Genomic DNA, 44,760 nt, shown 5'->3' on the forward strand with positions numbered 1-44,760 from the left:
TGCGCGGTCAGGTTGACGCTCCTTCCGCTGCGCTCCAGGAGCGGGCCGCTACGCGGCTCAGCCTGGCAGAGCCAGGCTGGTTGCGGCCGCCGCTGCGCTCTGGCCGCAACGCCTCGCACTACGTGCGAGGCAACGGGCCACGCTTCGCGCGGCCTTGACGCGGCAGCAAGAGGCCGGGGGTGGGGGCGGTTCAGTCGAAGCAGCGCACCGCCCCTCGGCGGGGTGCAGTGAACGCCCCAGTTCTCGGTGGGTGCTTCAAACCGAAATCTTGGATAGAGACTGGAATGAGGCTCCGCCATCGCTGCAATTCAAAAAACGGAGAGGCCCCTTTTCGGAGCCTCCCTAGAATAGCGGTCTTCGCTATTTCGTGAATGAGTGCAGACGGTCGATCTCTTCGAATCCTGACGACTTGTAAAGAGCTTTGGCGGCGGTCCGGTCCCGGTCGTCACCGAGCGGTGCGTCATCGTCCACGAACAGGATCACCTCGCTGGCGCCCATGCGGTGGAGCACGTCCAGCGCGGTGTCGAGGAGGGCACGGCCGAGTCCCCGGCCGCGTGCGGCGGGCTCAACCCCGATCCACCATTGGAACCCCCGTGCCCTGCACGGGCGTTCCAATGGTGGCGTCGGCGAGGGTCTTGCCGTCCTCGGTGACGAGGAGGCGGCGGGTGTCGGGGGTGGCGGGCTCGGTGTCGTAGTGGGTGAGGCGGGGCAGTTCAGGAGCGGGCAGGGTGCGGTGCATGTACCGCCACAGGTCAGTTCCCCTGTACCCGGCGGCGGTGAGAGCGGCATGGGTGGCCGGGCGGTGGCGAACGGGGAGAGCTTCCAGGCCCAGGGTGAGGGCGCTGGTGAAGTGGAAGGCGTCCAGGGAGCGCGGGCCCATGTCGGTGGCGGCGTGGTCGAGTAGGGCGCGGGCCACCGTCTCGTTCTCCTGGCAGTGCAGCCAGAGGATGACGCCGTGGGCGTCCTTCGGGCGCAGCGCGTAGGAGACGACGCCGAGGACGGCTCCGGTGTCGTCCGTGGCCACGGACGTGGTGGGGAGGTCGAGTTCGACCCACCAGCCGGCGTCCACGCCTGAGCGGCCTGCCAGAGCCTCGGTGAGCATGGCCGGGGTGGTGAGGGGCTGGCCGGGGAGCCGGTCGGCGTTGATCAGGTCCAGGACTGCCGTCTGGTCGGTCGGGGCGTAGGGGCGCACGCTCACGCCCAGTGTGGGGCTCACGTACACAACCATCGCGCGATGCTCCTCTCTGTGTCCAGGAAGCGGGTAGTGGCCTCAGGAAGGCGCCTGGGCGCCTTCCCGAGGCTGTGTGGGTGAGGGCCAGGCCGTGAGGGTGGCGCCGTGCTCGACGGCGCCTCGCAGCCACTCCTCGACAGCCTCGACGGCGAGCAGGACGGACGGGGCCCGCTCGCGGGTGAGGTGGCCGGGGTCGATCAGGCCGAGGTCGGCGGCGAGCAGCGGCGTCCGGGGAGTGATGGCTGCCGCCTGCCGGGCCAGGGCCCGGGTGAAGTACTGCTTGCGACGTGGCAGGGCCCGCGACGGCGCGGCGGGACATCAGGCTGATCACCTGCGCCTTGCACCGCCAGTAGGCGGTAGGCAGATGCGGGCCGTAACGGACAGTCGGGTGTCGTGCCAGTTCGGGGTGGATTCACAGGTAAGCCGAAGGCTCAAGAGGTCGATCACCGCGATGCCGATCACGGCTTCGGAGTTTTGACGCCACGTGTGCTTCTCCCGCTGGGGCGCCTCATGGGCCGTCACTCTTGGATGTGGCGCAGCGCCCAGCACGCCCAGACGATGACGGCCACTGCCGTCACGATGGCCATCGAGCCGAGGGTGATCCCTGCCCGCGCCCGGATGCGACTGGCTCCCTCGTCGCCGCGCATGCGTCGCAGGGCGATGCCTCCTGAGACGACCGCCCAGATCCCCAGGGGCAGGACGAACAAGAGAGGGGGGAAGCGGAGTTGGTTCGGAACGGACGCCGGAAGCAGGGGGCAGCCGATCAGCGCGACAGCAATGGTGCCCAGCATGAGTGACCCCGCGCCCGTCGACTGCGGGATAGCCACTTCTTCGAACGGATCGATCTGCTGTGCGGAACTCATGGCCCGAAGGCTAGGCGGCGGACGATGTGTTCCGCCTGGGTGCAGCTACCCAGATGAGCGTAAGTAGTCCCTTCAGCGACACCAGCACCACCGATCCACAGCTCGCACAGGAACTCGCCCAGCACTCGGCTGACTACGAGAACACCAATCTCATGGCCGGAGCGCGCATCACCGACGCCACGGTTTTCAATCCTGGCTCGGCCGGCGGAAAGATGCAGTGTGGCAAGAACAACGTCGAACTGCTCTGCGAGTGGACCGACTCCGGAACCGTCGGCGGACTCCTAAGCAACGTGACCAGGGCCTGTTCCAAGTTCAGTTCGCAGGGCTGGTCAGCGGTCCAGCCAGTGCTGGGCAGGTGCCCCGACTGCCGCCCGGGATCTGCCGAGGTAATGGATGGGCCAGTCAACTGCCGTGGCATTCGTCCTATGTGGGGCGTAGGGCTCATCCGTCTCCCGCCCGATCTAGGACCGCTTGTGGCCTAGATCAGGCCTACCTTCGTTCGACCTTGTTGGAAGGCACTGTCCGTACAGCACCTGACTGGAGGATGAACGAATTGACGACGTATGTACTGGTTCCCGGGGCCTGGCTGGGCGCGTGGGCCTGGCAGCACACAGCCCACGCATTGGCGAAGCTCGGTCACCGGGCACTGCCGCTCAGCCTGACCGGGCTGGGCGAACGAGCGCAGCTCGGCGGACCCGACACCGACTTGGACACTCACATCGCAGACATCACCGCTTTTGTCGAGGCGCAGAACCTGTCCGACGTGACGCTCGTGGCGCACAGCTACGCGGCAGCGCCGGTGAGCGGCGCCGCCGGTCGGCTCGGCCGACGGCTTCGTCGGCTGGTCTACGTCGACAGCGCGCCGTTCAGCGAGGGCATGAGCATGCTCGGACTGATGCCGCCGGAGCGAGTGGCGAGGATCCGACGCCAGGTCGCCGAGGACGGGGAGGGCTGGCGGCTGCCGCTGCCTCCGTTTGAGGAACTGGGATCCGAGCGCACCCTCGACGGGCTCGGACCCGAACAACGCCGGCTGCTACGGACCCAAGGCATGCCGCAGCCCTTCCGTACCTTTGAGCAGCCATTGGCCAGCGCCGCCAAGCCCGGCCCCGAGGTGGACCGCGTGGTCATCGCCTGCCATGACTTCACCGCGATGCTGGACGCCGACGAGCCTCTGCTTGCCGGTCTGAACATGTCGCCGTGGCGCCGGTTCGATCTGGCTACCGGGCACTGGCCGATGCTGTCGGCCCCGGGCGAACTGGCCTCAATCCTCCACGAGGTCGCGTGCGACCACGCCGACTGACGCCGTCTCGACAACACGTCGAGGGCGACCAGTAGAAGTGCTGTGTGCGGGGTGATCTGAGCGAAGCCGAGTGGGAGTTGGTCGAGCCCCATCTGCCGTTGGGCGAGCGCGGGCCGATCCTCAACCTGCGCCGACACTTCAATGCGGTGATGTGGCGGTTCAGGACGGGGAGTCCGTGGCGGGACATACCCGAGCGGTACGGACCCTGGTCGACCGTCTACGGACGGTTCCAGATCTGGGTCGCCGCCGGGACCTTCCAGACACTGATGGACACGATGATCGCCGAAGCGGCGAGTCGAGGGCAGGTCGACCTGAGCCTGGTCAGCGTGGACTCGACGGTGTCCCGCGCGCACCACCACGCTGCCGGGATGGCCGTCGACCCAGAGCTCCCGAGCAGGCTACGCCGCACGCCACAGCGTCGGCACATACCGACAATCAACGAAGGTGACCTACATGCGCTGCAGATGACAAGAACTGATCAGCCAACCCGAAACCCGATAAACCCGCAGCTCATGGCGCCGACCACACAGAGGAACACGCCCTCTCCCCCGACCATGTGGTGGCGGATCAGGTCGGTGACGGCTCCGGCGACGTCGCAGGCTGTGACGATGTCACACGGTCTCGCGATACAGCCGGAGGAGGTGGTGCATCCGACGGTGAAGCGGGTCCGAATGTAGGGCGCGTAGGGGATGAGCACGCCGACTCCCCGGCCCCGGGCCGAGGCCGGCAGGGTGCCGAGGCTGTTGCCACCGGTGGCGGCGGACCGCACAGCCGCGCTCACCGGGCCCCGCACCTCGACTGCCGGGTCGCGCTTGCGGCCCGGTACCTTCTTGCCGCAGCAGGCCCCGTCGACTCCGCCGGCACCCCGACCGCCGCGTGCGCGCTCCGGGCGTCGAGCGGGACCCCGGACGGACCCGTTCTGAAGCGCATCCCCGTGCCACACCCGGCCGGCGGACGTCCTCGCACCCGACCTGGCCGTCTGAGCGCCGACAAGACACCCATGCAGCTATGGGCGCCCGCGTTCGGCCATTGCCTCCGTCGGCGCGTGCCGGCTGACGTCCCCGGCTGCCCTTCCCCGGCTGCCCTTCCCCGCCGCGCTGCCCCGCTTGCCTGCGAGCCGGAGCCGCCCGTACCGTCCTTACCTGCTCAGCCTGCCGACGAGATGAGGACGTCTGAGGGCCGGGCCCCTGAAGCTGCGGCGCTCTCCGCAGGCCAGGCGGCTGTGGCGAACCACCGGCCGTGTCGTGGCCGCCCCGCAGACGGGATCGGTACGCGGCCGAACGGCGCTCGTCCCTGGCGTGTCCTTGAGTGCCGTTGACGAGCGGCGGACCAACCGGCATGCGAAGAGAGATCCTCGGACGGTGGTCTCGGCGGTGTCAGCTTCGGCGAGGACGCGGTGAACGGCGGGGCGGTCAGTGGGAGTCCGGTGCGGGGACATGGACGCCGGCGGCGCGCAGCCTGGTCTCGACGAGCGCGGCCAGCCGGGCCGAGGCCGGCGCCTGCTCTGCGGCGTGTTGAGTGATCAGCTTGTAGCGGGTCGCGGCCTGGGTGCGGGCTTGCAGGCCGGTCACGATCTTCAGCCGTGCGGGGTTGGCGAGGTAGTGATCGGCCATGGCGGTGGCGAGTTCGGCGATGCGGGGATCGTCCGGTTCCCAGGACGCGGCTTCGGCGGCGCGCTTGCTCAAGGCGACGAACCGTTGGTCCTCGAGGGCGTGCTCGACGTGCGTGAGGTAGTCGTCGAAGCCCTCGGGGACCAGGGCCCTGGCCAGCACCCACCCCTCCCGGGCAGCGGCCACCTCGTCGGCGGTGAAGCCGAGGCCGGGCATCCGCTCCAGCAGCGCCACCGCGCGGTCGGGCAGCAACGCCCGGTTGCCGTCGGCGAGCCGGTGCAGCGTGTCACGCCGTGCCATCAACTCCTCGATCTGCTCGGTGAGTTGCCGCTCGACGTCGGCGAGCGCGGCGGTGAACGACACGGTGTCGGCGCCGAGCAGAGGCCCGATCTCGGCCAGCGGGACGCCCGCCCCGGCAAGGGTCCGGACCTGCACCAGTCGCAGCAACTGGGCCGATCCGTACCTGCGGTAACCAGAGCTGTCGCGTTCGGGCTCCTCGACAAGGCCCAGCTTGTGGTAGTGCCGTACCGTCTTGACCGTGACGCCGGCGAACGCCGCTGCCTGCCCGACCGTGACTCCGTTCCTCATCTGCTCAGCCTGCCTCATGCCCGGGCCCGGCCGCGAATGCGTACACCGCGGCGCAGTACGTGGGTGCGCCGCGCCGAACTCGGTGAGGCGGCGCGGCCCTGGTTCGCGTTCAGCCCGCCGGCTGAGCCGGATCGGCCTTCCCGCCGCAGAACACCTCGTTGACGAGCCGCTGTGTGGCGTTCTGAAACGGCACGGCCAGCGACAGCGTGGCGTCGTCCACATAGTTCAGCGCGGCGGTCAGGTTCTTGCTGCCATCGGGCGTGCTGAACATCATCGCGGCATGACCCGCTGCGCCGCCGTTGTGGGTGACCACGGTGCCGCCGCGGCCCGTGTCCTGCACGAACACCCCCAGGCCGTAACCCATGTTCGGGACGGGCGTCGGGCGCGGCGTGCACATCTCGGCCAGCAGTTCGGCCGGCAGGAGCTCGCCGCTCATCAGTGCGGAGATGAAGGCGTGCAGATCGCGGGTGGTCGAGATCATGTCACCGCCGCTGGAGATCCAGGAGGGGTTGTGGCGGGTGACGTCGACGGTCTTCTCCTGCCCGCCGTCCTCGTACCGGTAGTAGGCGTGGGCGTGCGGCTCGGGGATCTCGGTCTGCGCGGTCGGTGCCACGGTGCCCGTCAACCTGAGCGGCCCCAGGATCAGCCGCTGCATCTCCTGGGCGACCGGGCGGCAGGTGACCACGGCGACCTTGCCGGGCACGGAGAGTGTCCCGCGGTGTGCACTCGCGGCCCTGCTCCGCCGCGACGGTGCCTGGTAAGCGTGGCCACGGGCATCCGCGTGGCGCGGGTGCCGCGGCGAAGGGAAGGGCCTGTGCACGAGCGCACGAAGAACCCGCGGAACGACACGACGTCGCGCACGGCGCCCGACCGCCGGACCGCTGCCCGGCCGTCCGCCACGGATCAGAAGGTCCGGGCGGACGCACCGATGACTCCGCAGACGGCTCTGTTCCTCCAGACCACCGTCGGCAACGCGGCGGTCGCCCGGATGATCCAGCAACAGCGGCACGCCCACCGCCCCCCTGACGGCGGACGGGATGCCGCGACCGGCGCGGAGGCCGAGGCCGAGGCCGCACCGGTGCAGCGCTCCGCCGTGCACGACGTCCTGCGCTCTCCGGGCCGGCCGCTGGCCGAACCGGTGCGCACCGAGATGGAATCGCGCCTGGGGGAGGACTTCCGTGCCGTGCGCGTCCACGATGACGCCCCGGCCGCCCGGTCTGCGGCCGAGATCGGCGCCCGCGCCTACACCTCGGGCGACCACGTTGTGCTCGGCCGCGGCGGCTCGGACGACCACACCCTCGCTCACGAACTGACTCACGTGATCCAGCAGCGGCAGGGCCCGGTGGCCGGCACCGAGATCGGATCGGGACTGCGGGTGTCGAGCCCCTCCGACCGCTTCGAGCGCGCGGCCGAGGCGAACGCCACCGAGGCCCTGCGCCGCCCGCTGCCCGCGCCGGTGGCCCGGCCCTTCCCGGGGTCCGGCCCGGTGCCGCTCGGGGGTTCGCGGACGGAGGACCACTCGCGGGCGCCGATTCAGCGTGCTCCCGAGGCGACCACCACTGCTGCACCGGTCGCGACGCAGGCCGCCTTCACGCACCTTGCGGGGGACGATCTGGAAGGCGAGTGCGGCGGCTTCGAACGCAGGCGGGCGTTGAGCGTCAACCCGCCTCAGCAGGGGGTGATCATCCAGGAGATCAACCGGGTCTTCGCCGTGGAACAGTGGGACGGGACGGCATGGACTGCCCTGCCGAGCACGGCCATCGACGCCTACGTCACGGCGAGGAACTCCACCGTGCACGCCACTGTCGGCCGCTATTGGGAGTTGTGGGAGGTAGACGCGCAGGGCAACGTCTCCGACGGCGCGGAGGACACCTTCGGTCTGCCCTCCATCATCCCGGGAAGGAAACGCAAGGACACCACGCGGGGGACCTACACGATCACGGGGGACGCGGTGTTCTACCCCACCACTGCGGCGCCGGGCACCCTGGGATTCACCCGGGGCGGGGCCGCGCCCGCCGGGGGCCTGTACAGCACCCTGTCCGACCCGTCGGGGGCCATCGCGGCCAACGGACTCACCGCCACCGGCCAGCCGGTGCGCTGCCGGGTCCACGTCTCGTGGGACAGCTCCGCGAAAGACAGGTACTCGGTGGTCACCATGACTTGAGCCGAGCGGGCGCTGGGCGATCGCCGACCGGAGCGGGGTCGGCCTCGGCCGCCTCTGTTCGGGGAGGTCTACAGCTCGAAGTCCAGGTGCAGCACCTCGTTGATGTGCACTTCTTCCAGGGAGCCCGCGCGGCGGCCGTCGTCCTGGAAGTACACCTCCTTGAGCGCCTCATGACCTTGAGTTTTAACCTCCGAGATTCGAACGCGTGGCGGCAAGGCCCTCAAATGCCCAGGCCCTGCGACCGTTGCGTGCTGCCCTCGCCGGTACACGGGAGTTTCGGCACGCAGGCCGGCACGAGGGTTGTCTGGCCGGTGTACGGAAACCTCTTTGGCTGGGCGGGGCAGGCCCGCGCAGTTCCGACGGCGCGCATGAGCGGCAGACTGAGTCACGGACGGCGGCCCGACTCGGGTGCATGGCGATGCCCAGCCGAGTCTTGCCCCTGACCCAGGGGTCAAGGTTTAGCGTCCGGACATGAACGCGACTCACCGCCTCGTGCGCCTGGTCCGCCGCCCTGCTGGATTGCCGACTGCGGACGACTTCACCCTGACACGGGTCCCCATCCCGCGTCCCGAGGCCGGCCAGGTACTCGTCCGCAACACCCATTTCCTGGTGTTTCCAGGCCTGCGGACCCTCATCGGAGGCGAGACCCGTGATGTCCCACTGCCACCGCTGTGCCCCGGTGACACTCTGGTCTCGGTCGGTCTCGCGCTCGCGGGCCGTGCCGGCGCCCGGATGACGGACGTCTTCGGGGCACCGGTCGGCCGAAACACCCTGCTGAGGCTGATCGCCTCGCTTCCGGATCCTCCGGTCGTGACACCCCGCGTGGTCGGCGTGGACGAATACGCTCAGCGCAAGGGCCGGATCTACGGAACTGTACTCGTCGACGTCGAGACACGTCGCCCGGTGGGCCTCCTGCCAGACCGGGAAGCGGACACACTCGCGGCCTGGCTCGCCGAGCGGCCCGGCATCGAGGTCGTCTGCCGCGACCGCGCTCCCTTCTTCGCCGAAGGCGCCACCCGCGGTGCCCCGCAGGCACTGCAGGTCGCCGGCCGGTGGCACCTGTGGCACAACCTGGGCGAAGCCGCCGAGAAGTGCGTCTACCGGCATCGCGGCTGCCTGCGCCCCATTCCGGCACCGCCGGCCGAGCCACAGGAGGAAGTGGAGCAAGCTGCCTTATCGCCCTGGCCGACGGGTCACCGGTTCGCCGAACGCACCCGCACCAAGCACTCGACCATCCACGCACTCCTGGCTGCCGGGCACAGCAAGCGGTCCGTGGCCCGGCGGCTCGGTATGGGCCTCAACACCATCCTGCGCTTCTCCCGCGCCACCACTCCGGAGGAGTTGTTCACCGGCCAGTGGCAGAGCCGTGCGACCAAGCTCGATGCCTTCAAGCCCTACCTCGACCAGCGCTGGCAGGAGGGCTGCACCAATGCCTGGAAACTGTGGGAGGAGATCAGTGAACAGGGCTACCGGACGGCTACAGCAGCGTCCGCGACTACGTGAGTAGGACTCTTCGCGGCAAGCCACAGCCGGTCGGGCCCCGGCCGCCATCGGCCCGTGCCGTCACCCGCTGGATCCTCACGCACCCGGACGCTCTGCCCGAAAGTGACCGACTCCAGCTCAAAGCCGTGCTGGCCCACTGTCCTGAACTGACGACGCTTGCCGGGCATGTGCGCCCTTTCGCCCACATGGTCACCCACCTGCAAGGCGACCGTCTGCCGGAGTGGATCGAATCGGCCACGGCCACCACCGAGCTGCCCAGTCTCAGCAGATTCGCCCAGCACCTCGAACGCGACCTCGCCGCCGTCATCGCCGGACTCACACAGCCGTGGAACTCAGGTGTCGTGGAAGGTCATGTCAACCGGATCAAGATGCTCAAGCGCCAGATGTTCGGCCGCGCGGGGCTCGAACTCCTTCGCAATCGAGTCCTGTTGGCGTGACCGAGCGTCACCACCCCACAAGAAGTGGACACCAGATGGTTCCGGGCTGACCCTACTCGGTCGTGGCCGCACTGGAAACCGGCCGGACCTCATGGACGGCAGTACTGGACGCGGTGCGCCTGGACCCCGGCGCCGACGTCGCCGCGGTGACCGCGGTCCAGCTCCGCGAGGTCGTCGAACGGCTCGTCGCCGCCGGCCAGTGGAAGCAGGGCGACCCCAACGTCCTGGTGGTGTTGGACGCCGAATACGACCCGCCCCGCATCGCCCACTTGCTGGGCGACCTGCCCCCGTTCGCTATGCCGGAGTTGTACGAGCCGCGGCTGCCGCTGCTCGCGCCTACGGCACCAACTGCTGGACGTCCTGCAGCACTTAGGCACGACCGATCACGACTGGGGCGCCTAGGCCCGCAACGTCACCGCCGAACTCGGAGCCCGCGTCCCCCACGCCACGCCGAGCAACCGACACGGCCTGCCCGAACGAGTCTCGTAGGGCTCGGCTGCTTTCACTGTGGTTCCCCGCTGTTCCCAGCTCGATCTGGTGCGGTGGTGGTGCTGAGCGGTGGCGCCCGGGAGGCGATCAGCCGGGCATGTTCCATTCATCGAGGCGGATCTTCACCTGCCGGTTCAGCTGCCATGCCTGACCTGCTACTTGACGACCGTTCAAGTGGTTGCCTAGTATTCAAGTCGTGGATATCAGCGACTCTCTCAACGCAGTCAATGAAGCGCAGAACGCGATGGTGCGCGGACGCCGTGAGTCGGTGTGGCGCGTGATCGTCCCACCCGTGCTCTTCACAGCCGCCATAGGTGCTGCTTTCACCCCCGAGGTGTTCCACGTCGACCACACCCCCGTCTTGACCGCAGTCGGCGTCGTGGCGGCCATCGGGATGTTTGCGTGCTTTGCCGTCCCGTCGTGGCTGGACGCCAAACGTACGGGCGTGGCGATGCTGCCGAACCGGGACATCAGCGCACGGTCACGGAACAGGCTGATGATGTTGGATGTGGCCCTGGGGGCCGTCTGCGCCGTATTCTTCGCCGCCTTCGGCATGACCGGCTTCCTGGTCGCCATGGCTGGCTTCGCCTGGATTCGTGGAGGGGCTCGGGCATGGATGCAGCGCGCGTGAACGACAGCGGTCCGATGCTGGCGGAAGCCTTCCTTCAGCCGACGCGGCTGAGAATCGCCGCCGCGCTGTCGGTGTGCTGCTCGGCAGCCTTCCCCGAGGTACGCGACCGCCTCGAGATCTCCGACTCACTGTTGTCCAAGCATGTGGCCATCCTGCGTAAGCAGGGGCTGGTCACGGTCGCCAAGACCATGAACGGCACCATGCCGCGCACAACACTGGCCCTGACCCGTCAGGGGCGTCAGGTATTCACCAACCATCTGGCTATGCTGACGAAGATGGCCGACGACGCAGCCAGCCAGCCCGTAGGAATGACGGACGAGGCAGCCGCCTCGCCAGAAGTGTCCCGAAGTGTGATTCAGTAAGCCCCGTGCCGGGGGGTGCCCGTCTTCTCCACGGGCACCCCCCGGCACGGATGTTCAGGCTCGGCGGTTGTAACACACTGTGCCTGCCCCCAGGCCGCGGCTGAGCCGGGCCGCCGGCAGGCGATGGAGTCGGGAGCAGACCCTGCCTTCGGGTGTCTCTGGGACCCTGCGGGGGTGTTCGGCTCCCTGTTTCCTCACCGAGGCCGCTTTCACCGGTTGGGCAACTTCTCCCTGCACAACCGATTGGCCTGCGACGGGTGTCAGCAGCCGTGGCCGAAAGTCGCGTTGGAGATGACGGCCGAAGCGATGCCCGAGCAGACACCGCTGGACGTGGTCACGGTGATCGTCGGGGAGGTCGCCGGGGCCTCGGCCTCAGCCGAAGCGCCGAGACGGTCGGCGGTGGTGTAAGCGATGTAGCCGGAGATCAGAGTCTCGGTCATGACGCCGGTTCCTTTCGGTATGTGAAAGCGGGTCAGCAGTTGTAGTGGCTGGTGGCGGCCGAGATGGCGCTTTCCGCCGCGGAGGCAGCCATGGCGGAGCACTCGGGCGACGAGACCGTCGTGACGGTCAGCGGCGTGGTGGCCGGAGCCTGGCCCGTGGCGGAGGCGCCCAGGCGGTCGGCGGTGGTGTAGGCGATGTAGCCGGAGATCAGAGTCTCGGTCATGATGTCGTTCCTTTCGTTGGATGGTGTCGGCCGATCCGAGGGGTGAGACCTGCCGTTGCCGGGCCTGAAGCAGGACGGCTGTTCTTCGGCCTCCCGCTGGCCCGTGGATCATGTCTAACAGCGTGGCGGGCCACTACAGAAAATCGTTACTTTCCCCAGAGGTCGCCGTTGTGTTCGAAGCCGGTTGCGGACAGGTGGGATCGCAGCTTGAACAGCTCCAGATAGATCTCTCCGAGAGCGATTTTCAACTGTGTTAGGCGGTCGTCCTCTTCATCGTCAATCTCGGGTTTTTTTCGAACGACCTCTCCTTCGAGGCCCATTTTCCCCGCTTCGACGAACCTGCGGCGCCATGTCCACACCGTCTGCTCCGCTACCCCCGCACGCGCGGCAGCCTGCGGGACCGTCTCTCGTCCGGTCAGCACGCTCAGGACCACGTCGGCTTTCTCCGGGATGGGCATCAGGTGTGGTCGCCCACGCCTCTTGCCTTCCTGCGAAGCAGTCATGCCTTAGACCATGGATAGCTCGGGAAGCGGCGGGGACGACAGGTTCCGTGCCGGATTGGAAGGATCGATCCCGTTGTCGATAAACGCCTCGTAGATGGCTTGGTCGGCGCCATCGGTCTCCCCGAGGACTGCGTGCTGGACCAACGCTGTAGCGATGATGTTCATGCGGTGTTGGCCGAAACTCAGGCGCTGCATGTGCGGACGCGGGTCATCCGGCTCCCAGGCCGCCGACATGCCCGGCGCAAGCGGGTGTGTGATCGGCGAGACCTGCTCGTCCAGCTCCATTTCCGGGACGAGGGCCGCCAGCGCCTTGGCATGCTGCCATGACTGAGGCGGCAGGTAGACCACGATCGCGTCGCGGCGGGGGTAGGACGTCGTGGACGACAGTACCTTCGCCCGGTACACCGCTGTGTTGTCCTCCAGGTACGTCAGCACGGTTTTCCACGCGCTCACAGCGTGGGCGAGGTCTCGGCAGTGCAGATACAGCCTCAGGAGGCCGGGGCTCGTCTTGTGCTCCTGGGATGAGGTCACCAGGTAGAAGCCGGTCGACAGCGCCGGCCGGCGTGCGGGAAGGGAGATTTTGGCGACCTGTCCGGTCTGTTCGAGGATCGTGCTGACAGGTACTCGGACACGTACCGAGTCGATCTGCACCACCTGCGTAGAGTTGACCGGTTCTCCGCACAGGGCCGCAGTGATGACGGTGTCTTTGTGCGGGGTGTGCCGAGCGATCATTTCCTCGGACAGTGGCTCGCGCACGGTACGCGCCGAAAGGCCGTGTTCGTCCTTCGGGATCCCTGCGTGTAGCCGTGTGTACAGCAGTGTGCCGAGAACACCGGACAGGGCGGCTGTCGAACCGGCCGTCACCTCCTCTCCGTCGACGGTGGCTGTCAGCCCTGGGGCGTCCACGCTCGTACGGTGGATGATGTCCGAGATGGCGGAGGGGATCATCACACGTCCAATCCGATGGTCTTGGTGAACTGCTCGGGTGAGAGCAGGGCGGTCCGGCCTATGCCAGCCGCTGCGCGGGAGATCGCCGGCAGGCGCGAGGACTGTTCCGAGAGAGCGATCATGCGGTCGAACATGTGCCATCCGGCCCACCGCACCGCTCGTACCGCCAATTCTTCGCAGGCACCCGGGTCGATGCTGCGGTAGCCGCGCCAGAACGCCTCGGTAATGGGCCGCAGCCGGTCGAGTTCGGCAGTTCCCGCCGCGATGACCTCGGAGTCGCTGGGCTGGTAGTCGGCCTGTCCGGGATGTTCTTTGCTGACCTTTTCCGGGATGCCGTTGACGGCCCGGTAGAGCCACTCGCCAGCGAAGGCTCCGATGTCGCGGGCGGGGTCTCCGAGGCGGAACTCCTCCCAGTCGATGACGTACAGCCGCTCGCCGTCCCAGAGGACCTGGTCGATGCGCACGTCGCCATGGACGGGCTGGTGGAACGCAGCGGCGTCGTCCGCGAGCTCCGCGATGGCCTTGGCCACCTCGGTGTCGGTGTGCAGGATCGACCATGCCTCGATCGACCCGGCCGATGAGTCGGCGTACGACGAGACCGGTATGGCTTCCAGACCCCTCACCGGTGGTGTCGGGCTGGTGCCGCTGTCGGCGTGGCTCCTGCTCACCTTGAGGGTGTGCAGCTCCGCCAGGGCCTTGCCTGTCCGCGCAGCCAGATCGTCGGTGAACGCGTCGTCCGCCGCGAGTTCGGCGGCTGAGACCGTCTCGTGAAGGTGCTCGTGGACGACGAGCTGATGGTTCAGGTCGTAGCCGAGAAGCTTCGGCGTTGCCAGGTGCTCCAGCTCGTGGCGAGAGACGAGTTGGTCGAACGCGGCCAGGTGGTGGATGCGCACCTGGATGTCGGTGGGGTGCCCCACGATCTGCTTGACGAACACCGAGTGGCCGCTCGTGGTCGTGCCTGACCAGTTGTCGTTACGGCCGCGATAGGCGCTTACTTCGTTCTCTGTCAGTTGGCCGAGCCCCAGGCGCGACAACAGGCCATTGACGTGAGGTGCCGAGCTGAGGGCGACCGGTTGTACCCGTATGCGGGTCTTGGTCTCTTCGGACATTGAATGGCATGCCTTTCTCTCTAGCTGGTGGCGAATGAGGCGGTGATGTCGGAGAGATCACGGATGGCGGTGCCCAGCCCGTGAGAGGTGATCGATGACATGGGGTTGAGGATGACCTCGGCGACGCCGCACTGGCGGTAGGCACCCAGCAATTCGGCGATCTGCTGTGAACTGCCGTGCACAAAGGTGCCGCTGTCGACCAGGGCCTTGGCTCCGGCCGCCGGGTCGTCGGCGTGCGCCGTCACCCCGGCGCGGCGCAACATGTCCGTGTAGTGCGGCATGGACAGGTGGACACCTGCTGCTTTCTGCGCCACCTCGTACACGTTCTTGCCGTGGCGGTCGGGGTACACATGGACGACCGTCGCCACCTCCGGTACCGGCCTCGCGGCGGCCGTGGCGCCCTCGGTCAGTGCGGGAATGATGTGGTCGCGCACATAGGTCGGGGGCGTCATCCATGTGATGGCCAGATCCGCACAGGTGGCGACGCGACGCGCCATGCCGGGGCGCAGTACACCAGCGGCCCAGTACACCGGCGGATGCGGCAGTGGTTCTAGCTGGAAGTCGACGTGGTAGAGGTCACCGTGGTGGGTGACGGTCTCACCATCGGTGAAGCGCCGGGCGAGGGTCAGGAACTCCGAAGTCGCCGATGCGGGCTTGCCCAGCTTCTCCCCCAGGGCCGCGACTTGGAAGCCGGCGGATCCCGGCCCGTACCCAGCCACGTAGGAGTGCCCGCTCAGCATGGCCACCCCACGCGCCTGGGCGGCTGCGTCGAGCGGATGCCGCAACGGAAACAGCGTCACCGCCGATCCCATCGGCATGCGGATGCCCGCCCCGCACAGATAGGAGAAGATCTGGTGCGTCTCCGCCCGCAGGGACTGACCGGTCCACAGCCGGTGTACGCCAAGGCTCTGTGCGGTCTTGGCGAACGGCAGCAGCATGGCCGGGTTGGACACCTGCGCCGGATACAGCCACGAAAGGCGCATCACATGCCTCCGGCCATGGCGGTCTGCCGCCGGCCGGCCAGCTTCGACCCGGATTCCTTGCGGGCGGCACGGTGGAGCATCTTCGGCGCCAGCCACATCCCGGCCACGATCCACGCCACCAGAACGAGCGCGACCCAGGGGCGCTGCCAGGAATGCGAGGTCTCGGCGACGAGCATCTGGTCGGGAAGCATTGCTGAACGGATTCCCTGGGCCATCCACTTGACCGGGAAGACTTCCAGCACCCACTGCACATAGCGGGGCATGGCGGCGAAGGGAACGAAGACTCCCGACAGCATGACCAGCGCGTAGACCGGCAACTGCAGCAGTGCGGAGGCGCGCTGGGAGTCCAGCAGTGCTCCCAGGGTCGCGCCCAGCGGTACCGTCGCCAGGATGCCCAGGACCAGGACCCAGATCAACGTGGCCCACTTCAGGGGGGTCGACGGCAGCGGCATCGCGAACGCCAGATGTGCGGCGATGAGCATGACGATCGCGGCCGCTGCCGCGCGGACGCATATGTGCAGCATCCTCCCGACCAGGTAGGCGGGCATGCCGTCCGGGGTTCCGCGCAGCCGGAGCATGGTGCCGTCGTGCCGGTCCATGCTGATCATGCTTGCGGTCGAGGACAGCCCTTCGATGGCAGCGACCATGGCCACGCCGCCGGTCACCATCAACAGTGACTGCTTGATGTGGGTCCCGGCGACGAACCCGGAGCGCTGCGAGGCCATGAACAGGAAGATCCCTGGGGTCAGCAGCAGACCCACGATCTCCATCTTCGAGGTCACAGCCAACTTGATCAGTACGCGGGCGCGGTCCCACCCGGTAGCGGCGATCTTCTGGGTGCGCGTGCTCACATCTCCCCCTGTTCACGCAGGAACGACAGGTAGGTGTCCTCCAGCGTGGGGCGGACCACCTCGATCCCGGGTATGGGCCCTTGGTATGACTGGGTGAGTTCGTAGACCAGCTTTTCCGGGCTGGCGGTGTGCTCCACCCGCTTGGTGCCGTCGTGTCCCATCCAGCGGACGACGGACTGCTCCGAGACCTGCTGGGCCAGCGAGTGCAGGGTTCCGGAAATACGCACACGCCCCCCGACCAGGATGCTGACGGTGTCGGCCAGCCGCTCGGCCTCGGCCAGGTCATGGGTGGTCAGCACCACCGTCACGCCGGTGGAGTCGCGCATGCCCAGGATCAGGTCGTGGAATTCCCGGCGCGCTTGGGGGTCGAAACCGGCGGTGGGTTCGTCGAGGAACAGCACCTCCGGGCGGCCGATGATCCCCAAGGCGACATCCACCCGCCGCCGCTGCCCGCCGGAGAGGGTCTGCAGCTCCTTGTCGGCCCGGTCGGTCAGGCTGGTCATGGCCAGCAGGTCAGGGATGGCGTAGGGGTTGTCGTAGTAGCGGGCGAAGTGGCCGAGTACATCCCGTACGGTCCATGCCGCGTGGTCACGCCAGGACTGCTGGACGATGCCGACTTTGTTCCGCCATGCGGCACCGGCGTTTTCGGGATCGGTGCCCAGCACTCGGACCTGTCCCCCGGACCGCTGGCGGAATCCTTCCAGGATCTCGATGGTGGTGGACTTCCCTGCCCCGTTGGGGCCGAGAACACAGGCGACCTCACTCTTGCCGATGGTCAGGTCCACGCCCTTGAGGACCTGTGTGGGTCCGTAGGCCATGGTGATGCCGCTCGCTTCGATAACAGGTAGTGATGACATGTCTTCCGTGGGTTGGTTGGCTGCCGGTGACACTAATGGCTGCAGAAGGCCTGGTCGGGTGGTGAAAGAATGGGTTTGTTGGTCCCGTTGTCGCCCTGACCTGCAGGAAGGCACTCCCCCCGGAACGCGGGGTTCCTTTTCCGTGCTGCGATCGCCCTAGGCTGGCCGCCTGTCCGCAACCCAGCAAAGAAACAGGGTCTTTCCCATGGCAGGTCTTGAAATGTTCGGGATCGGCAACCGGCAGGTGCCGGTCATCGCCGACGTCGACGCGACGCTACGGATCGTGCGTGCCGAGTTGGAGCAGGCGGGCCCCGAGGACGTCCCGGGACTGCGCAGGGCCCTTGCCGCCCTGGAGAACTACGCCGCCCAATCCGATCCCGTGGTGCGCTGGGCCTGCGACCTGCTCGACAAGGCCGGCATCGACCCGCACGCCCATCCGATGCAAGCCCTCAAGCGGGTGCGCGAGGAACTGCCGGGCGTGGGCCTGGCGTCGGCCAAGAAGATTGTGGACAGGGCCGTCACCGCGACGCAGCCGCGGTGACCGCGCACGCCCCTTCGCTGTCCACCAACTCGGCGAGGAGCGGGACATACGAGGGCATGAGACGGGACCACCCCATGTAGGCGGCGAAGTCGTGGGCGTGGATCAGCACCCGCAGCGCGGTGGCGATCGACACAGTGAACATGTCGACGGGCCGGTCGTACGACGACAAGAACGCTCGTTGCAACTCACTGACGTAGGCGGGGTCATGCCCGTTGAGGTGCTCGTTCTCGTGGAGTTCGCCCAGCATCCAGCCGATGTCGAACTCAGGGAGCGAGGCGGCTTCTTCAGTGCCGCACAGCACCGCGGCCCGCATGATGTTCTCCGCACTGGGAACGATCATTCCCGTGCCCATCGCCCCGTGCACGACGAACTGCGCCTCTGGCCGGGTGAACAGGTCGCACCAGTGGCGCAGCGTGTTCCATCGGGACATCCCGAGCTCTTGGCGGGCGAGGGTGTGCCAGGCGGCGGCGGCCATCGGTCCTTGCCCGTTGTCCAGCCACGCCATCACCCGGTCAATGCCGTTGGGCGTGCGTGGGCGGGTGCCGTCCGGCAGCGGGGTGTGGAACCGCGAAAGGCCGCGTGCCACGCACGCCAGGAGATTGGCCGCGTCGGCCGGGTCCTCTTTGGACAGGAACATCGACGCCAAGGATCTGGGGCCGGGGGTCCGATAAGTCAGTGCCGTTCCCCCGTCCGTGAGCACCTGGGACGTGGGCGTGACGAAGCGCACCTCATCGTGTCCGGCGCGCTCCGCCGCCAGGAACAAATGCCGTGACGGGGCGGCCAGCGGGCGCGGCCGGTCGGTTCCGCCGCTGTGGGTCCATTCGTACGACGAGTCGTGGCGGGTGATGACGGTGGACAGGTAACCCGTCTCGAATCGGTCGATCAGCTCAGCCATTGGCCTGCGCCTTCATGCGGTAGCGGTGTTTCTCCAACATCGCTATGACTGCCGGTAGTTGGGCGGGGGCGTGGGAGCCTCGTTCGCCGGTGGTGGCGGATATCCCCCGGATTCCGGGAACCACGGTGAGGTTGGGCCACTGGGCCAGCTCCTTCATGTGCCGGGCGTAGGAGTGCGACTCGGCCGCACCGGGCGGCAAGGCCGGGGCAACGGCGATGGGTGCCTTCGTGCACTGCAGCGCCAGCATTGCCGGGGTGTCGGCCATCCCCTGTGCGAGGCGGCCGATGAAGGAGAACGTGGCGGGGTAGACGATGACGCTGTCCGCCCAGTGCGACAGCTCCACATGCAACGCCGTCAGGGGAGGCTTGGGCCAAGCGTCCTTGATGATGTCGCTCTTTGCCATCAGCGACAGCGCCGAGACGCCGGTGAAGTTCTCCGCCGACTCGGTGAGCACGACCTTGAGCTCGACATCGGGGTAGGCCGTGCGAAGCCAGTTGGCCCACATCGGGGCGAACATCGCCGCTACCGACCCGGTGACCACGTACAAAAGCCGTTGCCCGGTGAAGGCCGGAACGCTGCCTGTCGGGGTTGTCTCGTTCACCTGTTTTCCTTCGCGTCCGCGCCGGCGTCTCCGACGATCACTCCGCCGAATCGGTCGGGCACGTAGAACTCGGCGGCGGCCTGGCGTACCTGGGGCGTCGAGGTGTCGGCCAGCCGTTGCAGCACAAGGGGGATGTTCTCCGGGTCCTCACCGGCAATCAGGGCGGCGTCGAAGGTTGAGGCGAGGCCGGCCTGAGAGGACATGGAGATCAGCATGGTTCCCGTCATATAGCGGCGTGCCTGGTCCACCTCCTGTCCCGTGATGGGTGACGAGGTCATCTGCCGCAGATACCAGGCGATGCGCGTAGCGGTGTGCGAGGTCCGCTCGGGTGCGGTGTCCGCCTCGATGAGGATCACGTGCTGGTCGAGGTGCTCGCCCAAGACGGCTTGGACCCGGTAGGCGAGTCCTTCCTTCTCCCTGAGCCCCAGGACGAGGCGGGAGGAGAAATAGCCGCCGAAGACCGCGTTTGCCAGCGACAGGGCGAGATAGTCGGGGGCGTGACGGGGAATGGCGGGGGCGGCGAGCCGTATGTGGGACTGGTGCCAGCCGGGGCGGTCGACGACGACCGTTCGCGTGGTGTCCGGCGCGGGGCAGTGTGCGCGCTGGTTTCCGGTATCGGCCACGTCGGCGAAGTAGCGTTCGCACCACGTGGCCGTGACCTTCGGATCATGGTCGCTGACCACGACCAGGTGGCCGCCTCGCGCGCTGATCATGCGCCTTTGGTGGCCGGCCAGGGCCTCAGTGGTGACGTCGGCGACCAAAGTGGTGTGGGCTGCCAGTTCCATGGCCGCCGGGAGGGGCTGGTACAGGTGGCGCAGGAACGCGTCTGCCGAGTCGATGTGAGGCTGGCCGGCCGCCAGGAGGGTCCGGGAGATCACCTGTTGTGTCGCCCACGCGGTGACAGCGCTGTCAGCACAGGGGGAGGCGACGGTACGGGAGAGGTGGTCGAGGACGTGTTGGAGAGTGTGTGACGGGGCGTAGACCGAGACGCCCAGCCACTGTCCCTGGCACTGCATCGTGACCGATGCTCCTGTGCCGGCCAGCGCGTCGGAGAGGGTCTTGTCCACTACTGCGGCCAACACTTCGCTTCGCGCGTGAGTGATGGCATCGGCGGGTGCGTAGGAAAGGGACAGGCGCACCATGGCCATGGGGGCCAGCGCGTAGCGGCTGGCTATGACGGTCATGCCTGACGCTGTGGCGGTGCGCACGATGGGGGGGACTACTACCTCGGGCAGTGCGGCGATCGGCGGCAACACTGTTGGTCCTTTCACGCTTTCACCAGGTGCACGGCGGCCGCGAACTGGCCATGCAGTGAGGCGGCGGCATCTGCTACCGCGGTTTTGGTGACCTGCTTTACGCACGTCGCCAGCTCCGCGGCGATACGCGGATTCCCGAACAGGATCTGCCCGGTCCCGGCCACGCTGGCCAGTGACAGCAGCGAGTCCTGTCTGCGGTACAGCGACGCGAGTGTGCTCTGGACGGCCGCTGCCACGGCCGGCTCGTCGACCCCGCCACTGGCCACACGGTGCAGCACGTGCCCGATGCGTTCGGTCACCAGCTCGTGCTGCCCCTCGTCGTGGGTGGCGACGATCAAGAACGTTTCCGGAGCGGCGCACTTGAGGGGACCGAACAGACCGCATCCGGAGGAGACATCGCCGACGACCTGTTTGGCAAGGCCGTGGTATCCGCCCGTGAGCAGGGCCGACAACACCAGGTGGGCCGCGTAGCCGTCCACGCTGTCCGCCGGGCCGGGCATGCGGTACCCCAAGGCCGTGGCCGGCTTGGGCGCCATCGGGTCCGTGTGTCGTAGGAGGCCATGTTTCGTCGGCCACGGTTCGTGCAGATCGGGCGGGGACGGTACAGGGCGCGACGGGACATCGCCGAAATGCTCCAGTACGAGGGATTCCGCGTCCTGATGGCCGAAGTTTCCGCACAATGAGATGACCGCGTTGGACGGCGAATAATACGAATCAAAGAAGTCAGTACAGTCGTCGAGGGTGGCGCGGCTGACGTCCTGCAGGTCGCCGTACCCGTTGTGCCTATTCTCCCATTTGGTATAAAGCGCCTGCGGCAGGATGGTCCAGGGGAACCCACCGTAGGGTTTGTTCAAGACATTGGAGCGTATCTCCTCCTTCACGACGTCGATCTGCGTGCGGAGGTTTGCTTCGGTGATGTCGAGGGCTCGCATGCGGTCGGCCTCGGCGAACAGAACACGACTCAAAGCGGTTGACGGAACAACTTGATGGTATTCGGTGTGATCTTGGTAAGTGTTTCCGTTGGCTACGCCTCCGCATGCCTGGACCAGCGAGAAGTGGCCTTGGGTGGGGACGTTCTTGCTTCCCTGGAACATCATGTGTTCGAAGAGATGAGCAAATCCGCAGCGGTGTCGCGGTTCGTTACGAAAACCGATTCCATACTGCACGGATACGGCTACTGCGGGTGGTCCTTCTGTTTTCTGAGTGACAACACGTATCCCGTTTTCGAGAACGAGAGTTCGCACCGAGGGCTGCATGTCGCAACCGTAGATGTCGTGTCACCGTAAAAGAAACATGTTTCTTTGGAAGGAAACGCTCCCGTTTGTCCCATTGTCCACGCTAAAGCGCTTACTTACCTGTCAAGTGGCAGGTCAAGCTATGATCGACTCGTGTAAACGACAAGGGGGAAACATGTCTGCGTCGGAATGCGCTTGTATACGGCCGCGTGCCCTGACCGAGGCCTGCCGCATGCTGGTGACGGGTCCCTTCTCATTCCATGAAGGCAGATCCGGCGGAGAAGACGGGGTTCGGTGTTGGGTGTCATAGATGTCCAGGCCACCCGTCATACCTCCCGACGAGAAGACCAAGATCATTCTCGCTTTGCTGTCAGGGCAGGCAACCGTGACCGAGGCTGCGGAACTCGCCAATGTGTCGGAACAGGCGATACGCAACTGGAAACGGCAGTTCGTTGAAGGGGGTGCTCGCAACATGAGAGGTGACTCTGTGTGCGGGCATGTCCTGAAAGAGGTAGAACTATCCCGGGAAATAGCTGACCTGAAGGCGGCGATCGCCGACCTGTACATGCAGCTGAAGTGCCACCGCACCAGACCGCGGGCACTACCCGAGAGCCGCCGTGTCAACGGCCTGGTGTAGGTCGCGTCCGCCGGAATATATGGGTGTCGGCGTCGGCAGCTCGTGGAAGGTGCGCTGGATCGAGCTGCCCCGGCAATCCGCTCATGCTCAACGTGAGTTATGGAGCGGATACCCCGTTCAGAAGGACGCGGCGGGGCCGCAGCTGAGCGCGACGACAGCCCAAATCGGCAACCTGTCTGGGCTGTCGTTGTGGAGCGCGCCCGTGAGCGGGCTCCGTTGACTGGTACGTGCAAGCGCTCATGCGCAGGGACAGCACGTTCCGGTCGGAGTATCGGGCCAGGGAACCCCGCCGGCACGTCCAGACGCCCCCGTCTCAGGTGAGATGGCGGTGGGCGCCGTGCCTGGCTCGGCGAAGCAGGTTCCCGCCGCATGGGACGCCTTCCTGCGGGACACCAGCGGGCCCTGCTTCGAGGAGGACCCGCTGGCTCTCAGCTGGCACGGAAGCGGAAGCCGCGTCAGAGCTCGCTTGTCTGCGTGGCCGTGTGGGCAAGGTGGCGTCGCAGGGCGGCGTCTTCGGGGATGTGCGGACGGCCGCCCGCCAGGACAAGGCGCACGGCACGCAACGCGTCCAAGCCGGCCAGGGGGTCGCCGTCGACGACCAGAATGTCGGCGCGGTACCCCTCAGCGAGGCGGCCCGTCTGGCCGTCCAGTCCCAGCGCAGAGGCGGCCTGGGCCGTGGCCATGTCGATGATGCCGTTCCTGGGAACTCCCAAGTGCTCGAAGAACTCCAGGCTGGAGACCAGTCCGCCGAAGACAGCTCGAGGCACCCCGGCATCCGTCCCCGCCACGAGGTTCACCCCCCGTTCTGCCATCCGGCGCATCGGGGCGAACAGTTCGGCGGCCTTCTCGGCGCCGACCCGGTCGGCGAAGGCGCGCCAGTTCGGATGGTTGGCGGGACAGACGGGAATTCCCTTGGCGATGATCTCCGCAAGGAGGTCCTCGCGCAGGTCGGAGCTGCCGTCTTCGGTCATCCAGCTGCAGTGCTCGATCGAGTCGACCCCTGCTGCGATGGCGGCGGCAATGCCGTCGACGCCGTGCGCGTGGGCGGCCACCGGCAGACCGAGTCGGTGGGCCTCCTCGACGGCGGCGGCGAGTTCCTCGGCGGTGAACTGGGGCTCCCAAATAGCAGGACCGCCACGAGTCAGGCCCCCTCCTGTGGCCATCACCTTGATGACGTCCGCGCCTTCCTCGGCGTTACGGCGCACCTGCTCCCGGATCTCGGTTTCCCCTTCGACTTCACCTCCGAGGAACCAGCAGTGCCCGTTGCGGGCGGTGAGCGGCGCGGTGGCTGCCAGGATCCGCGGTCCGGCCACTGCGCCCTCGCCGATCGCGTTTCGTAGGCGGACGGCCAGCCCGCCGCGGTCACCCAGGTCACGGGCGGTGGTGATGCCGGCGTCGAGCAGCTGCCGTGCCCGGCCTGCCATCCCGAGGAGCAGCGTCGCGTCGTCGCTCTCGCGCACGGTGGTGACCGGGTCCGGTCCTGCGTCGAAGGCCAGGTGAACGTGGCAGTCGATCAATCCGGGCAACACGGTGGAATCGGGGAAGTCCAGCGTCCGGCAGTCCGGTTCGGCACACGCGAGCACCTCCTCGCGCGCCCCGGCGGCGACGATGCCGTCCCCCGCGATGAGGACGGCGCCGTCCCGCACGTGAGCGCTGCTGGGACCGAGCAGCACCTGCCCTGCCGTGATCAGTATCTGGCTCATGCCGTCTCGCTTTCTCCGTCTGCGTTTTTGGCCCCGGCCAAGACGCGTCGTTTCACCGCGTCCGACAGCGCCACGAGCTGCCGCACGTCGTCTTCCAAGCTTTGTGTGCGCGGCATCGCGACGGTGACAGCCTGGGCTGGAGCCACCGGTGCCGCTTTGCGTCGCTCGTTGCGCAGCGCGGAGTACAGCTGAGCAGCCAGGTCATCGGCAGACTCCGCCTGGTCCTGGGCGGTGCTGTCCGCTGCGAGCGCCAGGTGGGGGCTGATCCGCACCAGGCCGTCACGGCATTCGATGACTCTGCGGTAGTAACGCCGGTGGACGCCGAGCGGGAGCAGGTGGTCGCGCCACGGTGTGGTCGGCATCCGGTAGAGGGCGTGCTCGGGATATGCCTCGTTGAGTACCTGCCACAGCGGTCCCAGTCGGCGATACATGCGGCGGTGCTGGCGGCGTACACGCACGGCCGCGATCCGGGTGGCGACTCCGGGGTAGCTGACTCCGATGAGGAACAGCGGGACCCCGAGCGCGATGATCACGCTTGAGGCCCGCGTGACAGTCGGGAGTACGCTGCCCCCTTGCCATCGGACCACGGTCAGCACGGTACGGATCGTGCAGGACGCGGCCATGGCGCCGATACCCACGGCTGCCAGCCAGAGGCCGGTTGCCAGCGGTCGCTGTGATGCACGGGCGTAGGCACAGGTCCACCGCAGGGCCATGGCCAGGGCGTAGACGAGATACACGTCCGCGATGAGGTAGAAGCTCACAAGAGCCGGATCGCGAAGGTCGGATCCCCGGAAGTTGGCGCCGTGGTCGTGAACGCCTGCCGCGACGGTGGCCGTGATGAGGCCAATGGCGGCGAGAGCCAGCAGGAGTGCTTCCCGGCGGGCGCGTCTGTTGCCCTCGGCCGCATCCGTGGCGGCCGAGTACAGGTAGAAGCACATCAGCCAGTACACCATGCCGAGTACGAACAGGTTCTGCACCAGTCGAGGGGCGCCCGGGCCGCCCACAGAAACCATCCAGCCGGCGAAGTGCTTAGCCAGTATGAAGGAGCAGGCGGCACTGGTCAGGCACAGCGTGACCGCACGCAGAGCCGCGTCATGGGGGGCCTTGACCAGCTGAGTTATCTTCCACCCCAGCGCTGCGGCGAACGCCAGGCTCATGCCCCACATGATGAGGGAGACGATCACAGCCATCCCTGCCTGTCACCCAGCGCCGTCTGGACTCGCCGGACTGACACGTTTGTTGGCCGTGGGGGTGCGACTCGGTTCAGCACCGAGGCCCACTCCAGGATGATGGTGGCGACCAGCTCCGCCTCTTGCTCGTGTTCCTGGTCGTAGGACGTACGCCGCAGTGCCCGGCGGATCGCTTCGGGCGCGATGTCGGGCATCATCAGGCCCCACAGCTCCTCGTCGCCGTCGTCACTGTCGTGGTCGGCCAGGATATGGCCCACTTCATGCAAGATGATGTGGTCCTGGTGGGATTTCGTCGTCTCCCTCTGGTAGACGATGAAGTCGCTGGTACCCGTGGCAATCCAGACTCCGAAGGGGCCCGGCACGGGCAAGGAGTAGGGCACCAGATGAATCGGCCGGCCTCGTCGCTCGCCCAATGCGCGGCACAGGGCCTCCACCTGCAGAGGCGGTTGGATGTCCAGGGCTTGGAGCTCCTGTTTGCAGCGGCGACGAAGCTGTCGCTCCTTCAACCATTCCCCCTAGATCAAGGTCAGACTTCTTTCCTGCGACGGCGGCTCGCGCGTCAGTGGGACATCCTTGCTGGTTGGCCACCACAGCCCGGGTCATGCCAGGCCTGGTCAGGGCGTGACACGACTCGTTCAGAAACCGTCTGCGACGTGAACATTAGCGAAGGGGTGGCGAGATCTGGCAGAGACCCCCACCGGACGGGTTCTCAGCAGGAGGACTGCCGCTGGCCGCGGCCACCGATGCACGAGTACGGCTCAGATCGAGACAGCGGGTGAACCTCTGTCTGCTCGCGCCTGCGATGCGCGGATGCGACCGTCAGACGTCGCCGTCGCGCGAGGTCGGCTCTTCTGCCAGCCCTTCCAGCATCCGCAGATGGCTCACGACTCCGGCCAGGGTCTGCCGACTCGAATCGGAAAGGCCATGTGCCCGAAGTGCGATGTTGCGCACATCGCTCTCCTTCAGCGCCTGCAGCAGCGCGAGTTGCTCGTCGATGCGCTGCGCCTGCTCGCTGTCGAGGAAGTAGGCAGGGCTGACACCGAAGTAGCGGGCCAGGGCTTCGAGGTGCTTCTTGGTCGGGTTTGTCTTCCTGCCGGTACGCAGCTGCCAGATATAGGCGCCGCTGATCGCCCGTTCCCCCGCTGCGATGTTGATGGCAGCAGCGACGTCCTCGTGTGACGGAGCCTTTTGGCCCTTCGGTGTCGCAGTTTCGAACAGATGATCGATCTTCTGTGCGAGCGTGCGGTCCGCCTCGCCGCCGGCACCATGCTCGGCCTCGCCGCTCATCCCCCGACTCCTCGCTAGTTCATGGACGCCCGGGCCCAAAGTGTACTGAACGACTCTCAACTACTGACGTGTCCAGCCAAGTTTATTGGTCATGAAGTGGATCTCGTGTCTAGTATCAACCCCAGTCATGAACTGACGTTAATGGGGGAGCAATGGCAGCACGCGCCCGTCCCGTGGGACACCAACCGAACACGGCACCGACCCCACCCTGCGCACCCCGCCTGACCAGCGAGGAACAGCAGGCACCTCCCCCGCCGCCACGGACCGGACACAGCACCAAACACACCCCCCACCCAGTAGGTGCAGCGCAGTGAGCACACACGTACCCGACGACCCGACAGCCCTCGACCACACGCTGGAGGTCTCTCTCGGCCGCCGCGCCCCCTTCACCCAGGTCGGCGACTGGGTCCTGCTCTCCGGCGCAGACTCCGACGCCCGAACCCTGTACTGGGCACTGTCCGCCCACCTCAACACCTCGCGCGACGACAACGAGGTCTGGCCGGGCCTGCTCACACTCGCCCGCATCCTGGGACTGAAGAAGCCCGAAAACGTCTCCAAGTACATGCTGCAGCTGGAAGTGATCGGAGCCATCGAGGTCATCCGCTCCACCACGGGCCTGGTGCGCCGCAACCGCTACATCGTGCACCAGACCCCACCCGTCGACTACTGCGGCCCCCGGTCCATGGCCGACTGGTACGCCCTTAACCGAGCTGTCCCCGACGAGACCCCCGAAGAGCGCGACGCCCGCGAAGAGGCCTTCGACTCATGGCTCACGGCCACCCGCCAGACACTCAAGGAACACTGCCAGCAGACCGCCCACGCCCGGGCGCAGGCGCGCAAGAGCCGCACGCCACTGCCGCCAGCCATATCCTTCTGCGGCGTGAACTCCCGTACCCCCACGGCAGGGGGCACGGGGCGACCTGGGATTTCCGCGAAATCAGCAGGCCAGACCGTACCCCCTGTTGTGGGGGTACGTACCCCCGCAACAAAGCGCTTCGCACCCCCCCAGCAAGGGGTTGAAGTAGACCAAGAAGAACAACACCAAGAAACCGCGCCTGCGGCGCGAAGCGTCGCTACCGGCCGAAGGCCTCATACAGCAAGTAGTAGGAACGCCCCTCGCAACGACACCGGCAACGGACGACCTGAACCGTCGGCACCACGGCAGGGACGCCCACCCCGTAGCGGTGTCCGCCAACGCATGACCCCGGGCCAAACCCAGGTCGTCGAGGCCGTCGAGGCCGGCCTTCCACAGGAACTGCGCGCCTTGCTCCCCCGGTTCCGCCCCACGGCACTGCGGGACACCATCCTGCGCGAACACCAGCACCGCACTGCCGAAGAGCTGATCGCGCGAGCCGACCGCCGCTGGTACGCCTGGGGCCTCGCCTCAACCGCCGACATCTCCACCGGCGGACCAGGACTGGCCCACCCCGTCGGCGTTGCGGTACGGCTCATAGCCTCACACCGATGTCCCATCAACAAGTGCGGCCGCGAATGCCCTGACCCACGCTGCGAAGACGGGGTCATCATCGACACCCATCAGTCATGCCCCCGATGCGCCGAACACCGGCGCGATCACCGCAACGGAAACGCCCCCCAACCCAGTGCTGCTCGCGAGAGCAAGAGGCAGCAACGCCCTGAATGCCACGACTGCGGCAGGCCCATGGTTGGCCCGGCGCACCCCGATGGCATCTGCCGCGACTGCAGACAGGCCGCGGGAGGCGCACTGGGCAGCATCCGGCAAGCCGTGTGAGCGGCGGCAGCCTGCATCGCGCCGTCTGACCTGCAGCACGCTGGATCCATCGGGCAACCAGTGCTGAACTCGCCCCCGGCGAGTTCAGCCGCACGAACCGGGCTCATGGCTGTCCGGCCGTCGACTTTGGCGGCCAGCGAACTCCGTGCCGCCGTCCTGCCCTTGGCCCGGAACGATTGACCGGGGCCGCAGCCGCCGTGTACCCGAGCCCACCGGTCAGCTGAGACCCAGTCGGCCGAGCGCGGTTGTCCACTCAGCAACGATGGCCTGCTGGGCCGTAGCCAAGGTCACCTTCCCAGAGCAGACCGCGGTGTGCAGCTTCGTCTCCACCCGATTGTCTGTAAGCACTTGTTTTGGCTCCAGTGCACGGAGTTGTTTTGGCCTCACCGGCGGGTCGCAGGGGGCGTGTGGCGGTGATTCACGCCCCTGTACGCAAGGTGATTTGGCCCCGCTTCGGGCATCAAGGGCTTGAGGACGTTGGCGGATTGCTCGGGTTGCGGATCTTGATCGTCTTGGGCTTGCGGCCGGTTCGTCGGCGCCGCCAGGATCGGCAGCATGATCAAGGGTGTGATGTTCGACTTCTCCGGGACCCTCTTCCGGATCGAATCGGCCGCGCAGTGGCTGCGCGCGGTGACAACGAAGGCCGGTCTGGACGTGCCCGAGGGTGAACTCGACGCGTGCGTCAGCCGGCTGGAAGAGTTCGGGGCTCAGCCCGGAGGGGTTCCTCCGCGCACAGTGCCGCCCCATCTGGGGGCACTGTGGCGGGAGCGCGATCTGACCGCCGAACGACACCGGGCTGCCTTCACAACCCTTACCCGGGAAGCGAAGCTGCCTGTGGCTGACCTGGCCGAGGCCCTGTATGAACGTTCCCAAGTATCCGGGGCATGGCTGCCTTATCCCGACGCCGAGGAAACCCTCCGCGCCCTGCGCGGGCGAGGCATCCCGGTCGCTGTCGTCAGCAACATCGGCTGGGACATGCGCCCTGTCTTCCGCGACCACGGTGTCGATGACCTCGTGGACGCCTACTTCCTCTCCTTCGAGTGCGGGGTGAAGAAGCCCGATCCCCGGATCTTCCAGATGGCGTGCGACAAGCTCGGAGTGGCGCCCGGCGATGCACTCATGGTGGGAGACGAGCCTGTTGCGGACGTCGGCGCTGCCACGCTGGGGTGCCGGGTCCACCTGGTCGATCCCTTGCCCGTTGACCAGCGTCCCGGCGCGCTGGCCGAGGTGCTCCAGCTCCTCTGACGTGCACGACCGGGGCGACTTTCGGCGCGATGTTGAGGGCCCGGCAACCGAACGGCCGTCCAGTCCTCGAGCTCGATACAACCCGACCTTTCTTGTTGTTGATGCCGCCGCCCGTGTGGCCCGGATCAGCCAGCTCACGAACGATCGACAACTGGGCACATGCTCCCCCACCCCGACGCCCACCTACCGCCCGCCCCCATCAAGCGGACAGGGTGTTGGTGTGCGAGGTCAAGTGCGGCGAAAGGTGCCGCCCTCCAGACCTGAGGGCGGCACCTTTCGCCGTAGGCACGGATCGGCACCTTTGATTTAGCAGGGTGCTTCGCCGTTGTGGAACGTGGTGATGGCGCGCGCTGCCTTACGGGGCGCCGGGGTCAGCGCTCGGGCTTGGGGGGCCGCTGCATCAGTGCGGCCGCGGCTTCGTTGAGGGTGACCTTCTCGTGCAGAAGGGCGGAGACCACCGAGGTGATCGGCATCTCGACGTCGTGAGCGTGGGCCAGGACGAGGATCGCCTCGGCGCTCTTGACGCCCTCGGTGGTCTGCCGAGTGGCGGCTGTCGCCGCCTTGACGCTCAGGCCGCGGCCGAGGTGGGTGCCGAAGGTGCGGTTCCGGGACAGCGGCGAGGAGCAGGTGGCCACCAGGTCGCCCAGGCCGGCCAGACCGGCGAGGGTGGCCGGGTGGGCCCCCATCGCGACTGCCAGCCGAGTAGTCTCCGCCAGCCCGCGCGTGATGAGCATGGCCGTCGCGTTGTCGCCCAGGCCCATGCCGGAGGCGATGCCGACCGCGAGGGCGATGACGTTCTTCACCGCGCCGCCCAGCTCGCAGCCGGTCACGTCGGTGCTGGTGTAGGGGCGGAAGTACGGGGTGTGGCAGGCCTGTTGGAAGCGGCGGGCAGTGTCTTCGTCCGAGCAGGCGACGGTGGCAGCGGCGGGCCGTCCCTCCATGATCTCGCGCGCCAGGTTCGGGCCCGACAGCACCGCGACCCGGTCCGTACTTACGCCGGCCACTTCGGTGATGATCTGGCTTGCCCGCAGGTGGCTGGTCTGCTCGATCCCTTTCATCAGCGACACGATCACAGTGCCGGGTCCAATGTGTGGCACCCACGCGGCGAGGTTGGACCGCAGGCTCTGCGCGGGGATGGACAGCACCATGAAGTCGGCGTCGTTCAGTGCGGTGGCAGGGTCGGTCGTCGCGGTCACGCCGGCAGGCAGTTCGATGCTCGGGAAGTAGCCGAGGTTGCGGTGCTGGGTGTTGATCCCGTCGGCGATCTCGTCCCGGCGGGCGTGCATCACCACGCTGGTTCCGGCGTCGCCCAGGATCTTGGCGACGGCCGTGCCCCAGGACCCGGCCGAGAACACCGCCGCGCGGGCAGGGCGGTTCTGGCTCACTGCGGGGTCCTCTCGGTGGACGCGGATCCACCGCCGTGAGAGCGGCCGGGGTGGGCCATCGTACCGGCCGCGTCGAGCGCGGCCTGTGAAAAGCAGACGACCGCCGGGTGCCATCACACGACCGAGTCCACGCAGTGCGGCTGTACCGGCGTCTCGCTGATTGGAGGGCGGCGGCCCACCAAAGTTCTGGGGACGCTTGAGCCGAGCATTGGGCGCGTTGGCGCGCACCGGCTCAGGCGCAACTTGTAGACCTCCTCGTACGCCACGCTCCCTTTATGGAGCCGACTTGTTAGCGCTCGTTGCTCTCATCCGAGCAGTCGGTCACGGAGAGCTTCGCTCTCGGGCTGGTGTGGAGGTGCCCCGTGGCGATCAGTGATTCGGATATCTCAGGTGTCTTTGCTGCCTACCTTGAGCGCTACCCGGACGAAGCCGATCAGCTGTCCGAGCCCCTGCGGCACATGGCTCAACGCCGGGACTTCGCCTCGCGGCGGAGCTTCCCCATGCACGTGACCGTTGGCGCGCTCCTCGTCCGTGAGGACAGCGAGATCCTGCTCATCGAACACCTCGCGTATGGGATCACACTGCAGCCAGGGGGTCATCTCGAGCCGACCGACACCATGCTGATCGACGCGGCGGTACGCGAGCTGACGGAGGAGACCGGCATCGACCCCAGCCAGGTCGCCCCCGTCTCGCCGACTCCTGCTTATATCGAGTACGGCAGGGTGCCGACCCGGCCGGCGAAGGACGAACCGGAGCACTACCACCTGGACAGTCGAGGATGTGCCCGGTGCCGCGTACGAGGCGGAACATCTCGGAGATGTGCACGGTGTCGCCCGGCCGCGCGTAGGTGAGCAGTTCGCGGAACTTCGGGCGCTGGAGGGGGTGGAGGCGGCTGGAGGTGCCCGGGTCCTCCTCGAAGACGACGGGGTCCTCGATGCCGGCCTCGTCCAGGACGAGGTTCTGCCGGGCGGTGGACTGCTGGTCGGTCGAGACCCGTTTGTAGACCAGGTTCGCCACCGAGGGCCCGTTCCGTACGAAGGATCGGACCTTACCTGTCGTCAAACCCTGTCAGCAATCACCATCGGATCTGATTGGATTCGGGCCGCCGCGAACTCCCGGATTTCCCACGTTCATTGGACGCATCGGCTGCCTGTCGTCAAACGATCGTTTTCCGACAGGCGCAAGCTGGCCGGCAAGCAGCATGAGGAGATCGGGGATCGGAGCGTGAGCCCGCACTGGCTGTGGAGCAGGGTCGATGAGTGGCTGCCGCCGTGGAGCACTGGTCCTCGCCGACGGCCCCGGGTTTGCGCCTACCGGAGGAGCTGCCACCCTCCACTACTCGGTGATACCGTATAGCAGTACTCGGTAGCACGCAGTACCGACAGGGCTGAGGAGCATCCGCGATGGACGACCTGACGGAGATGTTGAAAGGCACGCTCGAAGGGTGCGTGCTCGAAATCATCGGCAACGAGGAAACCTACGGGTACGCCATCACCCGCCAACTGAACGAGCTCGGCTTCGCCGACGTCATCGAGGGGACGGTGTACACCATCTTGCTGCGGCTGGAGAGGAACGGGCTCGTTCAGGTGACGAAACGACCCTCCGAGGTTGGTCCGCCGCGCAAGTTCTACGCGCTCAACGACGCCGGACGCGAGGAACTCGCGAAGTTCTGGGCGAAATGGCAGTACCTCTCATCACGCATCGACAGGCTCAAGGAGGGCGGGAGATGAACTTCTGGGAGAAGGTCACAGGCAGCGATCTCACCAGGGAATGGAAGGCGTTCGAGGCCCGGGCCGATGTCCTGCCGGACGACTACCGGGCGGCGTGGGGGCAGATCATCGCCCACCTTTTCCCCTACGGGGACTTCACCGGTCGCAACCTGATGCCGATCCTCGACTCCGCCCTGGGGCTGCTCGAAGTAGCAGCGGCGGACGGCCAGAGCGTCCACGAGGTGCTCGGCGCGGACATCCAAGGCTTCTGCACCGCGCTGGCTGGCGGAGCAGGGGCCCGGGCTTATCGCGACCGGTGGCGCGAGCAGTTGAACAGGAACGTCGCGAGGAAATTGAGCCGGCTGGGAGGCTGACGTGAGCATCCAGGACATCATCGAAGGCAAGAAACAGTGGCGGGCGCACGTGGCTCGGGTCAAGGCACTCCCGCCGGACTACCAGATCGTCTACAAGGAGATGCAGAAGTACCTGTTCAAGGTCGGACCGGTCAGCCTGTCCGACGGGTCCCTTCTCCCTGGGATCATTGACTTCTTCGAGGAGGGCGTCGCCGCAGGCAAGGGGGTTGTGGAACTCATCGGCACCGACGTCGCCGCGTTCTGCGACGACCTGGTCAAGGATTCCCCTACCTACGCGGATGTCTACCAGGCATCCATCAGCGCAGAACCCGGCGCGGACGAGAAGTGACGCCCGCCGCCCGGGTGCGGGCCGAAATCGAGGGCACTGCGTAACCGTCGAGCAGTACCCTCGCACTCACTCCTCGCCCTCTTCGTCCTCATCCAGCTCGGGCGCATCCGGGTCACGCAGCGGACGCAAGGCACCTGTGGCAGGAACGCTGGCAGTGAAGCTGTAGCGGCCGAGCAGGTTCAGGTTGCGGTGCTTGAGCGGGGAGAGCCGGGCGATGTCCTCTTCCCGGATCTCGTGGCCTTCGGCCCGGAGCTGGGCGACGGCGGCGTCGAGGTAGCGGGTGGTCCAGAGCACGATGGCGTTGAGGACCGGGCCAAGCGCGCCGAGCTGGTCCTCCATGCCGTCGCGGTACGCCTGGTGGATGGCGCCGCGCTTGCCGTGGCATACGTCGCGGGCCAGCTTGTGGCGGGACTCCTGCACGGTGAGCTGCCGGTTCATCTGACGGCGGTAGGTGTCGTCGACCGGGTCGACCACGCACAGCAGGTGCTCGGTCTTGGCGATGCGCCCGTACTCGGAGAAGGCCGATCCCAGCGGGGTCGGGCGGCCGTCGCGGCCGAACATGCGCAGCAGGTCGTAGGCGCGGACCTGGTTGGTGACCAGGGAGCCGGCGACCTTCAGCATGTCCGGCCAATGTGTGATCACCTTGTTCAGGTTCACGCGGTTGCGGGCCAGGTCCTCCTCCGCGCCGTAGGTGCCGGTCTCGACGCCGGGCATCGTGGCCCGCCGGAACCGCTGGTCGTCCAGGTCGCGGAACCTGGGTGAGAAGTTGTAGCCGAGGATCTTGAACAGGCCGAACACCATGTCGGAGTAGGAGGCGTTGTCGGTCGCCACCATCTCCGGCTTCACGCCGCCGTCAAGGTTCAGCAGCGCGTCCAGGATGTGCAGGGAGTCGCGCGGGGTGCCTGGGACAACCATCTGTCCGATGCCCGCGACCTGGTCGTTGACCGCGTTGAGCCAGGTGATGCCGCGCTTGAACCCGAAGTACTTCGGCGACGGCGCCGCGCTCACGGTCCGCACGGGGACGACGAACCGCAGCCCGTCCACCGAGGCGAGCAGCCCGTCACCCCACAACTTCACGATGTGCACCTCGGCCTGAGCAGCGATCAGCGCGGCGTTCGCCGCGGCGATGGTGTCGGCGCGCAGGTAGTACTGGTCGACGTGCACGAGCCGGGCCCGGGTCAGCGCCTCGTAGCCGGGGTTCACCACCGGGGCCAGGCCTATGTTGCACGCCTCCGAGACCAGCAGCGCGACCACCGAGGTGGACAGGTCCTTCATCCGGGTCGTGCCGTCCCCGAGGTGCACGAACGCGTCCAGGAAGCCGGTCCAGGCGTTCACCTCGAACAAAAGGTCCGGCAGGTCGATCTTCGGAAGCATCCTCTCGACCCGCTTGCGCAGCCAGGTCAGGGACTTCGGCTCGCCGAGCGCGCCGAGCCTGTCGACGTTCAGCTTCACCCGCCCGTCGTCCTGCACCCCGATCGACACCTTCGCCGCCGGCCCCGCCTCCTCCAGGCGTTCGGCGAGCTGCTTCCATCCGGCGTCCAGGCCGCGTACCAGCTCCGCCAGGTGCTCCTCCACGGGCGTGTCCAGGCTCAGGGCCGCCAGGACGTCCTCCTCGACCGCGTCCCAGTCGGGCCCGTCCAGCAGGCGGGCCCGCGGGTTGGACCAGCGGTGCGACGGGGCGGCGAACACGTCGCGGTTGTTCAGGGCCCGGTGCAGCTGCTCCAGCACGCACACCACGTAGGCGTCCCGATCCACCGCGCCCTGCGGCAGATCCGGGTCGGCGTACACCGCCTTGCGCCACGCAGGTGGTACGAGCTTGTCGTCCACCTCGCGCGGAAGTAGCGGCTTCACCCCCGCCTTCCGCCGGGCCAGCGCCGGCAGGCCGCGCACCTCGGCCAGGACCCGTTTCCCGGCGCTCGCCGCGTCCAGCGCCTTCGACTCACCCAGCAGCGACAGGAACGGCCGCACCGTCGCGTACCGGTTCGCGAGCGCGGCCCGCATGGCGACCTCGGCCGAGTTCTCGTCCTCGGGCACCAGGGTCACCACGGTGGCCGCCGCGCTCAGCACGGCGGCGCGCGGCGCGACCTCTTCCACCGCCGCCCACAGCGCGGCCACGTCCAGGTCCGCCTCCTGCTCCTCGACCAGCTCCAGCTCCTCGAACAGCACCTTCGCCGCCCGCGCGAGCACCCGCGACGCCCTCTCCAGCTGCGGCAGCGTGGACAGCCGCTCCTTCTCCGTCTTCCGCTTCGCCGTGTTCAGCAGCCGGGTGGCCATCAGGACCTGGAACAGGTCCAGAGCCTCGTCGATCGCCTTCGCCTCCAGGTGCCGCATCACCGCAGTGAGCATCGCCGTGCGCTTCGGCTCCACCGCCCGCTCCAGCAGCGGCGCCTTCGATCCCAGCGCGTACCGGGCCAGCGCCGCCATCCGGTTCGGCGGGATCTGCGACAACTTCAGCCGCCCCAGCCGGTAGGCCCCGATCTCGTCCACCCGCTCCAGCGCACGGGCGAACGCCGTGCCCGTCGTCCGCGTCGGCGGCCGGCGCAGCCGCTCCAGCTCCGAGAACCGCGAGCCCTCCGGCGTCTTCAATGTCGCCACCAGATCGCCGGGCAGCGCAGGGTCCGCGCGGCGGGCGGCGCCCCCACGGTGGCGTGCAGCCGCTTCTCCGCGACCTTCCGCGCCTCCGACACCTGCCGGGCCAGCACCGACACCCCAGGCAGCAGCACCCGGTGACGGCGCAGCCAACCCACCGCATGGTCGAACAGCGCCTTCGGACCCTCGGCGTGCGTCCACGCCCGGCCGTGCAGGAGCGTACGGAACCGCCGGCCCCACTCGGCGTCCTCGTAGGGGTGGTAGCCGTAGGCGTCCCGGATCTCCCACGCGTGGTCGTACAGCGTCTGGCCGCGTACCTCTTGACCACCGACGGGTCCTCGATGCCGAGCTGCGCGGCCAGGTGCTCGATCACCGGCCACGGCACCGCGAGCGGGTCCTCCAGGAACAGACCGACGTACCGCACCGTGTACATCTGGAGCGCGAACCCGAGCCGGTGATGCTCCGTCCGCCGCAGGGCGATCAGGTCCCGATCCACGTCGTCCAGGAAGAAGAACCGCTCCAGCTCGGGCCTCGTCGGCTCCTCGGCGAACGTCCCCTACGCCTCGGCCTGCTCATCACTCAGAAATTCCACCGGCACGAGCCGGACCGTAGCCAGCCCCGGACCAGGCCCGGAGGCGTTTCGGCGAACCCCAGCAGCGAAGTGGATCACTGTGCTGGACGGCCCTGATCATTCTCACCGATAACCGCTGTACCGATGTTCCCCGAGGCCGGTGACGCCCGCGAGTTCGTGGAAACTGAAGGTTCTTCAGCGCGAACCCGAGGGTGCAGTGCCCGGATTCTGGGGGTGGCCCCGTCGGTTCGGGGTCAACTCGCGGGGTGATGGAGACCTTTGGATCTCCTCCCCCTGTGCTGAGGATGGCCCCGGAGTTGCTCGCCTTGATTCCTCAGGCGTGCAAGTGCTGATCTGCGGGTGGATGCCGAACTTGGGGGCTGGCTCTTGGTCGGGTGGCTGGATGGGTACGAGGGCGGGGACGGGGCGGTCTGGAGTGGGTGGGGCCTCTCCCCTGGCCGGGAATAGGTGGTGTGGGAGCGGGCTCAGGGTTCGATGGCGAGGTGTTCGATGAGGTCGTCGCGCAGCGTGAACCGATAGCGGAGATCGATGGTGCCGCCGGGGAAGTTGCCTTCGAGGTGGTGTGTGGCGATGTAGTGGGCCGTGTCGGTCTGCTGGGCGTTCGTGAGGTGGATGGTGTAGGTGAATTCGGTGGCGGATCGGTCCAGCCACCGTTCGATCGCGGCGCTGCCCTGGTAGGTGTTGCCGTCGTCGATCACTGTGGCGTCGTCGGTGAACGTCGTGACCGCGGTGGCGGTGTCGTGGGCGCGGTGCGCTGTGAGGTAGCGGGTGATCACCTCGGGGAGGTCGTCCGGGGTGATGGTCCGGGGCTGGTTGTCGTGCATGACACTCCTGATGGTGGTGGCGGGTTCAGACGGTGGGGGTGGTGCCGCCGTCGATGACGTGTTCGGCGCCGACGATGGCGGAGGCGCGGTCGGAGACGAGGAAGGCGACGAGCTCGGCGACCTCCTCGGGCCGGTTGGGACGGCCGAGCGGGATGCCTCCCAGGGAGTCCATGAGCCGGCCCAGCGCCGCTTCCTGGCTGATGCCGGCGTCGTCGGCGATCCGGGTGACGAGGTTGTCCGCGGCCGAGGTCTGGACGAAGCCGGGCGAGACGGTGTTGACGCGGACGCCGTGCGGGGCGACCTGGTTGGCCAGGCCCTTGCTGTAGGTGGTCAGGGCGGCCTTGGCGGCGGCGTAGGCCAGGGTGCCGTTCCACAGCGGCATGCGGCGCTGGATCGAGGTGACGTGCACGACCGCGCCCTTTCCCGTGGCGATCATGTGCGGGAGGAGTGCGCGGTCCAGGCGGACGGCGGCCAGCAGGTTCGTGTTCAGCTCCCTTGCCCAGTCGTCCTCGCCGAGCGCGGCGAATCCTCCTGCCGGTGCCTCGGAGCCGCCGAGAGTGTTGACCAGGATGTCGACGCCTCCCATGCGGGCGTCCACCTCGGAGGCGACGTGGGCGGCGCCCTGGGCGGTGGAGAGGTCGGCGGTGATGAACGTCTTCTCCTCGACGTCGTCGGGGCGGCTGCGGGCGGTGACCAGCACGGTCGCACCGGCCTGGGCCAGGCGTCGGGCGATCGCGGCTCCGGTGCCCTTGGTACCGCCGGTGACCAGAGCGCGTCGGCCTTCGAGGGATTCGCTGATGGATGTGGTCACGGTGTGCTCCGTTCCCGGGCGCGGGTATGCGGGGCGCCGCTCCCGTCCCGACTGCTAAAATAGAACCTACTAACTTCGACTTTAGCAGTAACTGAGGGGATGGTCGCCGTGGCAAGCCGGATCAGGCTGGAGGACCGGGAGTGCCCGCTGTCCACGACGGTGGAACACGTCGGCGAGTGGTGGACACTGCTGATCCTCCACGACGCCTTCGACGGCTACACCCGCTTCGACCAGTTCCAGGAGAGCCTGGGCATCTCCTCCAGCATGCTCACCACCCGGCTGAAGACCCTGGTCGCGGACGGTCTGCTGGAGCGTCGGCCCTACCAGACCAGCCCTGTCCGGCACGAGTACGTCCTGACCGAACTCGGGCGCTCCCTGCGCCCGGTGATCGTCGCCCTGGCCGCATGGGGCAACTCCCGCCTCACGCCGACGGAGCGCAGCATGATCCTCGTCGACGCGCACAGCGGCGAGGAAGTCGAGCCCGTGGTCGTCGACGCCAAAACCGGCCGCCGACTCGACGACAGCGCCGCCTACGTCTTCACCGCGGGCCCCGCAGCCAGCGACGCGATGCGCAGCCGCTACGCGGCACGGCCGGCCATTCCCGCGGAAGAGGCGAAAGTAGGCCCGGAAGATTCTCGTACAGCCTTGAGCAGGGCCGCGAGCACGGGCTGCACCTGATCAGCCTCGCGGCACCGGCTTGTCGCCGGCGTGATACCTGCCAGCCCTCCCCAGTCGTTGAGAACTGGATCAAGTGAGGCGAGGGCAACACCAGTCGTTGCCAAGAATCCCCATCAGGGGTCGGTCTCGGCAGCCTGCTCCAGCAGAGCTCGTGCGGACTCCGCGTAGCGCATGGCCGTCTTCTCGTGAAGCCCGAACACCTCAGCAAGGTGGAGGGGGTCAGGGCTCTGGGCCATGGCCTCTTCGAGTTGTCGATCGACGCGGAGCCGTTCCAAAGTCGCCTCCTGGCCGCGCAGGGGCCCACGGATCCAGCGGATACTGGCGCGACCAGTGCCCGTAGCGGTCTGGTTGTTGATCAGCAGGTGGAGGTTGGCCGTGTTCGGCCAGCGCTCGCGCCGGTATTCCAGCCAGGCCAGCAGTAGTTTCAGGGTGAGATCGTCGACGGGCCGGACACGGCCGGCGATGGTCAGGCGGCGGTTCCCGATGTCGACATCGCCGAGCATGAGAGTGGCGATCTGGGCGACCCGGGCCGCGTGCACCGCCGCGAGAGCGAGGACAAGCCGGGCGGCAGGGGTGGTGGCCGCGGCGACGGAGCGGTCGATCTTGTCGGGTGCGAGCGGTTGGAGCACGCTGTACTCGATCTGGCCTACCTTGATACGGCTGGCCGGGTTGCGAAAGATCAGGCCGGACCGCTTGGCCCAGGCGAACAGTGAGCGCAGGGCGACCAGCTCGTCCATGCGGTGGCGGCCGTGCAGTGTCTTGGCATGGGCCAGCACGTCTTCGCGGGTCACCTCCCGCAGATGGTCGTAGCGGTTCGACCACGCCAACAGCGCTGGGCGGGCCCGGTTGAGGTAGAGCCGGACCGTGGCTTGCTGCCGGGACAGGCTGCGGGGGCCGCCGTCGCGCAGAACTCGGGTCCAGCGTTCGGCTTCCGCAGCGATGCCGGGGGCAATGCCTTCCAGCCGCTCAGCGAGCCATCGCTCGAAGAAGGGTTCCTCGTCATCCAGGAAGACTCCCATCTCCTCAAGGACCGTGATGACGTGGCCAACCCGCAGGTCGAGGGCACGGAGCGGGGTGAATATCTCGCTGTGGCGGATGATGTCGCCCTCGGTGTATCCGGTGAGCACGATGGCCAGGCCGCGGTTGACAGCGAAGCGGATGCCGCGTCCCCAGCCCCGGGCTTCGGCGAGTTGGTGGGCGAGGTGCTTCGCCCAGGCCAGCCACGGGCTGGCCAGGTCGGCGGTGGCCGGGTCGAGCCGACCGTAGTCACGCGGAACCTGCTCGAACAGTGGCAGTTGCCTCCAACCGGTTCTCGGCCGTGAGCGCGACACGGGCGGCGGCCTGCGGGATGCTTCTCGCGCCTTGACGTGGTGCAGGACGGTGAGAGCCGATCCTCTGCGGTAATGCAGTCCCACGAAGAAGAGCTGGTGATGGCGGACGGCCTGGAGCCACGGGGTCATCACCTCGCCGCTGACGGTCGGCATGCCGGTGGCGGTCCTGGCGTTGAGCCGGGCCTGGCACCAGCACAGACGGCAGTACTCCCACTTCAGCGGCTGGACTCGCTGGCAGCCGATGCAGACGGCCGTTTCGTGGCTGCGGCCGAACATGTAGCAGGTGTGACAGAGCCGACCGCGGAAGTCGCCCCAGGCCAGGCGACCTGGGCAGGAGCTGGTGGGCTTGACGTAGCCCTTCGGGAACCTTGCCACCAGTTCACTCCGGTGGCAGCGACCGGCCGTCCCGGCGCTTGGGGATCACCGCCGGTGCGGCGGTCCCTGCACCGACCGCCGCTCGTTCCGTCTCCGCCTGCCCCGGGCGGCTGACCTTCTCCGGCTCGGGGATCAGCAGGTCGCCGATCTCACAGCCGAGGACGACACAGATGACGTCCAGGTCCTCCAACTTGAGCGAGACGGGCTGCCCGGACCACAGACCGGACATCTTCCCCGCCGAGATCACCAACCCGTGCTCGGCCAGGCTCCGCTGGAGCTCAGAAGCCTTCCAGACCCCTTTGTTCGCGGCGGTCAGCCGCAGGTTCCACCTCATCGGATCAGTCCTTCCAGCCGCTTCGCAGCCCGTTCCATCCCGGCGACCCAGGCGTCCTCGACCCGGGTCTGCTGAACGTGGATGTATCGCATCGTCGTGGCGATCCATGAATGTCCCAAAACCTCCTGGATCGCGAGCAAGTCCAGCCCGTTTCCGTAGAGTTGGGACGCGCAGAAATGCCGCAGGACATGCGGGGTCAGCTTCTCGCCCCAAGCGGGCAGGTGCGCTTTGGCCGCGTCCTTGAGTCCACCTCGCAGGGCGTCGTCGCCAACCCGACGCGAGGAGCCGTCGGCGTTCTTCCGCTCGGAGGGAAACAGCGGGGCGCCGGGGCGGGTGTGGTCGTCGTCAAACTGGCCCCAGACGTCCTCGATGAACCACCGAAGGGTCCGGTCGGCGCCGTTGATCAGCGGCACCATGCGCTCACGCGGGCCCGATCCGCGGGCGCCCTTGCCGTGGCGGACGTGGAGCTTGCCGAAGCGGCCGAGGTCCCACTTGATGTCGTCCAGATCGAGCCCGCATGCCTCGCTCACCCGCAGGCCGACCTGGGACAGCAGCTTCGAGGCGGTGTAGTTCCGCGCGGTAGGAGCGAACTTTCGGCACGTGGCCAGCTCACCACCCCAGCCGGCGAAGAGCGTTCCGACCTCTGGCTCACTCGGCGGGATCCGCAGCTGGGCGTCCTTCGTGCCGCGCGGCCGGTTCATCTCGTCGATCGGGCACTCGATGACCCGGCCGGTCATCCTGTGCAGCTCGACCTTGTGCCGCAGCTCCAGGAACATGAAGTACGTGGTCGGCGCCTGTGATCGGGCCAGCCGGGTGCCGCTCGGCGAGCCACGCAGCACCTTCCCGAAGTACGCGTCGGCGTCGGCCGGCTCCATGTCCCACAGCGGTCGCCCGAACCAGGACCTGATCTGGTCCAGATGCCCGACATCCCCGCGGATCGTGCCGTCAGCCAGTCCTGCCGAGGCGCGTGCGAGGACGAACCCGGATAGCGCGTCGGTCTCGAACTGCTTCAGTTCCTCCGCCGACGCGGGCGCCCAGTGCTCGCGCAGGTCCCGTACGACTGCCAGCGCCGCCAACCCAAGCCCCCTCACCTTCGGCCCGACTGTGGATCGGTCGGACGAGGTGAGAACGCTTCAAGAATCCCGAAGTTACGTCACAAGTCCGCAGAGCACCCGAAGGAGGAACAACCCCCTGGCCACGGGCGCAGGGACTCAGCGGGGCTCAGGTGAACTCGCGGGATGTCGCACAAGCCTGCAGGCTCGGCGCGTTCCAGCGGCGCTCGAGTGTCCAGGTCTCGCTCAGGGAGCGGTACAGGTCCGTCATCACCGGCAGGAACTCGGGCGGGAGCGGTGCTGGCTACACGTCACAAGCAGCCGGGAACCGCGCGGCGTCGGCCTACGCCAGACGAATGCGGCCCAGACATCTGCACGTCAAGGGGCTGACATGCTGTCGGTCGGCCGAGGGCCAGCGGCCGCCCCCACATCAGCACGCCAAACTGATCAACACAGGACAGCCCACCAGCCACTCATCAGAAAAACCGCCACCGGACACAGTTGGAGCGGCTGGCCGGCCTCGGCCTGACTGGGCGGCACAGGCGCGGGCGTAGCCCGGCAGGGTGCGGCAAGAGGTCCGGCCGGACGGGCGGCGAGACCCCATTGTCTGAACTTGTCTGCGGCTGGCACGCGCCTGCTCCCCGTCGGCGACCAGAGCGGTGACTGGATCGCTGTACTCGCTCCAGATCGCGGTACCCCGGCCCCATTAAGAGCAGCCGCCCGTCATGAATGGCGTTTACTGCGGGAGCTTTCCCGGGTGCGCGATGTGTCGGTCAGTCAGAGGTCTGGGCAAGGCGGTCGCGGGTGGCCGCGACGAGCGTGGCACCTGCGCAGAGCAGCCCCAGGGCCGCCAGCTGGCAGCCGTCCAGTGCCGAGCGGGCGTGGGACAGCGCCGAGTTCCACAGGTATGTCTGGTACTGGTCCCTGTTCGCCAGGTGCAGCCAGCCCGCGATCCAGGTGCTCGGCAGGTACGGCACGAGCGGATGGATCAGCACCAGCGGTTCGAAGACGACGGGCACGCCGAGCGCGACGGCCGCGCCCGGCACGACGCCGCGCAGCACGACCGCTGCGGCCATGCCGCCGGCGACGTACACCAGCACGACCAGCAGCACGCTGCCCAGCGTGGTCGCCGCCTGCCCCCAGGACGGGGTGTGCGGATCCCAGGTGGGAGAGATCGTCGCCGACGTGGCCAAATGCGCCGGATGGGCCCGGTAGTGCCAGGCGAGGGCGAGCCCCTCGGCCCGCAGCAGCAGCACCAGCACTGCCGCGAGCCCCCCGACGGCGGCCACTGCCGTGGCGAACTTCACCGCGAGCAGCCGCCGGACGCGGGGCTGCCGCAGCAGCAACAGCCCCCACGTGCCGTCCTCGAACTCCCCGCCCGCCACGCCCACTGCGGCGCCCACCGCGGCCAGCAGCCCGGCGAGCGTGCCCAGGTGGCGCAGCGCAAGGGCCACGGCGCCCGGCCAGGAGTCCAGCCCCGCCGCCAAGCCGGTGTCCTGGAATCTTGAGACAGCCAGCTGGTAGCCGCGCCCGGAGGTGATCAGCGCGACGAGTGCGGCCGTCGCGAAGGCAGCCAGGACGACGGGCGCGGCGAGTTTACGGGCCTCGGCGAGGAACACATACCGCAGGCGGGAGGACGCGCGGCTATGCGACGCGGTCACGGCTGTCCGCCCTCCGCATCAGCCACAGGCCGGCCATGGCCAGCACAGCCACGGTGGGCACGGCCCGCAGCCACAGTGGTACCCCGCTGCCCGAGGCCGGCCCCCACCAGTGGTTCCACAGCGGGAAGACCGTGTGGAAGTCCATGCAGTCGGCGAGGATGCCGCCGGGCAGCCACGCCCACACCGGTTTCATGGACGCCCCATGTTGGCGAGCAGTACCAGCAGGCCACCGGCTATGAACGTCAGCGCGCGGGTACGGGAGAGTGCTGCGATCAGCGTGACCATGACGCTCGCCACGGCCATCGTCGCCAGGCCGACTCCCGCCTGCCGTGCCGTCCATCCGGCCAGCGCGAGGCCGTGCGGGGTGGGTACGTACACGTCGTAGTGGGACTGGAAGTAGGCCGCGTACGCCGCGGCGACCACCAGCCCGCACACGGTCATGTGCGCGGTCAGCACGGTCCACAGCGCCATCGCCTTCGCCAGCAGCACGCGGCGCAGGTCGGGCTGCGCGATCAGCAGCGACGTGGCGGTACGGCGCTCCCACTCGCCGGCCACCAGCGCCGCACCGAGCAGCAGTGCGACGGCGAAGCCGGGCAGGGAGGCGTAGGTCTGCGCCGACCAGCCGAACGCGCCGGGAATGGTCCGGGTGGGGGCGACGGCGCGGTCGTTGGCGAGTTGCTGACGCAGATCCTCTTCGGCCGACGGTACGTAGCTGGGGTGGGAAAGGCACTTACGCAGTTCAACGCCTTTCGAGCCGGCGCATTCCTGCCGGTCTTCCGCCGCCACAAGGGCGTTCTTGAACAGCAGCGTCTGGCCGCTGGACCAGTCCTGGGCCACCCATGCCGTGTAGAGCACGCCCAGCCCGAGTACGAGCAGCAGGAGCAGCGACAAGGGCCGGAGGGCGATCATGGCCGTCCGATGCCCCGGGAGGACATGGCCACTCATCGGGATGAGCGAACCGAAATCGCTTCGTAAGGACACCACTACTTTCCGCGCTGACGCCCGGAGCCCTCGAGGAGTACGGGTGTCACGGTCGAGGCGGTGCCGGGTTGACCGCGACCCGGCGCAGCATTCAGTACTGCTCGGTCTCCACGAAACCCGCGTCCCCGTCATCGTCCGCACCGAAGGCGCCCGCGGCGGCGGTCGGGTCGAAGCCGGGCGGGCTGTCCTTGAAGGCCAGGCCGAGGCTGGCCAGCTTCGCCTTGACCTCGTCGATCGACTTCGCACCGAAGTTGCGGATGTCGAGGAGGTCGGCCTCGGAACGCGCGACGAGCTCACCCACGG

Annotated in this window: 49 protein-coding genes and 4 pseudogenes; 18 read left to right on the forward strand and 35 right to left on the reverse strand. The window is 67.8% G+C overall.

What is annotated here, in order from left to right; all coding sequences use genetic code 11:
* Positions 1-360 precede the first annotated feature (360 nt).
* On the reverse strand, positions 361-615 hold the full coding sequence (locus ABT288_RS32735) for a GNAT family N-acetyltransferase (RefSeq protein ID WP_351615518.1): 255 nt from the start codon (positions 613-615) through the stop codon (positions 361-363).
* Entirely contained in the window at positions 566-1,228 is a 663-nt protein-coding gene (locus ABT288_RS32740) for a GNAT family N-acetyltransferase (protein WP_351615521.1), read from the reverse strand. The genes ABT288_RS32735 and ABT288_RS32740 overlap by 50 nt, the downstream gene beginning before the upstream one ends.
* A 108-nt stretch (positions 1,229-1,336) precedes the next feature.
* Here ABT288_RS32740 and ABT288_RS32745 point away from each other — a divergent pair, with 108 nt between their 5' ends.
* Positions 1,337-1,558, forward strand: coding sequence for a hypothetical protein (locus tag ABT288_RS32745; RefSeq protein WP_351615524.1), 222 nt, complete (start codon positions 1,337-1,339; stop codon positions 1,556-1,558).
* A gap of 191 nt (positions 1,559-1,749) precedes the next feature.
* Here the strand turns inward: ABT288_RS32745 and ABT288_RS32750 are convergent, their stop codons facing one another.
* On the reverse strand, positions 1,750-2,094 hold the full coding sequence (locus ABT288_RS32750; RefSeq protein ID WP_351615527.1) for a hypothetical protein: 345 nt from the start codon (positions 2,092-2,094) through the stop codon (positions 1,750-1,752).
* Between the two features lie 544 nt (positions 2,095-2,638).
* Between ABT288_RS32750 and ABT288_RS32755 the strand changes: the two genes are divergently transcribed.
* Positions 2,639-3,394 (forward strand): alpha/beta hydrolase, encoded by a 756-nt coding sequence (locus ABT288_RS32755; protein ID WP_351615530.1) that lies wholly within the window; start codon positions 2,639-2,641, stop codon positions 3,392-3,394.
* A gap of 44 nt (positions 3,395-3,438) precedes the next feature.
* On the forward strand, positions 3,439-4,071 hold the full coding sequence (locus tag ABT288_RS32760; RefSeq protein WP_351615533.1) for an IS5 family transposase: 633 nt from the start codon (positions 3,439-3,441) through the stop codon (positions 4,069-4,071).
* A gap of 735 nt (positions 4,072-4,806) precedes the next feature.
* Here the strand turns inward: ABT288_RS32760 and ABT288_RS32765 are convergent.
* Positions 4,807-5,592 (reverse strand): MerR family transcriptional regulator, encoded by a 786-nt coding sequence (locus tag ABT288_RS32765; RefSeq protein WP_351615536.1) that lies wholly within the window; start codon positions 5,590-5,592, stop codon positions 4,807-4,809.
* A gap of 109 nt (positions 5,593-5,701) precedes the next feature.
* The gene (locus ABT288_RS32770) at positions 5,702-6,295 is read right to left on the reverse strand and encodes a serine hydrolase domain-containing protein (protein ID WP_351615539.1); all 594 of its coding nucleotides are present in this window, start codon (positions 6,293-6,295) and stop codon (positions 5,702-5,704) included.
* Positions 6,296-6,520: 225 nt separating this feature from the next.
* Between ABT288_RS32770 and ABT288_RS32775 the strand changes: the two genes are divergently transcribed.
* On the forward strand, positions 6,521-7,756 hold the full coding sequence (locus ABT288_RS32775) for an eCIS core domain-containing protein (protein ID WP_351615542.1): 1,236 nt from the start codon (positions 6,521-6,523) through the stop codon (positions 7,754-7,756).
* Between the two features lie 68 nt (positions 7,757-7,824).
* On the opposite strand, the pseudogene ABT288_RS32780 reads toward ABT288_RS32775, so the two are convergent.
* Positions 7,825-7,926: pseudogene (locus ABT288_RS32780) on the reverse strand (telomere-protecting terminal protein Tpg); the annotation flags it as partial.
* Between the two features lie 301 nt (positions 7,927-8,227).
* Between ABT288_RS32780 and ABT288_RS32785 the strand changes: the two are divergent.
* From ABT288_RS32785 to ABT288_RS32805, 5 genes and pseudogenes are all read left to right on the forward strand, one after another.
* On the forward strand, positions 8,228-9,259 hold the full coding sequence (locus tag ABT288_RS32785) for a transposase (protein ID WP_351615545.1): 1,032 nt from the start codon (positions 8,228-8,230) through the stop codon (positions 9,257-9,259).
* Positions 9,256-9,696: a transposase gene (locus ABT288_RS32790; protein WP_351615548.1), complete on the forward strand. Its 441-nt coding sequence runs from the start codon at positions 9,256-9,258 to the stop codon at positions 9,694-9,696. The genes ABT288_RS32785 and ABT288_RS32790 overlap by 4 nt, the downstream gene beginning before the upstream one ends.
* Before the next feature lie 50 nt (positions 9,697-9,746).
* A pseudogene (locus ABT288_RS50340) lies at positions 9,747-10,145 on the forward strand (transposase); the annotation flags it as partial.
* A 236-nt stretch (positions 10,146-10,381) separates the two neighbouring features.
* Positions 10,382-10,816: a hypothetical protein gene (locus tag ABT288_RS32800; protein ID WP_351615646.1), complete on the forward strand. Its 435-nt coding sequence runs from the start codon at positions 10,382-10,384 to the stop codon at positions 10,814-10,816.
* The gene (locus ABT288_RS32805; RefSeq protein WP_351615551.1) at positions 10,798-11,178 is read left to right on the forward strand and encodes a transcriptional regulator; all 381 of its coding nucleotides are present in this window, start codon (positions 10,798-10,800) and stop codon (positions 11,176-11,178) included. Before ABT288_RS32800 ends, ABT288_RS32805 begins: the two co-directional genes overlap by 19 nt.
* A gap of 260 nt (positions 11,179-11,438) precedes the next feature.
* Here the strand turns inward: ABT288_RS32805 and ABT288_RS32810 are convergent, their stop codons facing one another.
* The 8 genes from ABT288_RS32810 to ABT288_RS32845 form a co-directional block, all read right to left on the reverse strand.
* Positions 11,439-11,618, reverse strand: coding sequence for an LxmA leader domain family RiPP (locus ABT288_RS32810; protein WP_351615553.1), 180 nt, complete (start codon positions 11,616-11,618; stop codon positions 11,439-11,441).
* Between the two features lie 32 nt (positions 11,619-11,650).
* Positions 11,651-11,842 carry an LxmA leader domain family RiPP gene (locus ABT288_RS32815; RefSeq protein WP_351615556.1) on the reverse strand — a complete coding sequence of 64 codons (192 nt, stop codon included), beginning with the start codon at positions 11,840-11,842 and terminating at the stop codon, positions 11,651-11,653.
* A gap of 146 nt (positions 11,843-11,988) precedes the next feature.
* Positions 11,989-12,345: a helix-turn-helix domain-containing protein gene (locus ABT288_RS32820; RefSeq protein WP_351615559.1), complete on the reverse strand. Its 357-nt coding sequence runs from the start codon at positions 12,343-12,345 to the stop codon at positions 11,989-11,991.
* Between the two features lie 3 nt (positions 12,346-12,348).
* Entirely contained in the window at positions 12,349-13,293 is a 945-nt protein-coding gene (locus ABT288_RS32825; RefSeq protein WP_351615562.1) for a T3SS effector HopA1 family protein, read from the reverse strand.
* Positions 13,293-14,402 (reverse strand): class V lanthionine synthetase subunit LxmK, encoded by a 1,110-nt coding sequence (gene lxmK, locus ABT288_RS32830; RefSeq protein WP_351615565.1) that lies wholly within the window; start codon positions 14,400-14,402, stop codon positions 13,293-13,295. The genes ABT288_RS32825 and lxmK overlap by 1 nt, the downstream gene beginning before the upstream one ends.
* A 20-nt stretch (positions 14,403-14,422) precedes the next feature.
* Positions 14,423-15,385 carry an LLM class flavin-dependent oxidoreductase gene (locus ABT288_RS32835; protein WP_351615568.1) on the reverse strand — a complete coding sequence of 321 codons (963 nt, stop codon included), beginning with the start codon at positions 15,383-15,385 and terminating at the stop codon, positions 14,423-14,425.
* Positions 15,385-16,236 carry an ABC transporter permease gene (locus ABT288_RS32840; protein ID WP_351615571.1) on the reverse strand — a complete coding sequence of 284 codons (852 nt, stop codon included), beginning with the start codon at positions 16,234-16,236 and terminating at the stop codon, positions 15,385-15,387. Before ABT288_RS32840 ends, ABT288_RS32835 begins: the two co-directional genes overlap by 1 nt.
* Positions 16,233-17,054, reverse strand: coding sequence for an ABC transporter ATP-binding protein (locus tag ABT288_RS32845; RefSeq protein WP_351615574.1), 822 nt, complete (start codon positions 17,052-17,054; stop codon positions 16,233-16,235). The genes ABT288_RS32840 and ABT288_RS32845 overlap by 4 nt, the downstream gene beginning before the upstream one ends.
* A 244-nt stretch (positions 17,055-17,298) precedes the next feature.
* On the opposite strand from ABT288_RS32845, the gene ABT288_RS32850 reads away from it, so the two are divergent.
* On the forward strand, positions 17,299-17,634 hold the full coding sequence (locus ABT288_RS32850) for a hypothetical protein (protein WP_351615577.1): 336 nt from the start codon (positions 17,299-17,301) through the stop codon (positions 17,632-17,634).
* Here the strand turns inward: ABT288_RS32850 and ABT288_RS32855 are convergent.
* From ABT288_RS32855 to ABT288_RS32870, 4 genes are read right to left on the reverse strand one after another with little or no spacing between them, the layout of a single operon-like run.
* Positions 17,612-18,529 carry a hypothetical protein gene (locus tag ABT288_RS32855; RefSeq protein ID WP_351615580.1) on the reverse strand — a complete coding sequence of 306 codons (918 nt, stop codon included), beginning with the start codon at positions 18,527-18,529 and terminating at the stop codon, positions 17,612-17,614. The two genes, ABT288_RS32850 and ABT288_RS32855, sit on opposite strands and share 23 nt — an antisense overlap.
* Entirely contained in the window at positions 18,522-19,130 is a 609-nt protein-coding gene (locus ABT288_RS32860) for a flavoprotein (protein ID WP_351615583.1), read from the reverse strand. The genes ABT288_RS32855 and ABT288_RS32860 overlap by 8 nt, the downstream gene beginning before the upstream one ends.
* On the reverse strand, positions 19,127-20,383 hold the full coding sequence (locus ABT288_RS32865) for a M16 family metallopeptidase (protein ID WP_351615585.1): 1,257 nt from the start codon (positions 20,381-20,383) through the stop codon (positions 19,127-19,129). The genes ABT288_RS32860 and ABT288_RS32865 overlap by 4 nt, the downstream gene beginning before the upstream one ends.
* A 14-nt stretch (positions 20,384-20,397) precedes the next feature.
* Positions 20,398-21,642 (reverse strand): M16 family metallopeptidase, encoded by a 1,245-nt coding sequence (locus tag ABT288_RS32870; RefSeq protein WP_351615587.1) that lies wholly within the window; start codon positions 21,640-21,642, stop codon positions 20,398-20,400.
* Between the two features lie 289 nt (positions 21,643-21,931).
* Here ABT288_RS32870 and ABT288_RS32875 point away from each other — a divergent pair, with 289 nt between their 5' ends.
* Positions 21,932-22,258: a helix-turn-helix domain-containing protein gene (locus tag ABT288_RS32875; protein WP_351615590.1), complete on the forward strand. Its 327-nt coding sequence runs from the start codon at positions 21,932-21,934 to the stop codon at positions 22,256-22,258.
* Positions 22,259-22,713: 455 nt separating this feature from the next.
* On the opposite strand, the gene ABT288_RS32880 is transcribed toward ABT288_RS32875, so the two are convergent.
* The 4 genes from ABT288_RS32880 to ABT288_RS32895 form a co-directional block, all read right to left on the reverse strand.
* Positions 22,714-23,961: an amidohydrolase family protein gene (locus ABT288_RS32880; RefSeq protein WP_351615593.1), complete on the reverse strand. Its 1,248-nt coding sequence runs from the start codon at positions 23,959-23,961 to the stop codon at positions 22,714-22,716.
* Positions 23,958-25,118 (reverse strand): MAB_1171c family putative transporter, encoded by a 1,161-nt coding sequence (locus ABT288_RS32885; protein WP_351615596.1) that lies wholly within the window; start codon positions 25,116-25,118, stop codon positions 23,958-23,960. Before ABT288_RS32885 ends, ABT288_RS32880 begins: the two co-directional genes overlap by 4 nt.
* A gap of 23 nt (positions 25,119-25,141) precedes the next feature.
* The gene (locus tag ABT288_RS32890) at positions 25,142-25,657 is read right to left on the reverse strand and encodes a hypothetical protein (protein WP_351615599.1); all 516 of its coding nucleotides are present in this window, start codon (positions 25,655-25,657) and stop codon (positions 25,142-25,144) included.
* 313 nt (positions 25,658-25,970) lie between these two features.
* Complete coding sequence (locus tag ABT288_RS32895) at positions 25,971-26,438, reverse strand: helix-turn-helix domain-containing protein (protein WP_351615602.1); 468 nt, start codon at positions 26,436-26,438, stop codon at positions 25,971-25,973.
* A 310-nt stretch (positions 26,439-26,748) separates the two neighbouring features.
* On the opposite strand from ABT288_RS32895, the gene ABT288_RS32900 reads away from it, so the two are divergent.
* Positions 26,749-28,188, forward strand: a complete 1,440-nt coding sequence (locus ABT288_RS32900; RefSeq protein WP_351615605.1) for a hypothetical protein — start codon at positions 26,749-26,751, stop codon at positions 28,186-28,188.
* Positions 28,189-28,743: 555 nt separating this feature from the next.
* Positions 28,744-29,433 carry an HAD family hydrolase gene (locus ABT288_RS32905; RefSeq protein ID WP_351615608.1) on the forward strand — a complete coding sequence of 230 codons (690 nt, stop codon included), beginning with the start codon at positions 28,744-28,746 and terminating at the stop codon, positions 29,431-29,433.
* A 371-nt stretch (positions 29,434-29,804) separates the two neighbouring features.
* Here the strand turns inward: ABT288_RS32905 and ABT288_RS32910 are convergent, their stop codons facing one another.
* Both ABT288_RS32910 and ABT288_RS32915 read right to left on the reverse strand, forming a co-directional pair.
* Positions 29,805-30,818 (reverse strand): NAD(P)H-dependent glycerol-3-phosphate dehydrogenase, encoded by a 1,014-nt coding sequence (locus tag ABT288_RS32910; RefSeq protein WP_351615611.1) that lies wholly within the window; start codon positions 30,816-30,818, stop codon positions 29,805-29,807.
* A gap of 386 nt (positions 30,819-31,204) precedes the next feature.
* Complete coding sequence (locus tag ABT288_RS32915) at positions 31,205-31,381, reverse strand: hypothetical protein (RefSeq protein ID WP_351615649.1); 177 nt, start codon at positions 31,379-31,381, stop codon at positions 31,205-31,207.
* Between ABT288_RS32915 and ABT288_RS32920 the strand changes: the two genes are divergently transcribed.
* Positions 31,319-31,669 (forward strand): NUDIX domain-containing protein, encoded by a 351-nt coding sequence (locus ABT288_RS32920; RefSeq protein WP_351615614.1) that lies wholly within the window; start codon positions 31,319-31,321, stop codon positions 31,667-31,669. The genes ABT288_RS32915 and ABT288_RS32920 overlap by 63 nt on opposite strands.
* Here the strand turns inward: ABT288_RS32920 and ABT288_RS32925 are convergent.
* Positions 31,650-31,835, reverse strand: a pseudogene (locus tag ABT288_RS32925) (recombinase family protein); the annotation flags it as partial. The gene ABT288_RS32920 and the pseudogene ABT288_RS32925 overlap by 20 nt on opposite strands.
* A gap of 386 nt (positions 31,836-32,221) precedes the next feature.
* Here ABT288_RS32925 and ABT288_RS32930 point away from each other — a divergent pair.
* Genes ABT288_RS32930 through ABT288_RS32940 form a run of 3 tightly spaced genes read left to right on the forward strand, consistent with a single transcriptional unit; the run spans position 32,222 to position 33,229 of the window.
* Positions 32,222-32,548 (forward strand): PadR family transcriptional regulator, encoded by a 327-nt coding sequence (locus ABT288_RS32930; RefSeq protein ID WP_351615617.1) that lies wholly within the window; start codon positions 32,222-32,224, stop codon positions 32,546-32,548.
* Positions 32,545-32,901, forward strand: a complete 357-nt coding sequence (locus ABT288_RS32935; RefSeq protein WP_351615620.1) for a DUF1048 domain-containing protein — start codon at positions 32,545-32,547, stop codon at positions 32,899-32,901. The genes ABT288_RS32930 and ABT288_RS32935 overlap by 4 nt, the downstream gene beginning before the upstream one ends.
* Position 32,902: 1 nt before the next feature.
* Positions 32,903-33,229: a DUF1048 domain-containing protein gene (locus tag ABT288_RS32940; protein ID WP_351615623.1), complete on the forward strand. Its 327-nt coding sequence runs from the start codon at positions 32,903-32,905 to the stop codon at positions 33,227-33,229.
* A gap of 66 nt (positions 33,230-33,295) precedes the next feature.
* Here ABT288_RS32940 and ABT288_RS32945 read toward each other — a convergent pair.
* From ABT288_RS32945 to ABT288_RS32955, 3 genes and pseudogenes are all read right to left on the reverse strand, one after another.
* A pseudogene (locus tag ABT288_RS32945) lies at positions 33,296-36,416 on the reverse strand (Tn3 family transposase).
* Positions 36,417-36,874: 458 nt separating this feature from the next.
* Complete coding sequence (locus ABT288_RS32950; RefSeq protein WP_351548614.1) at positions 36,875-37,234, reverse strand: nuclear transport factor 2 family protein; 360 nt, start codon at positions 37,232-37,234, stop codon at positions 36,875-36,877.
* Between the two features lie 25 nt (positions 37,235-37,259).
* Positions 37,260-38,045: an SDR family oxidoreductase gene (locus ABT288_RS32955; RefSeq protein ID WP_067045648.1), complete on the reverse strand. Its 786-nt coding sequence runs from the start codon at positions 38,043-38,045 to the stop codon at positions 37,260-37,262.
* A gap of 99 nt (positions 38,046-38,144) precedes the next feature.
* Between ABT288_RS32955 and ABT288_RS32960 the strand changes: the two genes are divergently transcribed.
* Positions 38,145-38,723, forward strand: a complete 579-nt coding sequence (locus ABT288_RS32960; RefSeq protein WP_351615627.1) for a winged helix-turn-helix transcriptional regulator — start codon at positions 38,145-38,147, stop codon at positions 38,721-38,723.
* A 113-nt stretch (positions 38,724-38,836) separates the two neighbouring features.
* Here ABT288_RS32960 and ABT288_RS32965 read toward each other — a convergent pair whose 3' ends face one another.
* The 7 genes from ABT288_RS32965 to ABT288_RS32995 form a co-directional block, all read right to left on the reverse strand.
* On the reverse strand, positions 38,837-40,429 hold the full coding sequence (locus ABT288_RS32965) for a site-specific integrase (protein WP_351615630.1): 1,593 nt from the start codon (positions 40,427-40,429) through the stop codon (positions 38,837-38,839).
* A 4-nt stretch (positions 40,430-40,433) separates the two neighbouring features.
* The gene (locus ABT288_RS32970; protein ID WP_067045650.1) at positions 40,434-40,763 is read right to left on the reverse strand and encodes a helix-turn-helix domain-containing protein; all 330 of its coding nucleotides are present in this window, start codon (positions 40,761-40,763) and stop codon (positions 40,434-40,436) included.
* Positions 40,760-41,839, reverse strand: a complete 1,080-nt coding sequence (locus ABT288_RS32975) for a tyrosine-type recombinase/integrase (protein ID WP_351615633.1) — start codon at positions 41,837-41,839, stop codon at positions 40,760-40,762. Before ABT288_RS32975 ends, ABT288_RS32970 begins: the two co-directional genes overlap by 4 nt.
* Before the next feature lie 749 nt (positions 41,840-42,588).
* Positions 42,589-43,476 (reverse strand): hypothetical protein, encoded by an 888-nt coding sequence (locus ABT288_RS32980; protein ID WP_351615636.1) that lies wholly within the window; start codon positions 43,474-43,476, stop codon positions 42,589-42,591.
* Positions 43,460-43,669: a hypothetical protein gene (locus ABT288_RS32985; protein WP_351615639.1), complete on the reverse strand. Its 210-nt coding sequence runs from the start codon at positions 43,667-43,669 to the stop codon at positions 43,460-43,462. Before ABT288_RS32985 ends, ABT288_RS32980 begins: the two co-directional genes overlap by 17 nt.
* Positions 43,666-44,385, reverse strand: a complete 720-nt coding sequence (locus ABT288_RS32990; protein ID WP_351615642.1) for a hypothetical protein — start codon at positions 44,383-44,385, stop codon at positions 43,666-43,668. Before ABT288_RS32990 ends, ABT288_RS32985 begins: the two co-directional genes overlap by 4 nt.
* A 163-nt stretch (positions 44,386-44,548) precedes the next feature.
* Positions 44,549-44,760, reverse strand: a 212-nt coding sequence (locus tag ABT288_RS32995) for a DNA-directed RNA polymerase subunit alpha C-terminal domain-containing protein (protein WP_351615644.1), incomplete at its 5' end; no start/stop codon positions are given.

It is taken from the genome of Streptomyces sp. NPDC001093, assembly GCF_040298985.1.
GTDB lineage: Bacteria > Actinomycetota > Actinomycetes > Streptomycetales > Streptomycetaceae > Streptomyces.

Coding starts and splice junctions, on each gene's coding strand:
- ABT288_RS32810 (WP_351615553.1), bottom strand. CDS start 11,618: ATGACCGAGACTCTGATCTCCGGCTACATCGCTTACACCACCGCCGAC.
- ABT288_RS32935 (WP_351615620.1), top strand. CDS start 32,545: ATGAACTTCTGGGAGAAGGTCACAGGCAGCGATCTCACCAGGGAATGG.
- ABT288_RS32815 (WP_351615556.1), bottom strand. CDS start 11,842: ATGACCGAGACTCTGATCTCCGGCTACATCGCCTACACCACCGCCGAC.
- ABT288_RS32855 (WP_351615580.1), bottom strand. CDS start 18,529: ATGGCTGAGCTGATCGACCGATTCGAGACGGGTTACCTGTCCACCGTC.
- ABT288_RS32875 (WP_351615590.1), top strand. CDS start 21,932: ATGTCCAGGCCACCCGTCATACCTCCCGACGAGAAGACCAAGATCATT.
- ABT288_RS32895 (WP_351615602.1), bottom strand. CDS start 26,438: ATGAGCGGCGAGGCCGAGCATGGTGCCGGCGGCGAGGCGGACCGCACG.
- ABT288_RS32765 (WP_351615536.1), bottom strand. CDS start 5,592: ATGAGGAACGGAGTCACGGTCGGGCAGGCAGCGGCGTTCGCCGGCGTC.
- ABT288_RS32825 (WP_351615562.1), bottom strand. CDS start 13,293: ATGATCCCCTCCGCCATCTCGGACATCATCCACCGTACGAGCGTGGAC.
- ABT288_RS32775 (WP_351615542.1), top strand. CDS start 6,521: ATGACTCCGCAGACGGCTCTGTTCCTCCAGACCACCGTCGGCAACGCG.
- ABT288_RS32750 (WP_351615527.1), bottom strand. CDS start 2,094: ATGAGTTCCGCACAGCAGATCGATCCGTTCGAAGAAGTGGCTATCCCG.
- ABT288_RS32835 (WP_351615568.1), bottom strand. CDS start 15,385: ATGCGCCTTTCGTGGCTGTATCCGGCGCAGGTGTCCAACCCGGCCATG.
- ABT288_RS32850 (WP_351615577.1), top strand. CDS start 17,299: ATGGCAGGTCTTGAAATGTTCGGGATCGGCAACCGGCAGGTGCCGGTC.
- ABT288_RS32950 (WP_351548614.1), bottom strand. CDS start 37,234: ATGCACGACAACCAGCCCCGGACCATCACCCCGGACGACCTCCCCGAG.
- lxmK (WP_351615565.1), bottom strand. CDS start 14,402: ATGTCCGAAGAGACCAAGACCCGCATACGGGTACAACCGGTCGCCCTC.
- ABT288_RS32755 (WP_351615530.1), top strand. CDS start 2,639: ATGAACGAATTGACGACGTATGTACTGGTTCCCGGGGCCTGGCTGGGC.
- ABT288_RS32930 (WP_351615617.1), top strand. CDS start 32,222: ATGGACGACCTGACGGAGATGTTGAAAGGCACGCTCGAAGGGTGCGTG.
- ABT288_RS32785 (WP_351615545.1), top strand. CDS start 8,228: ATGAACGCGACTCACCGCCTCGTGCGCCTGGTCCGCCGCCCTGCTGGA.
- ABT288_RS32905 (WP_351615608.1), top strand. CDS start 28,744: ATGATCAAGGGTGTGATGTTCGACTTCTCCGGGACCCTCTTCCGGATC.
- ABT288_RS32885 (WP_351615596.1), bottom strand. CDS start 25,118: ATGAGCCTGGCGTTCGCCGCAGCGCTGGGGTGGAAGATAACTCAGCTG.
- ABT288_RS32870 (WP_351615587.1), bottom strand. CDS start 21,642: ATGCAGCCCTCGGTGCGAACTCTCGTTCTCGAAAACGGGATACGTGTT.
- ABT288_RS32985 (WP_351615639.1), bottom strand. CDS start 43,669: ATGAAACCGGTGTGGGCGTGGCTGCCCGGCGGCATCCTCGCCGACTGC.
- ABT288_RS32820 (WP_351615559.1), bottom strand. CDS start 12,345: ATGACTGCTTCGCAGGAAGGCAAGAGGCGTGGGCGACCACACCTGATG.
- ABT288_RS32990 (WP_351615642.1), bottom strand. CDS start 44,385: ATGATCGCCCTCCGGCCCTTGTCGCTGCTCCTGCTGCTCGTACTCGGG.
- ABT288_RS32805 (WP_351615551.1), top strand. CDS start 10,798: ATGGATGCAGCGCGCGTGAACGACAGCGGTCCGATGCTGGCGGAAGCC.
- ABT288_RS32960 (WP_351615627.1), top strand. CDS start 38,145: ATGGTCGCCGTGGCAAGCCGGATCAGGCTGGAGGACCGGGAGTGCCCG.
- ABT288_RS32970 (WP_067045650.1), bottom strand. CDS start 40,763: ATGAGGTGGAACCTGCGGCTGACCGCCGCGAACAAAGGGGTCTGGAAG.
- ABT288_RS32845 (WP_351615574.1), bottom strand. CDS start 17,054: ATGGCCTACGGACCCACACAGGTCCTCAAGGGCGTGGACCTGACCATC.
- ABT288_RS32740 (WP_351615521.1), bottom strand. CDS start 1,228: ATGGTTGTGTACGTGAGCCCCACACTGGGCGTGAGCGTGCGCCCCTAC.
- ABT288_RS32920 (WP_351615614.1), top strand. CDS start 31,319: ATGCACGTGACCGTTGGCGCGCTCCTCGTCCGTGAGGACAGCGAGATC.
- ABT288_RS32880 (WP_351615593.1), bottom strand. CDS start 23,961: ATGAGCCAGATACTGATCACGGCAGGGCAGGTGCTGCTCGGTCCCAGC.